At 46.4% G+C, this 57671-nt stretch carries 38 protein-coding genes and 1 CRISPR repeat array (1 of these 39 running past the window's edge); of the genes, 11 read left to right on the top strand and 27 right to left on the bottom strand.

All coding sequences use genetic code 11. The annotated features are described in order from the left end of the window. A CRISPR array of direct repeats spans positions 1-293; the repeat unit is 29 nt; unit sequence CTTTTAATCGCACCTTCGGGTATTGAAAT; it reaches 16377 nt to the left of the window's first position. A gap of 242 nt (positions 294-535) precedes the next feature. The 4 genes from JNN12_04110 to murF all read right to left on the bottom strand — a co-directional run bounded on the left by JNN12_04110 (position 536) and on the right by murF (position 8293). Continuing rightward, a complete protein-coding gene (locus JNN12_04110; protein ID MBL7977501.1) occupies positions 536-2620 on the bottom strand; it encodes a hypothetical protein in 2085 nt (694 codons plus the stop codon). A 177-nt stretch (positions 2621-2797) separates the two neighbouring features. Further along, positions 2798-6166 (bottom strand): methylmalonyl-CoA mutase family protein, encoded by a 3369-nt coding sequence (locus JNN12_04105; GenBank protein MBL7977500.1) that lies wholly within the window; start codon positions 6164-6166, stop codon positions 2798-2800. Positions 6167-6236: 70 nt separating this feature from the next. Further along, on the bottom strand, positions 6237-6944 hold the full coding sequence (locus JNN12_04100) for an esterase family protein (protein MBL7977499.1): 708 nt from the start codon (positions 6942-6944) through the stop codon (positions 6237-6239). Positions 6945-6988: 44 nt separating this feature from the next. After that, positions 6989-8293 (bottom strand): UDP-N-acetylmuramoyl-tripeptide--D-alanyl-D-alanine ligase, encoded by a 1305-nt coding sequence (gene murF / locus JNN12_04095; GenBank protein MBL7977498.1) that lies wholly within the window; start codon positions 8291-8293, stop codon positions 6989-6991. Between the two features lie 149 nt (positions 8294-8442). Here murF and JNN12_04090 point away from each other — a divergent pair, with 149 nt between their 5' ends. From JNN12_04090 to JNN12_04075, 4 genes are all read left to right on the top strand, one after another. After that, positions 8443-9180 carry a DUF1080 domain-containing protein gene (locus JNN12_04090; protein ID MBL7977497.1) on the top strand — a complete coding sequence of 246 codons (738 nt, stop codon included), beginning with the start codon at positions 8443-8445 and terminating at the stop codon, positions 9178-9180. A 151-nt stretch (positions 9181-9331) separates the two neighbouring features. Continuing rightward, positions 9332-9892 carry an RNA polymerase sigma-70 factor gene (locus JNN12_04085; GenBank protein MBL7977496.1) on the top strand — a complete coding sequence of 187 codons (561 nt, stop codon included), beginning with the start codon at positions 9332-9334 and terminating at the stop codon, positions 9890-9892. Beyond that, a complete protein-coding gene (locus JNN12_04080; GenBank protein MBL7977495.1) occupies positions 9889-10836 on the top strand; it encodes a FecR domain-containing protein in 948 nt (315 codons plus the stop codon). Before JNN12_04085 ends, JNN12_04080 begins: the two co-directional genes overlap by 4 nt. Positions 10837-10904: 68 nt before the next feature. Beyond that, on the top strand, positions 10905-13703 hold the full coding sequence (locus JNN12_04075) for a carboxypeptidase-like regulatory domain-containing protein (GenBank protein MBL7977494.1): 2799 nt from the start codon (positions 10905-10907) through the stop codon (positions 13701-13703). A gap of 68 nt (positions 13704-13771) precedes the next feature. Here JNN12_04075 and lspA read toward each other — a convergent pair whose 3' ends face one another. The 21 genes from lspA to JNN12_03970 form a co-directional block, all read right to left on the bottom strand. Beyond that, positions 13772-14452, bottom strand: a complete 681-nt coding sequence (gene lspA, locus JNN12_04070; GenBank protein MBL7977493.1) for a signal peptidase II — start codon at positions 14450-14452, stop codon at positions 13772-13774. A 35-nt stretch (positions 14453-14487) separates the two neighbouring features. Then, positions 14488-14910: a TraR/DksA C4-type zinc finger protein gene (locus tag JNN12_04065; GenBank protein MBL7977492.1), complete on the bottom strand. Its 423-nt coding sequence runs from the start codon at positions 14908-14910 to the stop codon at positions 14488-14490. A 37-nt stretch (positions 14911-14947) separates the two neighbouring features. Beyond that, the gene (locus JNN12_04060; GenBank protein ID MBL7977491.1) at positions 14948-18130 is read right to left on the bottom strand and encodes an isoleucine--tRNA ligase; all 3183 of its coding nucleotides are present in this window, start codon (positions 18128-18130) and stop codon (positions 14948-14950) included. A gap of 171 nt (positions 18131-18301) precedes the next feature. Then, positions 18302-21823, bottom strand: a complete 3522-nt coding sequence (tssM, locus tag JNN12_04055) for a type VI secretion system membrane subunit TssM (protein ID MBL7977490.1) — start codon at positions 21821-21823, stop codon at positions 18302-18304. A gap of 35 nt (positions 21824-21858) precedes the next feature. Then, on the bottom strand, positions 21859-22524 hold the full coding sequence (gene icmH, locus JNN12_04050; protein MBL7977489.1) for a type IVB secretion system protein IcmH/DotU: 666 nt from the start codon (positions 22522-22524) through the stop codon (positions 21859-21861). 105 nt (positions 22525-22629) lie between these two features. Continuing rightward, complete coding sequence (tssK, locus tag JNN12_04045) at positions 22630-23982, bottom strand: type VI secretion system baseplate subunit TssK (protein ID MBL7977488.1); 1353 nt, start codon at positions 23980-23982, stop codon at positions 22630-22632. Positions 23983-24053: 71 nt separating this feature from the next. Then, the gene (gene tssJ, locus JNN12_04040; GenBank protein ID MBL7977487.1) at positions 24054-24557 is read right to left on the bottom strand and encodes a type VI secretion system lipoprotein TssJ; all 504 of its coding nucleotides are present in this window, start codon (positions 24555-24557) and stop codon (positions 24054-24056) included. Positions 24558-24596: 39 nt separating this feature from the next. Next, entirely contained in the window at positions 24597-25847 is a 1251-nt protein-coding gene (locus tag JNN12_04035) for an FHA domain-containing protein (GenBank protein ID MBL7977486.1), read from the bottom strand. Positions 25848-25964: 117 nt separating this feature from the next. Beyond that, on the bottom strand, positions 25965-27143 hold the full coding sequence (locus JNN12_04030) for a hypothetical protein (protein MBL7977485.1): 1179 nt from the start codon (positions 27141-27143) through the stop codon (positions 25965-25967). An 18-nt stretch (positions 27144-27161) separates the two neighbouring features. Continuing rightward, the gene (locus JNN12_04025) at positions 27162-28469 is read right to left on the bottom strand and encodes a tetratricopeptide repeat protein (GenBank protein ID MBL7977484.1); all 1308 of its coding nucleotides are present in this window, start codon (positions 28467-28469) and stop codon (positions 27162-27164) included. A gap of 27 nt (positions 28470-28496) precedes the next feature. Beyond that, complete coding sequence (locus JNN12_04020) at positions 28497-29618, bottom strand: hypothetical protein (GenBank protein MBL7977483.1); 1122 nt, start codon at positions 29616-29618, stop codon at positions 28497-28499. Between the two features lie 28 nt (positions 29619-29646). Next, a complete protein-coding gene (locus JNN12_04015) occupies positions 29647-31236 on the bottom strand; it encodes a protein kinase (GenBank protein ID MBL7977482.1) in 1590 nt (529 codons plus the stop codon). Between the two features lie 8 nt (positions 31237-31244). Beyond that, on the bottom strand, positions 31245-32870 hold the full coding sequence (locus JNN12_04010) for a serine/threonine-protein phosphatase (GenBank protein ID MBL7977481.1): 1626 nt from the start codon (positions 32868-32870) through the stop codon (positions 31245-31247). 36 nt (positions 32871-32906) lie between these two features. After that, the gene (locus JNN12_04005; GenBank protein MBL7977480.1) at positions 32907-36098 is read right to left on the bottom strand and encodes an FHA domain-containing protein; all 3192 of its coding nucleotides are present in this window, start codon (positions 36096-36098) and stop codon (positions 32907-32909) included. Between the two features lie 100 nt (positions 36099-36198). Beyond that, the gene (locus tag JNN12_04000) at positions 36199-38079 is read right to left on the bottom strand and encodes a type VI secretion system contractile sheath large subunit (protein ID MBL7977479.1); all 1881 of its coding nucleotides are present in this window, start codon (positions 38077-38079) and stop codon (positions 36199-36201) included. Between the two features lie 618 nt (positions 38080-38697). After that, positions 38698-39591 carry an amidinotransferase gene (locus JNN12_03995; GenBank protein MBL7977478.1) on the bottom strand — a complete coding sequence of 298 codons (894 nt, stop codon included), beginning with the start codon at positions 39589-39591 and terminating at the stop codon, positions 38698-38700. A gap of 9 nt (positions 39592-39600) precedes the next feature. Continuing rightward, positions 39601-40911 carry a xylose isomerase gene (gene xylA / locus JNN12_03990; GenBank protein MBL7977477.1) on the bottom strand — a complete coding sequence of 437 codons (1311 nt, stop codon included), beginning with the start codon at positions 40909-40911 and terminating at the stop codon, positions 39601-39603. A gap of 4 nt (positions 40912-40915) precedes the next feature. Then, positions 40916-42406 (bottom strand): carbohydrate kinase, encoded by a 1491-nt coding sequence (locus tag JNN12_03985; GenBank protein MBL7977476.1) that lies wholly within the window; start codon positions 42404-42406, stop codon positions 40916-40918. A gap of 176 nt (positions 42407-42582) precedes the next feature. Further along, positions 42583-43365, bottom strand: coding sequence for an alpha/beta hydrolase (locus JNN12_03980; protein ID MBL7977475.1), 783 nt, complete (start codon positions 43363-43365; stop codon positions 42583-42585). Beyond that, entirely contained in the window at positions 43362-44048 is a 687-nt protein-coding gene (locus tag JNN12_03975) for an HAD hydrolase-like protein (GenBank protein ID MBL7977474.1), read from the bottom strand. Before JNN12_03975 ends, JNN12_03980 begins: the two co-directional genes overlap by 4 nt. Positions 44049-44051: 3 nt before the next feature. Beyond that, a complete protein-coding gene (locus JNN12_03970; GenBank protein MBL7977473.1) occupies positions 44052-44534 on the bottom strand; it encodes a dTDP-4-dehydrorhamnose 3,5-epimerase family protein in 483 nt (160 codons plus the stop codon). A gap of 99 nt (positions 44535-44633) precedes the next feature. On the opposite strand from JNN12_03970, the gene JNN12_03965 reads away from it, so the two are divergent. The 3 genes from JNN12_03965 (at position 44634) to JNN12_03955 (ending at position 47838) form a co-directional block, all read left to right on the top strand. Next, positions 44634-45368, top strand: a complete 735-nt coding sequence (locus tag JNN12_03965; protein MBL7977472.1) for a YggS family pyridoxal phosphate-dependent enzyme — start codon at positions 44634-44636, stop codon at positions 45366-45368. A gap of 36 nt (positions 45369-45404) precedes the next feature. Then, positions 45405-46934 (top strand): DivIVA domain-containing protein, encoded by a 1530-nt coding sequence (locus tag JNN12_03960; protein ID MBL7977471.1) that lies wholly within the window; start codon positions 45405-45407, stop codon positions 46932-46934. A 67-nt stretch (positions 46935-47001) separates the two neighbouring features. Continuing rightward, positions 47002-47838, top strand: coding sequence for a purine-nucleoside phosphorylase (locus tag JNN12_03955; protein ID MBL7977470.1), 837 nt, complete (start codon positions 47002-47004; stop codon positions 47836-47838). A gap of 5 nt (positions 47839-47843) precedes the next feature. Here JNN12_03955 and JNN12_03950 read toward each other — a convergent pair whose 3' ends face one another. Then, positions 47844-48527: a hypothetical protein gene (locus JNN12_03950; GenBank protein ID MBL7977469.1), complete on the bottom strand. Its 684-nt coding sequence runs from the start codon at positions 48525-48527 to the stop codon at positions 47844-47846. Positions 48528-48566: 39 nt separating this feature from the next. Next, positions 48567-49907, bottom strand: coding sequence for a YfcC family protein (locus JNN12_03945; GenBank protein MBL7977468.1), 1341 nt, complete (start codon positions 49905-49907; stop codon positions 48567-48569). 120 nt (positions 49908-50027) lie between these two features. On the opposite strand from JNN12_03945, the gene JNN12_03940 reads away from it, so the two are divergent. The 4 genes from JNN12_03940 to JNN12_03925 all read left to right on the top strand — a co-directional run. Then, the gene (locus JNN12_03940) at positions 50028-52445 is read left to right on the top strand and encodes a S9 family peptidase (protein MBL7977467.1); all 2418 of its coding nucleotides are present in this window, start codon (positions 50028-50030) and stop codon (positions 52443-52445) included. A gap of 384 nt (positions 52446-52829) precedes the next feature. After that, positions 52830-54953 (top strand): TonB-dependent receptor, encoded by a 2124-nt coding sequence (locus JNN12_03935; GenBank protein ID MBL7977466.1) that lies wholly within the window; start codon positions 52830-52832, stop codon positions 54951-54953. A 28-nt stretch (positions 54954-54981) separates the two neighbouring features. Next, entirely contained in the window at positions 54982-55623 is a 642-nt protein-coding gene (locus JNN12_03930) for an HmuY family protein (GenBank protein MBL7977465.1), read from the top strand. 1562 nt (positions 55624-57185) lie between these two features. Then, the coding region (locus JNN12_03925; GenBank protein ID MBL7977464.1) for a biotin/lipoyl-binding protein at positions 57186-57671 on the top strand (486 nt) is incomplete at its 3' end.

Below are 57671 nucleotides of genomic sequence, written 5' to 3'. Positions count from 1 at the left end.
GGGCTTTTAATCGCACCTTCGGGTATTGAAATGCACGATGCTGCCGAGAGGCTGCTTGTCGAGCTGCCTTTTAATCGCACCTTCGGGTATTGAAATCAGAACTTGTTGCAGAATTAGAGGCACTGCGTGAACGGCTTTTAATCGCACCTTCGGGTATTGAAATTTCATTCTCCCTGAAACTATACATTAAGTGTAAAGTCCTTTTAATCGCACCTTCGGGTATTGAAATTATGGGGGTCTTATGTGTTTCTTGTATTACTAAGTCTTTTAATCGCACCTTCGGGTATTGAAATGGGTACGAATTTGACCTGAATATGACACAACGAGAAGTCTATTCACGGCTAATTTTTTGTGTGTTTCGCTGTTTATAATGTCATTAAAAAAATTTTATTTCTATGTCAATCTAAATCTTAAAAATTATCAGAGAACCGCAATGTTTTCATGGGTAGCTACATCTAATATCCATATTGCACTTGAGACCGCATTACGGCTCCAAATTTTAGTACCCGCTCCTAGTATATCGAGTCCTGAGGAATTACCTATCCCCGATTACGGCTCCAAACTTCAGTACCCGCTCCCCGACTCCGGGGATAGAAACATGCACCAAATACATGCCTGATGCAATGGGGCGACTCCTTTCGTTCTCCAAGAACCAACGGATATAACCCGTTTCCTCCGATTGCCAGAAATATTTCACTTGAAGGCCATCTAAACTAAAAATCCGGATCGTACTGCCTTTGGGGATACCCGTAATACGCACTTCACGGGTATTGGTGGCAGTCTCATATGCCGATGCGCCCTTGTATGGGTTAGGCGAGATGCCGATCCGAGATAAAACATCTTGTGGTGTCTCTGCTGTCTCTGGCAAATCTATAGGGGTAAATACAACTCTACCTTCTTTACCCCAATAAAGCGGAGAAAGAGTATGGGATAAATTCACCGCATAGGGTTGTACTCCAAAATAATAGTCTTGATATGGGCTTATTCCACTTGGAATTATATGCTGCATTTCTATACCTGTATCTAAACCTTGGATTACCAGTTCATTGATAAAACTTTCACCCACTTTAGGGACATAGATATTTGAAATGCCATTCATCTTATCATAAATGGCCACCGTTGTGCCCTTTGTATCCGAGGCATGGGCATATTGCCTAACCACATAGCCCTCGAACTTATACCCATACGCGGTGTCGGTGTAATCATTGTTAGGATTGGTTCCATGAGGATCGTTTTTCCAATTGAGTTCTAACTTGCCCTTCTGGTATGCGGCGGTTACTATCGGGGCCGATATTGGCTTTGTGGGTTGGTGGCCTGCATCATAAAAGCCCTGTACCAGGTCAGATGCCCGCCGAAGAGCCACTAAAGAACTAAGTGCTGTATTGTCACGTGCCCAGATTATGGCCAAATCCGCCGTAAGGTCTTCACCGGAGCCAAACGAAACGGGGTGGGTGGTTAAGGAAAAAATACGGTCGCCATTAAGACTACTCCCTCCCCGAAAATTATTATTCAGTTCAGACCAACCCTGTCGTGTTATGGGATCCCCTGGAAAGAAGAATCGCGTAAATGGGCGGACACCGGAAGATCCGTCACCGTGCATGCTTAACAATCTACCATCTTGCATCCGAGCCGTTTGCGATAAACGATAACTACTTGCTAAATGATGTGGTACCCCAGTTAGAGGAGCGCCGCCAAAGAAATACATCGAATAGCCCAGTTTTTGCTGTTTTTCTTTGCTTCCGGAAAACTGCAAGAGGTCGTACCCCAAAGCAGGGGGTGATTTACCATAACCATAACCATATGAATCATCGTTTTCGTCTGAATTATATGTATAAACCATAGAACGGGTTGTATCTGTACCTACATAATCATCAACAGAATATCCTAAATCAGCATCTAAAAAAAGAGTAAATAAAAACTCTTTATAACGGTTCGGACTTTTGTTTCTTATCTGATAACGATAAAAAGTTGTATTCCCCACATCCCCCTCTGTATCGAAGGCATATGCTGTCACCTGGACTTCTACACCTAATGGTTTGGATCCGCTACGATGAACATTTCCTGCATCATTCATCACCCAGCACACCATTTGATCGCCCAATAAGTCGGGGCGGTCTCCTTTTTCAAGGGCGTAATTATTCGGGTTGCCATCACCGTCCTTAACAGGAGCACCCAATTGCCAAGGCCATTCCGATAAGTCCTTCGTTGCTACCCGCGTGGTTTGGTATTCCTCAAGGTCACTTCGGGATATTTTGTACATCCTGTCGTATGCGCTACAATCGGAAGGAGGATTGCCCTGTTGGTCTAAGGGGCCAGGCCAAAACTCCCAAGTACCGTATTTGGCCGCCGCCACACGCAATTCATTTTCTTCCGTATAGCCACTTAGCCATAAACTATGGACAAAAATCGCATTTGCTTTACCGCCCTTGGGAACCGTATAGACATTGGGATCGCCATTCCAGAAAAGGCCCCCAGTATTCAGTAACCGTGCCCGGACGTTGTTGATGTCCAAGTATTGCTCTGCCTTGCCCGTTACACACGTACCGGGCGTTTGGGCCGAGGCCAACATAGGGAGGAGCGAAAAGAGCGATATGCTCGCAACAGAAAATAGGTTTCTCATGACAAAACTACGAGGGTGGAGCATGATTTCCCTTGCAGTTTATCGGTATAGGTTTTGAATATCAATAGGAAAAGTCCTTAATCTACCTGAATGGTTCAGAAACCCATGCCAATGGTTTGATAAGAACGGTGTTTGGTGTTACCATTTTTTGACCTATCCGTCCCCCAATCCCAGAACTTACATATTTCTACGATAACGCCCCCCTACTTCAAAAAGGGCATCCGAAATTTGTCCAAGACTACACACCTTGACAGTTTCCATGAGTTCGGCAAAAACATTTCCACCAGAAAGGGCTACCTGCTTGAGTTGCGCCAACGATTGACCCGCACTTGCTTGGTTTCGGTCATGAAAGTGATGCAGGTTTTGAAGTTGCTGTTGTTTCTCGGCATCAGTGGACCTCATGAGTGGAACCATCACTTCTTGAGGCATTTCTTTTTTAGGTTTAAACGTATTTACCCCAACAATTGGGAGATTTCCCGCATGTTTCAGATGCTCATAATACAAACTTTCTTCTTGAATCTTACCACGTTGATACATCGTCTCCATAGCACCCAACACGCCCCCTCGATCCGAAATCCGTTCAAATTCCTGTAAAACGGCTTCCTCCACCAAGTCCGTAAGTTCTTCCACAATAAAGGAGCCTTGTAAAGGATTCTCGTTTTTGGCCAGCCCCAATTCGCGGTTGATGATGAGTTGAATGGCCATTGCACGGCGTACCGATTCTTCTGTGGGCGTGGTGATGGCCTCGTCGTAGGCATTGGTATGGAGGGAATTACAATGATCGTATATCGCTAATAATGCCTGAAGTGTGGTACGGATATCGTTAAACTGGATTTCTTGTGCGTGCAGACTTCTGCCCGATGTTTGGATGTGGTACTTTAGTTTTTGGCTTCGTTCGTTTGCCCCATATAAGTTGCGTAAAGCAATGGCCCAAATGCGTCGTGCAACTCGTCCAATAACGGTATATTCAGGGTCTAAACCATTGGAAAAAAAGAATGAAAAGTTCGGTGCCACATCATCTACATTCATCCCGCGTGAACGATAATACTCCAATAAGGTAAATCCGTTGGACAGTGTAAAAGCAAGTTGGGAGATAGGGTTTGCCCCTGCTTCAGCAATATGATAGCCCGATATAGAGACTGAATAATAGTTGCGTACTTGATGGTCTATGAAGTATTGTTGGACATCGCCCATCATTCGCAAGCCAAATTCCGTGCTAAATATGCAGGTATTTTGCGCCTGATCTTCCTTAAGAATATCGGCCTGTACCGTTCCGCGCACGGTTTGTAAAGTCCGCGCCTTAATATCGGCATATTGGTCTGCTGTTAGAAACCCAGCATCCACCAATTCATCAGCCGAGAATCCCACAAGCCCCAATCCACTCCCATCGTGCCCTTCGGGCAATGTATCTGCGTCAAACGGGACATAATGAGCACTTCTGTTTTGTGCCCTTTTCCATTTTTCTACAGCCTCCCATTGGCCATATTTGTGTAGTACTTTTTCCACTTGTTGGTCTATTGCCGTATTCATAAACATCGCCAACATCATCGGAGCCGGGCCATTGATGGTCATGGATACGCTCGTGGCAGGGTCGCACAAGTCAAAGCCCGAATAGAGTTTTTTCATATCGTCTAAGGTAGCGATCGAAACGCCCGCATTGCCAATCTTGCCATAGATATCTGGCCGTTCATGCGGGTCTCGGCCATAGAGTGTCACCGAGTCAAACGCCGTAGAGAGCCTTTTGGCGGGCATTCCCTGAGAGACCAAATGAAACCGTTTGTTCGTTCGCTCTGGCCCTCCTTCTCCGGCAAACATGCGGGTGGGGTCTTCGTTGGTACGTTTAAACGGAAAAACGCCCGCTGTATAAGGAAAAAAGCCGGGTATATTTTCTTTAAGTGCAAACCGGAGTCGTTCTCCCGCATCCTCCATCCGAGGCAATGCCACACGCGGAATTTTAAGTCCAGATAATGAGGTAGTAAATTGTGGTGTCCGTACTTCACGCCCCCGCACTTTATAAACAGACTCTTCTTGACGGTATTGCTTGGCCACTTGCTCCCAATTCAATAGAATTTGCTGGCAAACATAATCCAATTTCCCCCACCAGTATGCCTGCATCTCGTTTGTTTTTTCCAATAACGGCGCTACGTTTTCCGGCGACCATGCCGCCAATTGTGCAACCACCCCCCGTGCATGTTCCCACTTCCGAGCCATAGCAATTTGCGTTTCAGCCCAGTCATGGTAATCTCGGACGGTTTCGGCAATTTCACCTAAATACCGAACCCGTTTGGGGGGGATCAACTGGTTCTTCCCCGGATTTACTTCCACTTTTTCCAAATCCGCAAATTTCTGGGATTGCCACCTCATCTTTGGGTCGGTTCTTTTTGCCAATTCCTGCAAAATCGCTAAATACAATTGGGTCACACCCGGATCTGCAAAATGAGAGGCCATTGTCGGATAAACTGGCATTTTTTCCAATGGCCGATCCCATGCTTTTTGGTTTCTTTGCACCTGCTTGCGGATATCACGTAACGCATCTTCAGCTCCTTTTTTCTCGAATTTATTAAGGGCAATAAGATCTGCGGCATCTAACATTCCAATTTTTTCTAACTGCGTAGGGGCGCCAAATTCTGCGGTCATTACATAAAGTGTAAGATCGGCAAACGTTTTAATTTCCGTATCCGATTGCCCAATTCCTGCTGTTTCGAGTATAATCAAATGAAAACCCGCAGATTGACAAACTTTTATTGCATCTTTTAACGCATCCGTGACAGCCCGATGTGCGGTTCGCGTTGCAAAAGAGCGCATAAACACCCTTCCAGCCAGCACACCATATGCCATATTCATCCGAATCCGGTCTCCAAGCAAGGCTCCGCCCGTTCGCGATTGGGTTGGATCTACCGATAAAACCGCTACTGAACGGTCTTCAAAATCGGTCAGAAAGCGGTTGATCAATTCGTCTGTGAGGGTAGATTTCCCCGCTCCCCCCGTTCCGGTAATGCCCAAAACAGGCGTTGGAATTGTTGGAATAGACGATGCCACCTTCTCCCCTTGTTCAATTTTGCTCAGGCTCCTCGCAAGGCTTACCCATCGTTCATCTACGTTTATAGATTTATATTGAACTTTCCCCCCTTGCACCCTACAGTCCTCCATCATATGCACAATCATCCCCTCTAAGCCCATCTTCATCCCATCCTCCGGCGAAAATATACGTGCAATGCCATATTGGTGTAATGCCTCAATTTCGTCTGGCACAATCACCCCGCCGCCGCCGCCAAAAATGCGGATATGACCCGCTCCCAAACGCTGGAATTCATCATACATATACCGAAAAAACTCCATATGACCGCCTTGATAAGACGAAACCGCAACGGCATTCACATCTTCTTGAATGGCCGTTTGTACAATATCCGCCACCGAACGGTCATGACCAAGATGAATCACCTCCACGCCATGATCCTGAAGAATCCGACGCATGATATTAATGGCAGCATCGTGTCCGTCAAAGAGGCTCGTAGCCGTTACAAATCGTAAAGGGAATTGGCTCATAAGAATCTAAAAAAGCGCTTCCGAAAAATGCAAGATAGCACAATCCAAGCCACTCATGGAGGAATTTACCTTAAAGGTGTTTTACAATCATCTTGTGCCACCAAGGCCAATCGTGCCCAAACCCTTCCCAAACTTCTAATGTATGGCCAATTCCCTTTTCATGTAAAATCCGGCTCATCCGCTCATTGGCTTCACGACACGGATCATGCTCTCCTAAAGCAAAAATGAGGTGTAATTTTCTGATTTTATTTAATAAATCCCCATCTAAATTTCCGCTCAAAAAGTCTGGTGGATTGGAAAAATAGACATTATCGTCATAAAAACCATCCATAAATATCTTTATATCAAATGCCCCACTTAGTGCAATTAATTTCCCAAATGCCCATGGAAATTTAAATGCCATATCTGCCGCATGATAGGCTCCGAAACTTGCGCCACTTACCATAATAAAATCATGTTTAGCGGTGGACTTAATCATCGGCACGACCTCATTTAGGATATATTGTTCATATTGTTGATGACGTTTTATGCGTACATAAGGGTTGGTATTTCGGTTATAAAAACTTTCTCGATCCACCGAGTCCACACAAAAAACTTGGTTCTGGCCATTAGCGATTTGTGTGCCCATCGCATCCATCATGCCAAAATCCCGCCATTCATAGTAACGCCCCATACTGGAAGGAAAAACAAGCAAGGGCGTTCCGGCGTGGCCAAACCGGATAATTTCCATGTCGCGCCCCAAAGAAGCGCTGTGCCATTTAATGTATTCTTGGTGCATGAGTAAACTTATTTTATAACAATAGATACTTGTTTTTAATAGACTTATTTAGACTTCCAAGCCGCTTCCTGCCGAACTAAAACCTCTACAGGGTTGCAACTAGTATCCAGAACCACTTCTGCAACTCGTTCCATGCGCAGGCCTTGTGAGCCTTTCACCAAGACCACATCCGCCGACGACAAGTTAAAAACTTGGCCTTGAGAAATGGCGGTTGCCAATGCTTTGGAATCTGGAAACCAATGGACGCCCTCCAATCCCAACATTGCGATAGACGATTGAAAACGCGGCCCAACCAAGCAACAAATTTCAGCAGACGCTACCGCCTCTTTAACCACCAATTCGTGGCCTTCGGCTTCTTCTTCTCCCAGTTCCAACATATCGCCGAGGCAAGCAATACGCCTTCCGTCCATCTCGGCCAGTAGCCGCAAAGCACTAAGCGTGGCAATTGGAGAAGCATTATAGGTATCATCTATCAAAACCCCACCATTGCGTGCAGGTAACTTGGAAAGACGACCTTTCTCGGTTTTCAGGGTGGCAATCTGCTGCAAAATGCGTTTGCGATCCATTCCCAGCGCCACGCCAGCGGCATAAGCAGCCAGTATGGTATATATGGCATGTCCACCCAGCAAAGGATACGGTTTAGGAATAAGCGAGGCGGGCACATCTACCACTTCTTCGTGTGCCGAATAAAACAACACGCGCCCCTTGCAACGTGCGGCCATCTCGCGAACACGCGGATCATCAAAGTTCAGGCACGCGATTCCATCTGAATTGAGCGCCTCCACAATCATCCCCTTCTCGTGTGCAATGTTCTCTATACTACCAAAAGTCTCTAAATGGACCCCTTGAACCGTCGTTACAAAGCTGATGTCGGGACGAAACGCCGCCGTGAGTTCAGCAATATCCCCCACAAATCGAGCGCCCATCTCCAAGACCATCACACTATTTTCCTGTGTAAGACCATTTAAAATCGTAAGGGCAAGTCCGAGTGGTGTATTCAAATTCCCTTGAGGAACCACCACGGCGAAAGCCGCCGAGACCACATGCGCCACCGCCGTGCGTGTACTGGTTTTCCCCACCGACCCGGTAATACCGATGGTTTTGGGCTTCAACTGTTGGATTCTTTCCTGCGCCAGTTCCACCAGATGGTCTATTGCATTTTCTACTTGCACCACCGTTACATGGGCCAAGTCGGTTTGAAACGCCTCTTCGGTAATAATCCCCGTTGCGCCTTTGGCTATGGCATCCGGAATAAATTTATGGCCATCAAAGACCTCGCCCCGAATGGCCACGTACCAATCACCCGGCATAATCGTTCGGGTGTCTTTTGAATACTTTGGGTAATTCATCGTATGTTTTGTTTCACTTGATAAGCAACCTCGCAATATAAGCCCATGAAGACGGGTTTCAATGGCTTCTTTCGTTTCCCAATTCATTGATTTCCTGTCGCCATGGTCGTACTTTCTGTTCTCTACTACCAAACCTAACCCCAACTACAATGAAAAGCGTATTGTTGGCTTTTGGCCTCGTTTTATTTCCCTATGCCCTCCAAGCCCAAACGGACCTCACCAAGCCGGAGCAGACGGAGCAATGGGAGCCAGAACCACGGGTGGTGAAACCCGGAAATGGCACCAAGCCGCCCTCGGATGCCGTGATCATCTTCGACGGCACGTCCCTTGATGGCTTCCGAGACAAAAACGGAAATCCGCCCAAATGGGAACTCAAAGAGGGCATTCTGACAGTTAAAGGTGGTTCTGGCGACATCTGGACGAAGGCTTCTTTCGGGAGTTTTCAGTTGCACATGGAATGGCGGACACCCGTAGAGTCTCCCAACCTAAAAGGGCAAGGACGTGGGAACAGCGGTATTTTCTTGCAAGACCGCTACGAAGTACAAATCTTAAACTCTTATGAAAACAGAACTTATGCCAATGGTCAAGCAGGTAGTATCTATAAACAAACGCCGCCATTGGTTAATGCAATGAATCCAATGGGCGAGTGGCAGACCTATGATATTATTTATACGGCTCCAACGTTTCGGGCAAATGGCTCCATGGCGACTCCGCCTTATGTGACCGTTATTCACAATGGCGTAGTGGTCCAAAACCATACCGAGATCCAAGGAACCACCGAGTATATTGGCCCGCCCCTCATTAAAGCACATGGAGAAGCCCCCCTCCGCCTGCAAGATCACGGCAATCCGATGAGTTTTCGCAATATCTGGGTTCGCCCGCTTTAGGCCCTGACGCGACTTTTTTACGCATTGCCGTTTTGACCTTACGGTAATGCGTTTTTTAGTTTTCTATCCTTCATTTTGAACTTATACCGCAAACAGGCCATTGGTCACAACCTACTTCAACGGTGTAATACGCCAAACGCCAAACAAGAACATGTCGCCAGAAACCATCCAGGTATGGAGCCGGAGCATCCGAAATTCTGATCGAAAGGCTTTCAGGGCCTTGTTCGAGGCGTTCTACACCCCCTTATACCGCTATACCGTGTTGCTTATTCGGGACAGCGAGGCCGCATACGATGTGGTACAAGAAGTGTTTACCAAACTTTGGGAAATGCGGGACACTTTGGATGAGGGCCGCTCTCTGAAAGCCCTGCTTTATCAAATGACCCGAAACCGGGCGCTGAACCACATTCGGGATCACCAAAAGAAGATGACCGACTGGGAATCGGTGCCAGAGCCTATCGGGGAGACCGAACAGGGCATCATGGAGCGCATAGATACTTCGGCGATACAAGAAAAGTTATCTGGCTGGATTGCCGAATTACCCGAAAGGCGGCGCGAGGTCTTTATGTTAAGCCGGTACGATGGCCTGAGCCACGAAGAAATTGCGACCATCTTAAATATATCCCCTCGAACGGTTAATAACCACTTGGGGTTTGCACTCACCGAACTACGTCAAAAAGTGCTTACGATAATTGGAGGCCCTGCTTTATGATACCACATGATACACACGAGCCAGAAAAAGACATGATACACCAATGGATAAGGAAGCAATCGGCTCCTGTGGCAAGAGACCTTTCTGCTCTTTGGGAGCTTTCCGCACAAGCCACCCACCCCTTTCCCAATCCCGACCCACGCCGAATGGAGGCGGTTTGGAATGAAGTTGAATCCCAAATCGCACCAAAAACTGTTCGGATTCATCCTATTCGGCAGTATTGGCCTTATGGAATCGCTGCAACGATTGCCTTATGGATTGGCATCGCTATTTTTTGGCAACAACCAACCTCTATTTCCGAACCCACCCACGTATTGGCGCAAAACGCCGAACAAAAAAATATTCAATTGCCCGACGGGTCTGCGGTGTCTCTAAACAGTGGTTCTGTTTTGGAAATAGCCGCAGACTTCGACGAGAAAAACCGTACCGTACAGCTAAATGGAGAAGGCTTTTTCTCGGTTGCGAAGTCTAAAAAACCCTTTATTGTCAAGACCTTCAATGCGCAAATCAAGGTCATGGGGACCAAATTCAACGTCCGTGCCCGATCAGATGACGCAGAACCAGCAACATCTGTTTTTTTGGAAGAGGGTAAAGTGGCGTTTTCAGACCATAGCGGATCGAATGAAGTAGTCTTGGCGCCAGGTGAATCCTCGCAAGTGACTACCAATAAACCAGATACCCCTCGAAAAAAGGCCAGTGCCGAAGCACTCGCTTGGCAAACATACCGCTTGGCATTTACCGACGAGCCCATTGGGCATATTACGAATGAACTCAGCCGTAGATTTAATGTACCAATTCATGTTCCACCAACCATTCAAAAAAGACGGCACACCCTTCTCTTAGGAAGAAGAGAAGACGTGGAGTCTGTCTTAAACGACCTCTGTAATTCTGCTGGTCTCCGGTATCGCCCCACCAAAGACGGTTATGAACTGATTTTAGAATAAGCACAACGTCCCTAAGTACAATGCTCCAAAGGTTCATTTTGATCATCTTTTGCGTTTTGCCCGTAATCTTGTCTGCACAAAATGCCCGTTTCACGTTTGTTGCACAAGACGAACCATTAAATGTGGCCTTGCAAAGATTGGTCAATCTTACCAAACTGGAATTAGCCTACGATCCTGACTTGGTTACTTCAAAAAGGGCATTCTGTTTGATCCGCGATGCATTGCCGGAGCAACTGCTGCAGTGTGTTATAAAGGAAACAGGACTGGACTTCTACCGCTTATCTTCAGGAACCTATGTGCTTTCCCGATCAGCAAAAGCCGAAATCACTTACGGCGCTTTTTATGGACAAGTAGAGGACGCGGATTCAGGCTCTCCTCTGCCTTTTGCTTCCGTTTTACTCGCTGATGCTGGCGTAGGCGTTCAAACCAATCGGGATGGTCTGTTTTCAATCCCCAAACTATTGCCCGGCGAATACAATTTATTGATTACATATGTTGGATATAAAGCACATCGCCAGAAAATCAGCGTACCTACCGATACACAAAGACCGGAAAGAATTGTGTTACGTCCAATCCCGACGCCACTTTTGCCTGTGATTATCGAGGGCATACAGGGGATTTTGCCTACAGCACAGTTGGGCGCAAACAAAACATTTGAAGAAGTATTTAATCGCATTCCTGTCTCTCAGGCAGGCCAGGCTTGGGAAGCAACTGCCACCCTACAAGGTGTCCGAAAAGATGCCTTTACCTCTGCACTGCACCTACAGGGAGGAGATTCGGGCGATCATCAAGTTCTCTTAGACGACACGCCCGTTTATACCCCACCCCCACTTGCCCAAGTGATCGGGCCATTTAGTCCTTATGCTATAGGACAGGTCACTATACAGAAGGCAGGATTTGGCGTTGCAGCCGGAAGCACCCTTGCGGGCGTGGTTCAATACGACCATTTACTTCCTACCAAAGAAGGGAGGGAATTAACCACCCACATAGAGCCACTTGCCGCTCATGTGCGATACGTTCATGGAAAAATACTCCAGAACAAAAGTTGGACGGTCATGGCTGCTGCACGCACTGCGCTTTCGCCCTTGGTCCAACCTAAAACCATCACCCATCTGTTACAGGAGTGGTCGGCAAGTGATCCATTGGTGGCTTCTTCATCCCTGCTTTCTCAACTCCAAACCCCATCCGTTTCTACTTTCATTCCGAATTTCGATGCTTTAAATGTTGCTAACGCCACTTCCACTGTTAAACCAAAGGTGTATTTTTCCGACTTTCACACCGCTCTACGAGTACAATGGCGTGGATCAAATTCGATACGGACTTCTGTTTATAGAGGGAAGCAAGCGGTATCTGGCCACAAAGATGCCTTTATAGAACAAGCAGACATTGTATCGAATACTGGCGTGGTATCGGCCAATCGTACACTTGACGCAGGCGAGTCTTATGACTGGCATACCCTCGCTGCACAGTTTAAATTCCAATCTATTCTTTCTGCAAAGTCTTTATTTTCACTTCAACTAAAACTAAGCCAATACGATCTTGACCATCAATATAGTGCTCCTGTCAATGGTCTTTCTAACTTTTCTGATGCCCTTAAAGCCGACGATATAAATACATTAAATCGCTTCAATATGTCGGTTTCGGATGGTAACAAAGTAAGCGAAAAAACGGCTGAAACTGTTTTTGAATGGTTTCCGGAACCAAAATTCAGATCGTCTTTCCGGTTAGGTTATACCCAAAACCAAAGCAACCTTCGGTATCAAAACCTTCCATTTCGCTACAATGGAAGTTCTAATCGTTGGCACGGGTCTATGGAACAGCACTTCCGGTTTCGGCAAGACTTTGTGATAGAAGGAGGGTTAAGGGGGACTTTTTTCATGCGTGAAGCCGCTTTTTTCCCCGAACCGCGCTTGGCGGTTTATTGGCAACCACAAATTACTTTTGGAAAAAAACTCGTTACACGGGTAGCCATTGGCCAGTATCGGCAGTTTGTGAGCCAGTTTGACCTAAGTACCTATAGCACCAATAGCTTTTTGCCCAGTCTTCGGGTATGGATTCCCGTAGATTCTCCCGCAGCGACCGTGTATATGAAGGAACCGGAAGTTGGCGATTTTCCAAATGGCGCAGCCGGACTCCGAATTCCCGGTGCACTTCATTTCGCCTCAGAACTATTATTTGAAGCCAATCACTTCTGGACAATCCGCATGGATGTCTATCATAAAGAACTTTCCAATGTTGCCTTGCCAAACTGGCGCGTCTTGTCTGATTTATTACACGACCGCCCCATTCTCAACAGCGATCAATCGTTTGAGTTACTCTCCTGGGGCAAAGGGAAAGCAACCGGAGCGGGCATCTTAGGAACTTACCAACGGCAACCTTGGCATCTTACCTTTCGTTATGACTGGACGAAAACGCGATACCTCTTTCCAAACCGCTTCAACCAAACTTACCAACCAGCCCCTTGGAGTACCCCACACCGAACGGATGCACGACTCGTCTGGCAGCTACGACCTGATCTCACCCTGCTCCTGCGTTGGCAGGGTGAATGGGGGCGTACTTGGGGATATCGCAGAATTTATTACGACGACCTTTCTTTCTTAAATCCGCTCTTAGAGAAACATGGCATAGACTTCCAGTCCCCTGGAAAAGACCAATTGCCCTTGTTTTCCCAACTTGATATCGGCCTTGCGTACTTGCTTACCAAGCCTGCCAATTTCCAATTTCGGTTTGATGTTTTGAATGTTACCAATCGGGAAAACATCATGGATTGGCAACTAATTTACAGCCCACTTGCCGATAAATATGATCAAAAACCCCGTTATTTGATTCCCATCATGCCTTCTTTTTCTGTCCGAATGCTTTGGTAGAAGAGCATAAAAAAACCCGCCTTAATAAAAGCAGCGGGTTCCGTATCATCATTTACAATGAATGATATTCAGCCTGCGTCAGACTTAGGCAATTCTTGGGTCTTCCCTATCGGTTCAATCCCTGGTACTGTATCTTTTCCAGCAATGGTATCTGGTTCTGGATCAGCATTGGGAGATTTTTCGGCCAATTGTCGTGCCACTTCATAGCGGTGGAAACGTCCTTGAAACAACAAAATAGCCACAACCCCAACCACAATCGCCATATCCGCCACATTCCAGACGGGTAACAAGGCCATCCACTGGCCACCAATTAAAGGAACCCAATCTGGTACAATGCCACGCCACACATCAAAATGGATAAAATCCACTACATTTCCATGGAACAATGTGCCATAACCATACCATACACCATAAAAAGTTCGGTCAATGAGATTGCCGATCGCACCGCCTAAAATCGAGGCCAAACTAAGGCGATATCCCCAATGTCCATGCTTCATACGCAGAAGATAAACAAGGATAAGGACTGTCGCCGCCAGTGCAAAAAGTGTAAGAAACAGTTTGGAATCCACTTCTATTCCAAAAGCCATTCCTGGATTTTCGGTAAATGTCAGCCTAAACCATTGGCCTAAAACCGGCACCGACTCACCCAGGGGCATCCCCTTGATCCCAAACAGTTCGGAACCCTTGATCAAGAGTTTGGTCAATTGGTCGGTGACAATGATAATGAGGGTTACCCAAAGTACACGCATAATATCTTCCACGAGGGCATAACCCTCTTAGTCACTTATTTTTGTTGATTTTTAGCCTCAATCGAAATCTCGGTATGTGGAACCGCCTCTAGACGGCCTTTAGGAATAGGCAAGCCCGTTACCTTGCAGATACCGTAGGTTTTGTTGGTGATCCGTTCCAATGCCCGCTCTAAATACCCCATAAATTTTTGCTGACGCGCAATCATAAGGTATAATTTTTCGCGCTCCATCGCATCCGTTCCCGCATCTGCCATGTGATAGCTATAAGCGGTATCGTCTTCTGCCTTTTCTTTCTGATCCTCGATCAACTTCCTCATAATGTCCACTTCTTCCTGAGCTTCGGCACGTTTTTTAAGAATCAGTTGGCGGAAATATTCCAACTCTTCATCATTAAAAGGCGTCACCCGCTTTTTGGGGGCATCGGCCTCTTCTTTTGGTGATTGATTGATTTCAGACATTATTTTTAGGTTAATGGATAGAGGTAGGTGGTGAACATTAAAGTTTTGTAAGGGCTACCCGAATGTGCTCATTCCCAATCTCAAACGTTTCGAGCACAGAGTACCGAATTTCATCTGGCGAAAAGCCCGTTGCAAGGGTCTCGCCCATGACCCAAGTTTTATAAGGCTCTATGGCCGCAAGGAAATCGTCAGAGGCCCACAGTCCAATCTGAATCCGATCTGTCACGTCTAAATTGGCAGACTTTCGTAGGTTTTGAATACGATTGACCAATTCACGACTCAGTCCTTCTGCACGCAAGGCTGGAGAAATATTGGTATCCAGAGCAACCGTAGCCAAACCTTCAGAACCAACCAGCCAACCCGCCACCCCTTCGCTCAAAACATCCACATCTTCTGCTATTAACCCAACGACAGAACCATCGGGTAGGGTAAGGTTATATGTGCCCTCACGCTCAAAGGTTTCTATTTCTGTGGCCGTCATTTTTAGAATTTGTGCTTGGACCACCTTCATCAAACCGCCCACTTTTTTACCAAGTACGCGAAAGTTTGGCTTTATAGACTTTTTAACCACATCACTTGACGAGGTAATGAAGTCTAACGACTTAAGATTTACTTCATCTAAAATGATGCCCTTTACTTGTTCGACCGAATTGCGGTCCACATGACGATTCAAAACCACGAGCATTTTCTCCAGCGGCTGTCGAACATTAATTTGTACCTGATTTCTAAGCGACAAAACCACCGACGAAAGAGTCCGTGCAAGCCCCATCCGATGCTCCAAATCGGGATCTAAAGCCGTTTTTTCTACAACCGGGAAGTGAGCCAAATGTACAGAATCGGTATTGCGTTTTCCAGAAGTATCGTTTAATGCCTTAAAAAGCCAATCGGAATAAAATGGTGCAATGGGCGACATCATGATGGAAATGGATTCCAAGCACTCATATACGGTTTGGAAAGCCGCCAGTTTGTCACTGTCTTGTTCACTCTTCCAGAAACGCCGCCGACTCCGCCGGATATACCAATTGGATAGTTCGTCCACAAATTGTTCTATTGCCCGCGCAGCACGAGTAGGATGGTATGCTGCAAATGCCACGTCCACTTCCATCAACGTGGTATTAAGGCGACTCAATATCCAGCGATCCAATTCGGCACGCGCCTGTACTGGTACCCGATCTTCCTCGAACGCAAATCCATCTACATTGGCGTAGGTCTCAAAAAAAGAATAGGTATTGGCCAATGTTAAGAAAAATTTACGTTTGGTGATTTCCAATGCAGGAAAAGAAAACTTCAAGTCCTCCCAAGGCTGGGAATTAGACATCATGTACCAACGTACCGGATCAGCCCCATGTTCTGCCAATGCTTTAAATGGATCTACAACATTTCCCTTAGATTTAGACATTTTCTCGCCTTTTTCATCCAGTAATAATCCATTAGAGACCACATTTTTATAGGCAACATCATCCATGACTAAAGCTGCAATGGCATGAAGCGAATAGAACCATCCACGTGTTTGATCTACGCCCTCGGCTATAAAGTCGGCAGGAAAACTGGCTTCAAACTTTTCTTTGTTCTCGAATGGATAATGCCATTGTGCAAAAGGCATCGCACCCGAATCAAACCAAACATCAATCAGATCTGGAATACGTTTCATTTTTCCACCAATATGTGCTGGTGCATCCCAAGTGTACTGATCAACATATGGCCGATGAAGGTCCACTTCCTCAAACTTCTCAGGAACCGCCGTCCCGCATTTTTTTCTCAATTCTGCCACCGAGCCGATCATCTCTACGTACTCCGGATCATTTTCAGCAACCCAGATGGGCAAAGGTGTCCCCCAATAACGGCTTCTGGATAAAGCCCAGTCCACGTTGTTCTCTAACCATTGTCCAAAACGCCCCGTACCAATGGTCTCAGGTTGCCAGTTAATGGTTTTATTCAGTGCCACTAACCGATCTTTGATGGATGAAGTGCGGATAAACCACGACTCCATCGGATATTGCATTAATGGGGTTCCTTTTCGCCAATCATGGGGGTAGTTGTGGAGGTAGGTTTCCAAGCGGAATAAATTCCCTTGCTCTTTCAACTTCCGAGAAATCACTTTGTCGGCCTCTTTAAAGTGCATCCCTGCGACCAGTGTAATACGATCTTCAAACGTGCCATCGGGCTTAACCGGATTAAATAGGGGCATTTTTTCTTTCAGAACCACCGCATTATAATCGTCCGCTCCAAAGGCAGGAGCCTCGTGAGCCACACCAGTTCCATCCGTATCGGTGATAAAATCGGCATGAATTACTCGCCAAGCAGCCTCTTTCCCTACTTCAGCCACAAAATAATCAAACGGGGGTTCATAGCTAAGACCCAAAAATTCAGCACCTTTGTGTTCTGAAACTATCTCATAATCATCTTTAATCACCGATAAACGATTTTTAGCAAGGATTAAATATTCCATCTCGCCACTTGCTAAAACGTGTCGAATTTTTACATAATCTATGTTTTGGTGGACAGCAAGGGCCGTATTAGAAATCAAGGTCCAAGGAGTTGTAGTCCAAGCCAAAAAAGAGGTATTTTCTTCACCGTCTAACGGAAAACGAACAAATACCGCAGGATCTTGTACTTCTTTATACCCCAAACTCACTTCATGAGAGCTGAGTACGGTATTGGAACCAGGGCTATACCATTGAATTTTATACCCTTTAAAGAGGAGTCCCTTGTCATAAATTTGCTTAAGTAGCCACCAAACGGATTCAATATAGGCAGTCTCGTAGGTGATGTACGGGTCATTCATATCCACCCAGTACCCCATTCTTTCCGTCAGCTGGTGCCAAAGCCCTGTATATTCTAAAACGCTGTTTTTACAGGCTTTGTTATACGCTTCAATTCCAAACTCCTCCACTTTATGCCTCCCTTCAATGCCCAATCGTTTTTCTACCTCAATTTCAACAGGCAATCCATGGGTATCCCATCCTGCTTTTCGATTTACCCGCTTTCCTTTTAACGATTGGTACCGACAAAACGTATCCTTAATGGTTCGGGCCATCACATGGTGGATGCCCGGTTTTCCATTTGCCGTGGGTGGGCCTTCATAGAACGTAAAAGGCCTATCTTCACTTCTTTCTTCAATACTACGCTCAAAAATTCGTTCGGCTTTCCACCAATCCAGTATTTGCTGTTCTAATGCAGGAAAATCAACTTGTTTTGCTTCTGGAAATCGCTTATTCATCGTCTTAACACTTCCACTCAAAGGGGTTAATACAGTTTTATACAGACAGATAAGATACGACCAATGGCAAAAAATAACAAATACAGATTGATTTGTGAGGCGTTTTAACGTTTAATCATAAAAAAAGGCGCCCATGCGAGAAGAGCGCCTTCCGCATTTTAGCAACTCAGGTTAGAGTTCAGGCATTTTCATATCATGCAACAAATTAAGACCCGCAATGGGATTTTTCAGCCCAGCCGCTTGAATGGTATAGCGCAAGCGGACAGATTTACCACCGAGTTTGATACTCCATTCCACTACAAATTCATCCGAAGATAGGGCTTTTAACGAGCCTTTTTCAAGCAAGCGGAACATCGCAAAGGCCCCCCTTGGTGCTGCAACACGAGCGCTATTTCCATTTACATCTCGTATTTCGATATACGCTTCGCCCCCATCACTGGGCCAGACAATCCGTTTGGGGGACTCAAAAGAAAATCCTTCCGATGTACGATTATTGTGCAAAGTGGCATCCATTTTCAGATCAACCTCGGCCACAACATTAGAGGGCTCTGGACGATCCGGAACCATGTCGAATTGGGCAGACAAACTCCCACCTGCAAAGAAACTTTTCTGCACTTCCCGCACCCTGTCTCGAAAAGCTTTTAATTCTGCCCCTTTAGCACCACTATTAGGGTTATCTATCATCGCCTTGTTTTGGTCAAAAAACTGATCTAATTTTCCACCAGGCTTAAACAAGTCACCAAATTCATCCGCCGATAAATCTGCACTGGCGCTTTCACTAAATGGATATCTTCTCTGCACAGAAGCCAGTTCGCTACCAACAGACGCGGAAAAAGTTTGCGCCACCTGTTCCTGTTGGATCACCACCACCCCAGAGGAAATATCCTCTAATGGGGCTTGAAGCAAGGCCTTTATTCTCGCCCCTGTTCCTGCGTCAAAAAGCCCGGATAGCCGTTCTGCAACATCTTTCGCACTATTAATAGACTGTTCTGCCATGGGGGCTTGTTGACCACTTGCCATTCTTTCTACTTCTTTGCTCACGGCAAAATAGGCATCCAAAAGCGTTTTAAGCCCACCATTGGTTCCTTTCCCTCCCGGAGGTGGCAAGGTCGCCAGCGCATGAATGGCCTTGATAGATTGCCCCACATCCAATCCCGATTGGTCCATCTGAATATCGGAACGCTCGTTGCCCATAATGCTGTCCCAGGTATTCGTCACAATATTGCCGCCTTTTTCTTGTTTGAAAGACAAACGATTTTGTGAAGACACCGAGTCCACAAGGGCTTGGAAGGGCGATGAACCCGCTGCGGAAAGTTGGTTCAGACGCAAAGCCACCGAAAGCGGATTGCTGCCAGAGACGCCAGAGCGGTCGTAGGTAACCCCTTGAACAAACGTAACCCAAGTTCGGGCATAATCCTCAAAATAGAACCGAACCAAGGAGCGTAAATATTCTACCGGATTGGTTAGGTTACTTGGTAGCTGGGCTTTGGAAAGCGGACCGATAATCCAATTACCTGCTACAGGGTTTTCGCTTCGCTTTCTAAATTCGCGGACCACCAAGGTATCCCATGCAGAGCGAGTGAAAAAGCCGTTGACCCGGACACTTCCAAACATGTAACCAGAAGAAATGGGGCCCAATAATTCTGGCAAGCCAATACTTCCTAATCGGGGCCTTTGGTTAATGATCTGCCGTTTAATGCTATGATAAATTGATTTTGCCGAAAGGTTCTTACGAAGCAATTCTCTTGACTGCCGGATGAGTATTTGGTCTGTACGGAACCGTAGCGGTTCATTTTGTCGTACCACTTCGCCAAAAAGCTTGACCTGCTCTTTCACCATCGTCTGAATTTCTTTGGAGAGCCGCATCGTTCCCGAAGGGTTATTGAACTGGAGGTCTGCCGCATAAGACAAAAACACCTGCAAATGCTTAACCCCTTCGGCTTTGGTTGGAGGTTCAGCTCCTTGGGCAAAGTTCACGTCTGGCCCCATTAAGATATAGGCTCCCAACTGTTCTTCCATCTTTCCAATGGGGTCTTGGCCGGAAGCCACATATTCGCGCAACCCAGATTCCATATTTCGGTAAAATTGTTGCTCAACCAAGGGCCGGAATTTACGAAAGAATAGCAAACGTGCTTGTTCTGCTACACTTTCCCCACGAGTCATTCCCATTGTCCAAAAAAAACTTTCTTCTTCAGCTTCAAGGATACGGAGCCGAAGGTTGTCTAATATCTGCAAATTGGGAATTGTTTTTTCAGGCCCCGACCATGCAACCGATTTCGCTTTAAGTATCGCATCGTCCAAGCTGGCCAACGTCTGACTTGACTTGGAATAACCACAACCCACTCCCCAGAAAAACAACAGCATGGTGAGTACGGACAATGCAATGGCGCCTATCTGGAGTTTGTTCTGTAATTTCTTCTCGGCCTTTGTATGCACGGCCATCCGTTGATCCGGAATGATGACATGGTTAAAAATGTCTTTGATAAAGTAACTTTTGGTCTCCCGCTGAATCGGCATTTCACCACCTGTTTGTGGCAAACTATACTGATTGGCCAATGCCTGCATCACCCGATCAATCGGAGTCCCTTCTTGGGTTCCACTTGTAAAATAATAGCCCCTAAATATTGGATTTTCATTGAACGGATTATACTGAAACAAGCGATTAACAAACGCCGTGATAGGATCTTTTAAGCCGGTCATTTCGTCTGGGAAGCTATACACTTTCCGACGATCTTCGCGTTTCAAGTTGGTATTTAAGCGATTTAACCGTAAATCTTCTAATGTTTTCAGCATCCGGTTATAGGTGGACCTGAAAATCTGACCTGGTTCTTTGCTCGCTTGCTCCGTTTCATCCAAGGTATGCCCCCAAATCTGCTCTACTTCACGGGCATTGAGATCACTAAAAAACTCCACACATCCTTCCACCAAATCGCTTTTGGTAAAGACCAAATAGACCGGAAAATGTACCCCAAGACGGCTGATCAATTCATCCAAACGGCGGCGAATAGTCGCTGCATGTTGTTCAACTTCTTCGGTTCGGCCCATTAGGTCTGTAACTGCCAAGGACACAATAACCCCATTTAATGGCTTTTTTTTGCGATATTTTTTGAGTAGATCCAAAAAACCCAACCATTCTGGCTCGTCCGATTGCTCGGTAGTATATCGCCCGGCAGTGTCTAAGAATATGGCCGAGGTAGAAAAGAACCAATCGCAATCTCTTGTTCCGCCAACCCCACGAACCCTACTGGATTCGAGAGGAAACTGAAGCCCCGATTGCTGGATCAGGGTGGTTTTTCCAGCAGCGGGCGGCCCGATGAGCATGTACCAAGGGAGTGAATAAAGCGCCTGATTGCCTTTCCCGCCTTTGCCCAATTTTGATTGTTTAAGGGTTTCGATGGCAGCCACAAACTTTTTCTGTAACTCCTCGATTTCTAATCGCTTATCAGATACCTGACCGAAGAGTGCAGCATCGGCTTGGGCTTTCATGCCTGCTTCCAATTTGGCGGCATCCCGATTGGCTTTCATTTTTCGGTACATCATCACTATTGCCACCAGCAACAAGATAACCAGCGAAATCAAGATTCGCATGGTCATGTCAATTTCAAATAGGCTTCCGAGATAAAAAACCCCGGCTGCAAAGATGATGTAGGTGGCACCACCAATAAAGAATTCGTTTTTAAGTGCGTTGAGCATGACTTTAGAAATGCTTAGTGGTTTGCTTAAGGCAGTTATTGAACTCCCGACATCACATTGGCGGCAGCACTGGAAATCAGAAAACTCATGATGATATAAAACAAAATCATGATACTACCAGCAATGGCAAAAATGACCCAGACTGGGATTTCCCGTCTTGCTTCTGCCATTACCTTGGCACGGGGATATCCACTGGGCGCCAACTGTGCCGATGCACCCTGAACAAAGGGCTGCAAATCTCGGTATAGCTGATCCTGCAAGGCCGCCAATTGGTCGCGCCCCACAATCTCATACTTTCCCCGAAATCCAAGCGTAAGACATAGATAAAACACTTCCAATGCCTCCAGATTGGCCCGAACATCCTGACGTAGAAAGGCGATTCGTTCAAAAAATTGCTCGCCAGCATCGTAACGGCCATACAACTCGAATTGAAGCGGGTTTCGTTTCCAGGCATCGTTATAAGGCCAAGCCGGAATACTCACAGACTCATCCAAAAATGCCACCAAGGCAAATTTGGCCTGTTGAAAATCTTGAAAACCAACCCCTGCTTGTTTACAGGTGTTTTCTAATTTTTGAAGCGCCAATTTTACACTTTCACGAAGCGTTCCGGGATGACCGGGGTTCTGGGTTCGACGGATGTGCAAGGCAAACATCAAAAACTCCGTGCAGAACTTAGAAAGGCGCGGACGTTTAGCACTCATGATTCTCGACGTTGAAATGAACGTATAAATGGGAAGATCGGTTTGGGTACTTGCCCATCACCGCCCCAAAGTGAATGAATAGAGATCCGACAATGTTCGGATTTATCAAGAACGATTCAGGGCGATAAGCTCTAAATCCAACATTTTTAACGTGGCTGGTACAAAAAGGACCAAGGCTTTTTTTGCCCGAATGTCGTCCCAGAACGGTCCCGATTTCGTTAGTTTGAAATAATACGCATCGGGCCGTACTGGCAATCCCTTTGGGAGGCTCATAACATAGTGTACTTCCAATGCACGGACAAAGCCTTTTAAGACGGGTTCGATCATGGCCGGAGAAGCAATCCGGATGTCATTTGGGAAAGAAGACCGCATTCGGTCGGATGCCACTTGCCCCGTTGCCACCAAATACAATTCCACATTTTCGGGTAGATGGCGTTCATCGAAGGTTGCCAGATAAATGGATTCGCCTTTCCGGATCAGGTCTATCCGCTCATATTCTTTCGAGAATACCACATCCCCCAACAAGGTCCGGAACTGGTTAAACAGCGTATGAAAACAAGCAGTGAGGTCACTATGGTCATACGCAGGAAAATCGTTGTATGAAAAAGCAGTGGAATAAGTGGTCAGATAACCCGACAAGCGTAGCAACGTAAGAAAGAAGGCTTCTGGATGGCTTTGTATGACCGAAAAATTGTGATTGATTTCGGGAATAGAACCATTGATGGATTCCAAAAACAGCATGGTCGTTACATCTGCCGCCACCAATTCGCCACGACCATAGGCCGCATGTTTGTCCATTAAAGCCTGACGCTTTGCCACCAAGAGTTCCATCGTGCGGCGTGCGATGCTTTCTAAAGCTTTGGATGAGACCAAAGACAGGCATGGTGGAATGAATTGAGGGTTTAACTCATAGGTTCCAGTTCTCGTACGTAAGACCTCAGCAATTTTGATGGTGCTAAGATCATTCACACTTTCCCCTTCAAAAACCAACTGAAAATTGGCCCTTGCAACCTGAATGGGACGATCTTCAATTCCTGTGTTATCATCCCGAACCATAATTTCGGTCGTCACAAACCGCGTTGTTCGGTTAAGGGGGACATCCGGCAACAACGTATTTCGCCCCTCTACCCGTTCAGCAGGAACCGCCAAAAATACCGCCAAACGGTCTTTTGTAGGGTCAAAAGCACCTTGTATGGGTCTCGCATCGGGTGCGCGGTCGGTTTCTGGTAAATCAAATACAAGACCATCTGGCATAATGCCACTGGCCTGAGTCAAGCTAAACTGACCATTTAACAGCGCTTCTTCATCAATCATCAAGGTCAGAATTCCCCAAGCATGACGCTGTAGCATTCTCTGACGAAAGACAACATTGGCTTGAGAAAAACGGTCCCACTGTTGGAAGTGGTGTGGGTCGAGGGCCATTCCTTCCGACCAAACTACTTTTTGGGGTCTTGCCATACAATCGGTGTGGGTCTTAGGCCATCCGAGAACAGCCTTTCATGAGGAGTCTAAACGTGGGTTTCGGGTATTTACTTAATTGAAACAGCACTTCCTTGGACAGTAACCTGAAGCATACTGTTTTTATTTGGATTTATTTCGGTTACAGTACGCCATAAGTTACCATCAGGCCGGAAAAAATCAACCGCAACCCCAATATACTTGGTGTTTTCGTACAAAAACACCTTATGGTTTTTTGACACATTGGGATCAATTTCAAAGCTAAGAATTTGATTTGGATCTCCCGCAATATCTGGCAATAAGGTTTCTTTTTTTAGCCAAAATGCCTGTCGGGATGAAGCCATGAACAATTCCTTACGCTGAAGTTGATAGATTACAACCCTAACGCGGTTTCCGCCATTCAAGGTTGCATCGGCTTTAACGGTTAGTTCTACCGACCGTCTTGTTTCTACGGGTGCAGTAACAACCGTTTGCGGCGCCTTTTTCTTTTTAAACAATGAACAGCCTGGTAATAAAACAGCCCCCGCCAAGAGGGTTAACAAAAGAACCGTTTGGGTCATAAAGTAACGTTTCATCTAACTCTCCCTTAAAGTATGCAAGAACAAAACCAAATACTATTTAACCGACTCTATTTTGGCCAGATAGGCTTTCACAAAACCGGGCCTAAAAATGGTTTTCTCAACCACTCCTTTGTCCTCCCGAACCAGTTCATAGTGCGCCTGTTGTACCAATTTTAGCCACTTTGCGTGACTCAACATGCCAACGGTGTACAGATCTTGGCCTTCTTTCTCTGCAACATTTTTTATGTATTCCGGATTTAATTGATCCAAGATTCGTAAAACGCCGGATTGAACCGCCTGCTTATAGCCTTCGAGCAAGGCAATTTCATGGTAAAGCACCGCGTCTGCGATCTGTTCTAAAGCCGATAAACGTGCACGCAAGACCTCGTAAGGCACATGAATATCATACAAAAAGGCTTTATATTGCTCGACCGTTGCCGTATGGAACGGAAAACCAGAAGCATGCGGGATGAAGGAATGGCCCAAAAACTCCAGCCTAAAATGTGCCGGAATTTTAATCAGTTTCTCTACAATGCGCAACATCACATCATCCACCACGGCCATGCGTTTTAAAATTAACCCGTCCTGCCCAGTACTATAAATTCCTCCAATCGCCCGTTCCCACTCCGTTTTATTTTGGACATCAATCCCAGCGTAAGGAACAAACCCTGGCACCTCCAAAGGGGCAACACCTTGTAGCTTTTCTGGCTCTGCCGAAAGAGCGGATACCTGTACAGGCGAGGACTCGGCTTTGGGGCGAATGGCATCCACCATTTTAAGGGCTATTTCATCGGTGGCAAGCGCCCCCAGCCCTCGGTGGAATGCATTTTCCAAATCTATCAAACGTGTCCCTGGATCGGCCTGTACATAGGAGGCTTTGATCTGCTGAAGCACATCGGTTAATCCACGAACCAAGTCTGTAAAAGGATTATATGCAGGCTGGACGGCTGTTTGCCCTTCGGCTTCAGGAGTTCTGTCCGGTTCATCTTTTGGCGTAAGATCCAATAGTCTTAATTGGTATTTGCCAATTTCCAGGTGGTCTTGGTCCCGAAGTTGGTACTTCTTTCCGTGTTCGAGTTTTTCTCCATTTAAGAACGTAAAATTCTTACTGGACTCGTCCACAATCCATGCAAAGGCTTCTTCGAGGTAGATAACAGCATGATGTCGCCCCACAATCAATTCACGATCCGGTAAAACCACTTTGTTTTCTGGAAGACGACCAATGGTTACGGGTCCTTCATCAAAGAGGTAGTCGGACGAAAAATCATCCCGAACAGAGTGACTTACAATGATTTTGAGTAACATGTCTGGATGAGATCGGCAAAGGTTAAAGACCGAGTAAGGGCAATATCTTTATTAAAAGAATTCTTGGAATGTACCACTTATGTACGACCTTCGCAACCTTATAAAGGGCATTCTTTTTCAGAAAGACCAATAAAGCCCGGCACTGGCACTCAAATTCCGCAAAGAACGGGTATTGGGATAATAATCCTGATTAGAAACCGTACCGGAAACAAAACGAACTCGCAGCGGGATAAGGATTTTTTCGTTTAACCGGAACTCAGGTTCAAATCCGATACCTGCTAACAGCGCACCGGACAACCAAGCAGGGGTTGCAGCATAAGACCGCAGTTCTGCCGAGAAACCAGGAACAAACGCCTTATTCAGGTTCATCCGATATGTTGCACGCGCAACCATCACAGCAGGATTGGAATTTATGGACTCTTCGGCAGGGATTTCTCCCACAAAACTTGCAATGGCATTTTTTTCTCGCGAGCGGTAGCGAACCAATGCCGACCATTCCGTGGTTGGATTCAACTGGCGGTATTGAAGCACCGTACTAATTTTTGTGCCGGCTTTAAAAACCGCTTTTTCCACAAAATAATCTTCGTTGTAACGGGTAATCATGGCATCCATTCCTAAAGAGCCATTTGCCCCCATTTTCAAATTCAATCCGAGATCGGCCGAAATTTCATTCCCTGGCTTATACTCGGCCTCAATATCCATAAGGGGCTTAAATCCACTATTTACAATATAAGAAACTCCCCCCCCTAACACGGCTTGCTCGCTCAAGGGAAAGGCTCCTGAAATACTGGTCATTAGGGCAGAGCCTTGTCCGAGTACGGGCATTTTGAACTCCAATACCTGATTAGAAAACAAGCCAACCGTTTCTAATTCTTCGGAAGTGAGAGACGAACGACCTGTAGGCAAGTTAACCGTCGCATTAAAAATCAGGTTAGGATTCGGGAGGCGGTACGAGAGTGAAAGTTGGGTATCACCTGCTCCAGAAAAGGCTTGGCTGGAAGCCATATTTAAACACGCTTCGCAGGAAGCATCAAATCTCCCTTGGGCATTCCTCAACGACACCAAGACCTGATTGTTCACCTGATAATATACCAATACTTGATTGGAGACCTGTTTGAGCGAGAAGGCTTCTCCTGACGCGGCTTCAACATCCCATGATTGATAGGTAGGCATTATTCCAGCGAACCGCTTGTTGCGGACGTTTTGCGGATCCTCTGTAGTTGACGAGGAGGTTTGTTGGGCCATAACGGGCCAGGCCATCAAAACCCCGGCACATAACCAAAACAGTTTTTTCATTGTATTTCAGGGTTTAGATCAATTGCCTTTTGGCGGAAAACTGGGTGGGCGCGGCAAATCGGCCTGTTCTGAGATGCGGCCAAATTCATCGGTCGGATTGCGTTTTTCAGGATTTGGGAAGAGGTTAGACCCCATTTCCGTCCCAACAGCCTGCAAACGATCGGCTACCAACTGATCTGTACCCAATCCTGATCCCCCATTTTTACCCGCTCCATTGAAGTCATAAGAGATATTAATGTCTTTCCAGCTACTTCCGGCAGCCTGTCGGTTTATGTTTTTATCGAGCAATTCGCGTGCTTTTTGGAATTTAGGATCCAATTCCACTGCCCGTCTAAAATTGCGCAGTGCGCCCAGTACATCACCAGCGTCTTCGGCCTCCATACCCCGGCAATACGCCAGAAATGCCTGAAGATTTTGGGTAGGTACGGTTCCTAATATTTTTTGACGCTCCTGCGCTGTAATCGGAATCTTCATGCTTTCCAACAATTTGATCACCACGCTTTTTTGGAGTCGGAACAAATCGGAAAGAGGCCCTGGCTCCGTCTTAAAGTCCGATTCATCCTTCAACACATCCCAATATCCGGCATCAATGGTGATTTGTTGTTTGGCCGAAACATTGAAATTCCCAGAAACCACTTTGGACGCCCCCAGTATCCGGCCTGCCCGTGGAGCAGATTCCGGATCAATAAAACCAGTTTGTCCCCTCGCAATTTCTTGTTGCAAAACGCCAATTTGAAGCCGTTCTAGTAACTTCAACCCCTGAATAGAACCTAAGTCTGTAATGATTAACGCTGCAATTCCACGGCTCAAAGGCTCGTATTGCTTGTTCTTACCTAAATAATTAAACGGGAAAACGGCAACAGCATTTTGTTCTAAACGACCATTGGTGAGTTCGCCCGAAGTTTCCTTACGTGCCAATTCTGCTATCTCCGACCGAAGAATCGCCCGCGTCAAATTCAGGTAACGCCCTTCCAAGAGCCGGGTAAAATTGACTTTAGGGTCGTATTGCGAATAGCCTTTATAAATATCTAATGCAGAGGCTCTCCGGTTGGTGGCTTCTAAGACCAAGCCATAAAAAAGCGCAATTTTCGGATCAGCAGGCGAGCGAACAATGGCATCTTTGAGGTAGCTTTCAGCCTGATCAAATTGATTCAGTTCGAAGTGTGCGATCCCCAATTCCCGCATCATAACCGGATTACCCGGATTTTTAACCAAGAGTCTTTCATATTCCAGAAGTCTGACTTTGGGCGGTTTTGTTTGTTGCATCCCACTACAACCGGCATAAAAAACCAAGATAAGTAGAAACAACCAGTTTACATGTCTCATGAGAAGGCATTATTTAGAGGAGAAAACTTATTTTACATTTGCTGCTGCCATACGTTGCGATGTTTCGATGACGGCAATTTTTTCTTTGGCTTGCTCAAATCGTCCATCCAATTGTACTGCCAATTTAAATTTCTCCAATGCCAAATCGGGGCCTTGAGTATGGTATATTTCTAAGCCCTCGGCATACGCGAGCATGGCATCTAACGAATGGGTAGGATTGGCAGCTGCCATTTTAATGGCTTGGTTTTCATTGACCCGCCGTGCCAAGCGGAGTGCCAATTGGTCTGAAAGCGCCATTATATCTGCAGGTTTGCCTTCCATATTTTCGGTCAAAAGAATTTCCGACGTTTCCACTTTCACCAGACGAGCGGCAATCCGAACCCGATTTTTGTCTAAGACAATGAATGTACCGAATACGACCGAATGTGCACCCAGCATTTTCCCCACCCGGACGGCCTGCGAAACATCAAAACTGGCGGGGTCGTTTTGTATTTTGGCTTCTTGCATGAGCCAATCCAACCGCGCCCGTTCAACGACTTTTAGGGTTACATTTTGTTGAAGCTGGAACATCATTAATTGCGGCAGCCCTACTTGCAGACGATCGTAGCGGGCCGCATCTGTTGTGATGGATGCATTATGGAAATCCATGACCGCAATGGTCTTAATACCTGGGTCTGCACGTTCCACACCAAATCCACCCGATTTGTTTTTACGTGCCATATAATAAGCCCGGAGATATTCTAAAGGTTTTTTATCGGGATCGGGCTCATACGCAGGTGGTTCCTCTTGTAATAACGTAGAAACCAACTGAATGGCTTTGTTGTTTTCTTCGGAGGCTGCTGCAAATTCAGCCAAGGCTTCTAAAGTCGCCCGACGATCGGTGACGCTTAGGGTACGATCGCGGCTGAGTCGTTCCAATTTAGGCAATGCTTCGTCATATTCACCCATATTAAACTGGCGAATGGCTTCCTGAACGCGTGGATCAATGAGGCGTATGGGCTGGGGTTTATTTAGCGCTACATTGGTATCCGTGGTAGCCACTACGGATGGTTGGCTCGATGTAAGATTTCCTTCTTGAGGACCGGAACATGCGGCTAAAAGCAATGTCATCAACCCCAATAGAGAAGTGAGAGAAAAGAAGGGTTTCATGATACGATTTTGATTGAAAGGTTAAAGTTTAGAAACGGACAGTTACAGGGGTTGTCGTCCCCGCCACCACCTTAACAGAAGTATTTTTGGTGGTGCCATCAGGGCCTTTTACCGAAACCGAATAGACCCCAGGTTTTCCTGTAAACCTCTTGCGAGCACCATAACCAGAACCCAGATCGGTTGAAATGGTCGCCGGAAGCGGTTCACCATTCGGGCCCACTACTGTTACCATAAACGAACCTTCTGCCGCTGGAGGCTCAGGCTTTGGGTCTTCTTTTGGTTTTTCGGTGACAGGAGGAGTTGTTTGGCTATTGTTATTGACATTATTGGGCTTGGTTTGTGGTTGGGTTGGCCGCGTAATAATGGGTTCTCGGTTTTGCACGTTTTCACGAATGGTCTGTACTCCTTGCTGAATCCGATCACGGGCTGGGGTGTTGTTCTTTGGTGGTGGCGTAGTCAAAACAGGTGTATCACTTGTATTGTTCGTGGAGGCAGGTGTATTGTTCACGTGGGGCACGGTAGGATTATCTATCTGGCTTGGTTGTAGGCTTGTATTGGAATTTGGTAAGGGATCATTTTGTGTGATGTTTTGCTGCGGTTGGGGGCCGGGCTTGGGCTGTGGCTTTAGGACAAAAAACCATACTGCTACAAAGCCCAAAACCACCACCGCTGCGATACCACCGAACATGATCCAATTGGGATTTGTTGGGCGGGTTGTTACACTTTTAGGTGGAAGTACCGTTTTTTTACTGGAAGAAGCAGGCGGGACAGATGAAGACTGCTTACCTGTTGCCAATTGTTGCAATCCAAGACGCATATCTGCTGCGCTCGAATACCGTCTATCGGGACGTACCTGAATGGCCCTATTAATCACTTTGGCAAGGTCGGCCGGAATACCCGGAGCCGCCGAAGTAATAGCGGGAACATCGCCATCCACAATCTTTTTCTGGATAACATAGGGCGAGGTAGCCGTTACATCCTCGAAAGGTGGGCGTCCAGCCAAAGCCTCGTACATGGTAATCCCTGTAGAATAGATGTCAGTGCGCTGATCCACCGAATCCAACCCTTTTACCTGCTCAGGAGACATATAGTATAAACTACCAACGGCTTGACCGGCTTGGGTCAAAGGATTTCCAGCAATGGTTGCTTGTGGATCAATAAGCTTTGCAAGGCCAAAATCGGTCACTTTAACCGTTCCATCGGCCATGATCATAATATTGCTCGGCTTGATATCCCGGTGAATAATGGCTTTCGAGTGGGCATATTCCAACGCACTCAGTAACTGACTGGAAATATTGGCCACATCTTCTGGCGTGTTGTACTTGCCCTGGGAAATCAGGTCCGACCAATCTTTTCCTTCCACAAACTCCATAATGATAACCATGCCAATAGGCGTTTCACGCATTCCAAAAACACGTACAATATTGGGATGGTCTAACATGGCCAAGGCTTTCGCCTCTGCCCGGAAGCGTTGCAAAAACATGGGGTCTTGCACGTTCATTACCTTAAGTGCAACCGTCCGATCAAGTTGGGTGTCTATCGCTTTCCAGACCTGCCCCATGCCTCCCTGGCCAAGTTTTTGCGTAACCCGATAAATATCAATGTACTGACCTACCATGATGTTGATTAATTATTGGTTTCCATTTTTTGAATTTCCGTAATTCGGCTTTGGATTGTTTCGCTATCCAAGAGTTGTTGAGACTTTCGGTACAAATCCAAGGCGGTTGCCGGCGTTGCCCGTTTACCATCTCCTAACGACATCAATTTTTTTGCCGCTTTGCTTCGTTCTTCCCGATATTCAGGGGTTTTCCCGAATTCAGATTCTAACGCAATAAACCGACTCACAGCCGCTTGGTGATTTCCTGCCTGAAGATTTTGCCACGCATCGGCCAATCCACTCGCCAACTTTGCACCATCTTTTCCTTGTTCTTGCGGCTTTTCTGTCTCCGGCTTGAAAGGATCGGGCTTGTTCGAAACGGGATTTTCTTTTGGTTTGGTTGTAATTCTTGCCGCCTCTGGTTTGCTATCCCTAGTTATTGGCGGTGTGATTCCCGGAAGTGCTGATGGCTTGGATCCATTACTCAGAGGATTATCAGATATTAAAGGAGCCACATTGTCTTGGGTCCCATAAGCCGCTTTTGGTGTTTCCGGTTCTGTTACCGGGTTTGTATTTGAATAAGCGTTTTCATTATAAGGCTCATTTTGTAACGCTACCGAAGCTGATTTAGAGCGGTTCAGTAAATCTAAGTTGAACCAAACGGCCCCAACCACAATCAACATAACCAAACCAGAAATCAATGGAATCAGCCACTTTGGGCGGTCTTTGGCTTCTGGCGGTGGAGGTAAGACGGCATGTCCACGGTCGTTTCGCCACACTTCCGGTTGTTCTAATGCGTTCCAGACACCCGTTGCAACGGTTGGATGTGCCTTTTGGTAGTGCCGCTGGGCATCAAAAGAGGCGGTTGAGGTCACATATTCAATGGGCTTATCGGATGGCGCCACCCGAATCACCTGTACAGTCGAGTTATCCAACCCCCCTCGTTCGTTTGCAAGAACCACCATTTTCTCTGCCGCTTCTTGCGGGGGCATTGCCTGGACAATTTCGGATATCTCTGGCAAATGCACATCTCCGAGACCATCACTGCAAAGCACATATACATCATTCAGATGTAATCGGTCTATCTCGAAGGTATCCACCTCTACATGCGGCTCTGGCCCCAAAGCGCGTTCCAACATGGATCTTTGTGGATGGCGTTCGGCCTCTTGTGGGGTCAGAATTCCTTTTTTTACCATCGCAGAAATCATGGTATGGTCTTCCGAGATTTGCTCTGCTTTATCCGGACGAATCCGATATAAACGGCTATCCCCAACATGCGCAACAAAAACCCGATCTCCCTCTACCAATAAAGCTGTACAAGTAGTCCCCATGATTTGTCCACCGGGCAAATCTTTCAACAGTTTGTGGATATTGAGGTTGGCTTCCTGAAAAGCGTGTTCTAAACGAGTGAGTACCGAGCCAACACGACGAGAAAAATAAGCCTCGCCAATTGTACTAACTGCCGTGCTACTCGCAATCCTGCCATCGGCATGACCGCCCATACCATCGGCCACAACATACAGGTGGACTGCGGGTTTATCGTCCTGTGGCATTCCCACAAAATGCCCGCAAGCATCTTGGTTTTCGGTACGAACCCGGCCGACATCGGTTTTTTCACCCAATTGTAGCAGGTGAGGCATTTGTTTTTGTGCCATTTGGTTATGGAATACTGAAGAAATAGGGCTTCCGACTCACCAGAACGTCCGGAATTTAAACAATTGCTCCCGTTCACTATCCATCGCTAAAGTCATGGGTGGTAAATCTGAATAAGCAGGGCTGCCGCCTCCTGGCATTACGTACTGCCCACTACCAACCTTTTGTATGGCCGCTGCCAGTGGGTTGTCGAAATTAAACCCAAACAAGCGAGGGTTTTCGCCAATAACTGCTGCTGCGGTAATATAAAACACGTAATTTTTGGTCTCTTCGGGCATCCAAGTCTGGGTGTACATATTCCAGAAATTCCGATCGCGAGGATTATTAGGCATGGCCCTGATTCGTTTGATGACATTTCCTTCTCCCCAGTTGTACGAAGCCATAACACACAGTCCAGAAGCTTGTGCATCCGTCTTATAAATATCGGCAATATAACCAGCTGCCGCTTCTCCTGCTTTTACGTGGTCGTGCCTTTCGTCTTCAGGGTCATACACCCCTACATCCTTCAACGGACCAATTTTCAACCCATACCGTGTGCCTGTTGCTGGAATAAATTGCCACATCCCTTTTGCATGCCCATAGCGGGTGGGAGGTCCCACAATTTTGGTATTAAAATTACTTTCTTGCATGCCCAAATAAAAAAACTGTGGGGGTACTCCGCGCTTCATGAAACTGGCTACAATAGGTTCCACATACCCATTTTCTTGCGCTGTTCGCAAGGCATTTACATACCGTGAACTACTCTGCCAATATTTGATATACTGTTTCACTTTTTCAACATATCCGGCAGGCATTACCATTTCGTTTTCACCAAATAGGCGCGTAATGTCATAGATCAATTTATCCACATTTCCACTTGCATTGCCTGAATTCGCCAAATTCACCACAGCCCTATATTGAGGTCTTGCACGCATTTTTTCGGAATAGGCCTGTTGCATTTCAATAATCTTTCTGGCTGTTTCGTCTCGTAATTTTTTGTTCGTATTCAGGGTGGAATCATTCGCGAATTTGAGTTGTAATTCCTTGATTTGATAAAACAAAACGACATTTAAGGAATCCTGCGTTGTCAAAGCAACATTCGACGCATCCAATGCTTCCCCCAATGAACTGCTTTCGTTGTGCTTCCAAAAAGCCCAAATGGCCGCAATAACCAACGCAACAGCTACAATACCAATGATGTAGTAATATTTACGCTTATCCCGTTTACTCATCCGCGTAAATGCTGCCATCATCATCTGCGTGCGCGAACCCATTTCCGCAGTTTGACCAGATTCAAACTTCCGCATATAGCCCGAAACAGATCCTTGCGCAGAAGGGGGCGTTTTTGAGGCTTCCTGATACGACGGGGCAATGGCGGATGGTTCCCACTTAGACCCACTACCCCAATCGGCTGGTGGATTATTTGCAGGAGCCGAGGCCGATGGCGTGGACCATGCATCCGAAGATGGAGGCAAGGGTGTTTCACTACTTGGTGTTGGGTGCCAATCGTTATGGCCAGAATTTGGCGCAGGTTGCCAACTAAACCCAGGATCTATAGCCGATGGCTGCGCGGCTTCCCATTCACCCGCAGTTGGTTTATCGCGGGCTGGGGGTTCACTACCCCAATCCATTCCTGCACTTTGAGGATGCTGTGGTATCTCCCAATCTGTGCCTGCTTTAACAGGTGGTGCCCCCCATTCCAATCCGCCCGCTGGTGGCGCCTCCGCTGTTCCCCATTGATTGAACAGATTGTCAGAAGATGGTTCATCCGTAGGCGCAGGAGGAGAAGCAGGCATCCCCGGAGTACTCCATTCGTAAACGGGCGCAACGTGTGGCGGCGTATTCTCTTTACCCCAATCTGTTTGTGCAGGAAGCCAATCTGGTTTATCCGTAGGAGGAGCCGATGACCAAGGTGTAACGACTGGTACAGCGGATGGAGATGGCGCATCAGTATCCCAACCAGCCTTATCAGGCGAATCCCATGAGACTGGTTGCGGCGGTGCCGATGTCGGAGCCTCGCCTGCAACATGCGCTAACGCTTTAAAAAAACCAGTATTCAATCCGGCTTGAGGTGCATCCGGCGCTACGCTCCCAGATAACCCTTTTAAGTCTTGAAGGGCTGAACTAATGCCAGACGAGAAGCCCAGTTCCACGTTTTCATCCGGCGTAGCGGGCGTGTCCTCTGTGGGCACAGGGGCAGACTGAGGCAACTCGGACAATGACCGAAAAATGCCTGATGGCAAAGCCGGCACAATAGAATCGGTGCTGGTAGGTGGCGTGTCCTCTGGCGGCACTTCCTCTGCTAAAGCAGCAAAAAAGCCTGTGCCTAATGAGGGGGCCGTTGTTGGTTCTGCGGCTGATGTTGGTTCCGGCTGTTCAGGTGCTTCCCTGCTTAGCGATGGGCTTTCCTCTTCCATTTGCGATAATGAACGGAAAAAACCCGATTCCAATCCAGTTACACCAGAAGAATCAGACCCGACGGCTGAACTCGGCGTGACAGGAACCTCAGGAGCCATTTCCGATAATGAACGAAAAAAACCCGACTCCAATCCAGATTTAGCACTGACGTTAGTGGGTGGTTCCTCAAAGTGGGGAACATTTTTCAGGTCTTCAAAAGCAGGCCCATCAGGACGGCTGGCAAAAAGTGATTCGTTTGAAGGGTCTGCAGATGTAAATAAGCCCGACTCGACGGAGGGTTTTTCCGAAAGGGGGGATGTTTCTCCCATAACCTTGGCAGAAGACGTATCCGGCGTGACCTCCCCTGATAACGCAGCAAAAAAACCAGATTCCAAAGCGGAGGCTACCGTTTCTGGTGGTGTTTGAGGAACGGGCGATTCTGTAAAACTGGGCGCTGTTCCTGAGATCTCACCCAACGATTGCCAAAAGGAAGTTGCCAAGCCTGCTTCTGGGGTTGTTATAGGCGTTTCTGCCACAGAACGGACCAATGACTCAACCTCAAATCTCAATAACGGACCATTTCGACCAAATTCCACCTCCTTTGTAGTGTCCAATACAACACGAGCAATACGGGCACCGTTTACCCAAATACCGTTCGTACTATTACGGTCATACAAGACCCATTGCCCATTTTCAAACGACACATCTGCATGTGTGCGACTCACCAAAGGGCTGGGAAGATGGATTTGACACGTGGCATCCCGACCTATGTTGAAGGTCTGACTAAATTGAAAGGCATCCTTATCACCAGATATTGGCCCTTTCAGGATTGAAACGCGAATGTTTGTTTGCATGCGCGGAATAGATAACGTTTAGTGTGTGGGTTAATGATCGCTCAGCACCTGTCTGTGGCTATCAAGAAGACAAAACCATATTAAACAGAAACTATCCTACTTATTTTGGAACCTCAAATCCGAGTGCAATACGCACTTCCTCCCCCAAAATGGAGGCAGGGGAATTGATCCAAATCCCAATTCCATAGTGGTCAGTCACACGCGGACTATCGCCTACCTCTACTTTTATTGTGTTTTCTGCAATCACATGACCGCCTTCGGATAAGACCTTTTCGAGTTGCCTCACCAGTTGGACATGAATTTGTTCAGACGACAAGCCAGATTTTAGTCCACTTTGGGCGAATAGAATGGCTTGTGTTATTTTACCCGTTACCATCTTACAGGCCAAGGAAGCATGAAGTTGTGCCTCCGCACGTGAATCAGGATCTACATAATTCGCCACTTTCTGAAAAACTTGTGCCCCAGCCACATACACCCGATCCGAATTGGGCCGAGAAGCCAGAACCGTAAATCCGGCATCGGTCATTTCAGCTTGTTTATGCGTATCTAGCCACATGGAGAGTGGTGAGCTATTGGTGTCGGCTTTTCGGATGGGGTAATCCTGTTGCTCACCTGCGCTTCCAGTCCCAACAAATCCGGTTCCCCAAGCATACTTTATATAGCCTTGGGCCATTCCCACCCCAACAGGCAAAGACGCACGCCCCCACAAATGTCCACTGCCATCCGAAGGGGTTTTTTCATCATAAGACAGCCCACCGATCAATTGCATAGAGCGATAAGGGCTTCTCAGTAGCACATGTGGCAACGCCAGCGCTATCCATCCAGAGGAAGGTTGTTCACGCAACAAGGGCCATCCCATAAATTCCGGCTTTTGTAGATGCTGTAAAATGGTCGGAATTCTTGGATGTCCATAGGCATCACGTTCAGTCCAAAGTCTTGTGGCCGCCGAAGCAACTACCGGAATTTGAAGACTCGCAGCCGTTTCTGCAATGTCTGAAAGACGATCCAGGTCTATGGCCACGTCTCCAAACGTATAATCCAATAACAAGGCTGCAAAAGGAACTGCTGGAGGTGTCTGATAGGCAGGCATTAAGACTTGATGATACAATGCCGTATTCAATTGTTCCTTATTGACCGACAGCACTTCTAAACGGATATTTTTCCGGAAATCCAGACGATCTACCAACAATTTCAAGCCGCGCCATGACGATTCCAGTTGTTGATATGCTGTATGATGAATCACAACATCCAGTTGTTGCGCAATCTTACCTTCTACCTCTTCAAGGGCTACTTGCAAGGCACTTTTCCCCTTTTCTATCGGACGTTTAGGTGGTGAAGCTGCTTTTTGACCGGCTAATGCACGAATAAGGGCATCCATTGGATCTCCACCAGCGGGTTTTTGCGGTGTAACCGTACCACCTAAGTCCACCAAGTTGAGCAAGTTATCCAAACCTCCACCAGAATTCGGCGTTGAAGGCAAGGCATTTTCGTCGGGAACCGAACGGATTCGATCGGACCAATGCAATGCTTCCTCACGACCAAAGCCCAGCGTTTGAATTGTTCCGGCAAAGGCTTGATGAGATAATTGATCTCGCTTGACCATAAGGAAGGCATCCCTAAGACCTAAAAAGCGCTTCACCAAGGGCAACTGCTCCACCAACCGATCTGGCTGAAACCCTTGAATATGGTCAAAAGTTAATGTCAGCGACAGGGTTTTGGGTGAAGCGTCTAAATAATTAGGAACTTCGAGCGATATGGTGGGCCTCCAAGACATCATCAATTCAGCAAAAGTATATTTATCCACCTTTACCAAACGGGTTACCCCGTCCCATATGGCATCATGCATGAGATGAGGCGTCAAGTCAGAAGCCAGAAACAAACGAAAAGGCGTAGAAGCAGTCATTTCGTGCGGTTCCTCGCCTTGAGTCGAGGAGAATCCCATTTTGACACGAAATTCCTGAATCGGAGATGTGTTTTCCATAACTGCGGTGATAGGTTTTATGGTCTATGGATGCGAATGCAAATTCTTAGAAAGCCAGATACCCTCCGCAGACAGACACGAACCGTGCAACAAACGCCTTGGACTGTTTCATTTTGTGTAAAACCCATATCCAGAGGCTCCAGAAGTCTTGAAAGCGGAAGCGTTGCGTATTTAACCCTAAAGAACGTAAAAAGCAAACGGAAAGGCGAAAAAAATATTTTTTCCGGACTTGTTACCTTTTTCTATAAGGTACGGCTTGGTAGATGTACCTTTTGGTGTTTGGTGGTTTGAAGAACGGTATCGGATGCAAAACAACAGTACCTCCTCCAGTTTTGCTTCGGTGCCGTTCTTATTTTTTGTTAAGTTACGGAAAAGTCATCTGAATTCCAAGATCATTCTGTGTCCCGATTCTTGTCTAAAGAGCAATTTTCCATTTTATACAGTCCTCATAAGCCAGTCTTTGGATAGACTACCCTGTTTGCATTTATTACTGTAGTGCACGAACTTTTCCCTTACGTTGTTTATTTACCTGATTCAAAACCAAAAACGAAGCCCAATTTATCAAGTAGATCCTCTTGAACCATGTTCGATACTTGGTTCACCACAATATCAACTTGTTTACCAATAATGGAGTTTCATGCAGAATACAGACCCACCCGCTTTTATAAACTCCCCTGTTTCGCATGGGATTACGGTAAAGCCTGCCCATTGAAGACGTCTTGCCGTTTCGGAGCATCCATTTTGGATCAGGACATGTCGTTGATCCGGACAAAAGGCATTAACGGCAAACAACCGTCGGGCTTCGTCTTCGGGAGCTTCAATAACATTCGAGAAGACTTCGTGGATCAGGGCCAATCCTTGTGGCTGAAAAGCACCAGGGTACACCAACACAGACGAATCATCTAATAGGCACATGCAAGTATCTAAGTGGTAAAATTCCGGATCACGCAATTCGAGTGCAAGTACCGGAACTTCTAATGCTCGTGCCAGCCCTTCATAGACCTCTAATCCAGTTCTGAAACCATATCCACCCCACAAAAGACGCCTCCCCGGATGCCACAAAGCATCCCCCATCCCCTCGAAGTCGGAATCAGCAGCATCTGGCAAAGCCTTAACTTTATACCCTTTTTCCGCAAAGTAAGCCTGAAAAAAAGCCACTTCGGGTTTTCGTTCGGGTGCATGCATCTGGGCACAGAAAACACCCTTCTCCCCATTTGTACCAATAAAAGGAAGGGTTTGATTGGCACAAAAAACCATATCTGGAAGTCCTTGTTCGCCCTTGAGAATCTCCATCGAAAGCCCTAAAGACGCATACAAATCCACGATTTTTTGCCATTCGTTGAGTGCTTTTTTGCGATTCACGTTTCCGATTTGCCCTTCCATGTGCGGATTGATCACATAAGCCACATCAAAAAATGTGGGATTTACCATCAACAGGCGATCGGCCAATGGCATGGCCGGCACTTCCGAAAGCGTTGATTTCCACTCACTTATTTGGGTAAATACATTCATAACAACTATTTATAGATATTCATTCAACAGTTGTTCATAGCGTTCCTGTTTCCCACTGATCAAAGCAGGTTCTCCAGCATCAAGAGCAAAACGATGCAAGTCTTCCAAGACCAAATGTCCATTTTCAAAATCGCGCCCCATTCCGGCATCAAAGGAGGCATATCGTTCTTTTCGCATATTTCGGTATGGAGATTGGGTCAGGAGGTGTTCGGCGGTCAAGAGCGCACGCGCAAATGTATCCATTCCAGCGATATGAGCAATAAAAAGGTCTTCGACATCCGTAGAATTTCGACGTAATTTGGCATCAAAATTGATCCCGCCCGAAGTAAAGCCCCCTGCTTCTCGAATAACCAGCATGGCTTCGGTCAATTCTTGAAGATTCATGGGGAATTGGTCGGTATCCCATCCATTTTGGTAATCGCCCCGATTAGCATCCATGCTTCCCATCATGTTTGCATTCGCCGCCACTTGTAATTCGTGTTGGAAGGTGTGACCAGCCAAGGTGGCATGATTGACCTCAATGTTCAACTTGAAGTCTTGGTCCAAACCATGTTCGCGTAAAAACCCAATTACGGTTGCCGCGTCGAAGTCATACTGGTGCTTAGTGGGTTCACACGGCTTAGGTTCAATTAAAAATGTACCTGTAAAACCTTCTTTTCGTGCATAATCTCGCGCCATTGTTAGCATCATGGCCAAGTGGTCGGTTTCACGCTTCATATCGGTATTTAACAAGGTCATATAACCTTCGCGCCCACCCCAAAACACATAGTTTTCCCCCTCTAAGGCAATGGTCGCATCTATTGCATTCTTAATTTGGGCCGCTGCAAACGCCACAACATGAAACTCGGGGTTAGTAGCAGCGCCATTCATATATCGCGGATGGGAAAAAACATTTGCCGTTCCCCACAACAATTTAATTCCCGTATCTTTTTGTTTTTGTTTTGCATACGCCACCAATTTTTCAAGGTTTTTTTCATAAACCGCAAGCGAATCATCCGCTTCCACCAAATCAACATCATGAAAACAATAATACGGTACACCCAGTTTTTCCATAAACTCAAATGCCGCATCCATCTTATGGTAGGCCCGGTCTATTGGATTTCCGGCCCGATCCCACTCATACCTCCTCGTCCCTGGGCCAAACGGATCTCCCCCTGTTCCGCCGAAAGTATGCCAGTAGCACACGGCAAAACGTAAGTGGTCTTCGAGCGATTTTCCCGCAACCATTCGGGATGCGTCATACCATTTAAAGGCCAAAGGGTTATCAGATGCCCGTCCTTCAAATGGAATCGGGCTAATTATAGGAAAATAGGTTGCCATAAATTTAGGTATTTAATTGGGTGAGTTGCTGGTCAAGAGCGATTTTCCATTGTTCATACGCATGGGCATAAGTTGAAGCCTCTTGTGGATCTGGGTGGTTTTCATGCACGATCCGTAGCCCTGCCATTGCGGCTTCATCCGGCGAAGCATACACGCCCAAGCCAATACCCGCTGCTCGTGCTGCTCCCTGAGCACCATCTGTATCTAAAACCGCAAGAACCGATCCGGTGGTTTGTACAAAAGCATGTCGGAAAAGCGGGCTTAGAAATAAATTAGCATTTCCTGCCCGGATATTCTGTACCGAAAGCCCCATTTCTCTCAAGGTTTCCATGCCATATTGGAGGGCAAAGACAATGCCTTCTTGGGCGGCGCGGAAAAGGGTTGCCATTGTATGGCGGTTTAGGTCTAATCCAAAAAAGCACGCGCCCATTGTCCGGTTTTGAAAAATGCGTTCAGCCCCATTCCCAAAAGGCAGACAAACCAAGCCGTTTGAGCCGACCGGAACAGAAGCAGCCATGGTGTTTATTTCGGCATAAGATAAGTTGTTTGTAAGGTGTTGGCGTATCCAAGCGTTTAACCGACCTGTGCCATTAACACACAATAAAACCCCATTTCGAACCTGCTTATGCTCGTTGTTAACATGGATAAAGGTATTTACACGTCCTTTTGGGTCATAAGCATCATGCTCACTTATGCCATATACCACGCCTGAGGTCCCTGCGGTTGCTGCCACTTGTCCGGGATGTAAAACCCCAAGAGAAAATGCATTATTCGGCTGGTCACCTGCGCGATACGTGACGGGGATATCGTATGGCAGTCCCAAAACCTCGGCTACTTCAGCACGTATGACTCCCTGATCTCCAAAAGTCGGGACAATTTCTGGTAAAAATGATGGATCAAAATGCCAATAGTCCATGAGGGCATAGGCGGGAAAACGATTATGAAAATCCCACAAAATGCCCTCTGAAAGCCCCAGAGTGGTCGTGGTTAGTTCACCCGTAAGTTGATAAGCAAGATAATCACCCGGCAATAATATTTTATAGAGTTGCGCATAGTTCTCTGGTTCATTTTCTTGTACCCATTTGAGTTTTGCAGCCGTAAAATTTCCGGGTTGATTCAAAAATCGCCTAAAACAAAACGCCTCTCCCAATCCTTTTGTAGCCGTTTCTCCTGTCTCGGCGGCACGGCTATCACACCAAATGATGGAGGGACGTATAGGGTCGCCCTTTTTGTTTACCATGACCAAACCGTGCATCTGATAGCTGATACCAATTGCCGCTACTCTTTTTCGCGCATTAGGATCCAGAAGGGAAATGGATTTTATGGTTTCCTGCCACCATGTGGATGGATTTTGTTCAGCCCAGCCCGGATGAGGAGACCGTATGGCCATTTCTTCCTGTGGGGCCACTGCTGATGCCACAGATTGTCCCGTTTGGGCGTCCACAATACTGGCTTTAATGGAGGAGGTTCCAAGGTCTATGCCAAGTATATACACAAGTAATGGGGTTAAGGTCGGCAAATAAAGTTGGCAAATAAGGATAAATTTTGTAAGAATGCAAGCGTTAAAAAGCATTTTTTTAACATGTATCCCTTGCTGTATCCGAAAACGACTTTTACGCGTGTTGGCTGGGTACATGTGGGGCGGTAATGTTTTTTTCGACCTCCCCTATTTTATAAATTATTTTCGGCAATAAACGATGATATATGATGCACTAATTCTTTTGGCTGATCTTTCATTAGTGCATGTCCGGCTTTGGGGATTAAAACAAAACGTGCTTGTGGGACTTGTTTTTGTGCTCTCTTCCATACAAAGCGGGGTAAAATTTTGTCTTCGGTGCCCCAACACAACAAGATTGGCAAAGGTAAGTTTGCAATTTTTTTCCGCATTCCGGTCTTGTCCAAGTCTAAGTACTGATGGCTCCCATACATTTTGAGCAAGGTTTGATAGGTCGCATCCTGATCAAACACTGTGCCCAATGGCGAAGCATGGAGTGCATTTTTGAAGAGTTGGCTACGCATCAATTTGTACGCCCAGCGCCGATCGGCCAAGACCTGGAAACGGGTTAGGGGATGAAACCCGCCAGGACTTACCAGAATTATTCCCTTAAAGACTTTCGGAAACATGATCGCCGTAGCCAATGCCACAATGCCCCCAAAAGAATGACCCATCAGCCAAGGTGTCTTGAGATGCATCTGATCTACAAAAGCAACTGTTAATCGGGCATATTGTACTAAACTATACCCACCTTCAGGCTTTGCTGACTGCCCAAAACCCAGCAAATCGGGTGCGAACAATGCGATATTTTGCGCATTCAAATCGGGAACCAAATACCGGAACGATCGTCCTGAATTACCATATCCATGTAAGGCCACAACTGCATCGGAATGTTCAGGAAAACCAGTCCAATAGTAGGAATGTTCATATCCCAATAACGAGAGGTAACCGCGCTTCATGCTGCCTTGTCTAAATATCGCCAAAAGGGCGAATGGTCTCTCAGATTCTCCAACAATAAATCAGGTTGATGGGTGGCCAGTTCATCGCGGGAGTAGTTTCCGGTGGCAACAGCGACCACTCGCCATCCAGCGATGCGGGCACATTCTATGTCTTTAGGTGTATCCCCAATGATGTGTATGTGTTGGGTTTGGAAAGATTGGCCCGTAATCATCTCTGCCCGTTGGATGCCAATTTCCGGAAGCGCGTTCCGGTCTGCATGATCACTACCAAACGCTCCATAATGGAAATAATGCTCCACCCCAGCTTTTTGCAATTTCAAATAGGCCATTGGTTCAAAATTTCCGGTCAGTAGGGCGAGTTCCACATCATTGCGTTCGTCTAAAGAAGCGAGTAACTCTGGAATACCTGGTAAGACCTCGCAAGAGACCATTGGCATCGCCACCTTTAGTCCATCCATATACTTTTCACCAGCTATAGATATATTTTCTTCCGAAGGTTCAATACCATGCAACACCAACACCTCTGTTAAAATCTGGGGGTCGGTTTTTCCACCAAAGGGAATGCCTTTCGTAACGATGGACTTTCCAAACGCTTCCGAGAGCGCTTCTTCCACCACCCTTCTTCCGGCCCCATGTGTGAGCATGATGGTTCCATCAATATCAAAAAACAAGAGTTTTTGCATGATTTATATAATAAAAGGTGTATTTAGATCGTCTTCGTGCCGGATTTCGTCCACCGGCTCCTTTTTATTTTTTCCTGCATACAGACGGTTTGGGCAATTAAGGATTAGTGCGGCTTTTTCAGAAACATTCCGATAACCATGTACCACCCCCGGCGGAACCAAAAGAGTAGCGGATTGCTCCTCGCCCAACAACAAAACTTGGTGGATCCCAAACGAGGCCACCCCCAAACGGTTATCCCAGAGATGTACCTCGAACAGTCCATCAAAAAAGACAAACAGATCTGTCTGATCCTCATGTGCATGAGGCCCGCGTGCAATACCTGGCTCGGTCAGGGAAAGATAGGCCATTGCTGGCCACAATGCCTTCTCCAACTCATCCTCCCGAAAAATTTCGGCGAGCCAACCACGTGGATCATTAAACTTACGGAGTGGCGTGCAGGTACAATCTGGTATCACACCAGTTGACCAATTGTTTAAGTGCGTCATTTTTTGGCTATATTGTGGCTAAAATATTGGGAATAACTTGGTGTCGGGTGTAAAATGTTCGACAATTTTGTAATTTTGGCGCAAACCTGAAAATAATCTGTGGAAACTATCTATCATAGCGAAGTTTCGTCTTTGAATTCACGGCTTCAAGCGCTTAAATTACAGATCGAAGCGGTGTGTCTGGCTGCTGGCCGAAATCCTGCCGAAATTACCCTGATTGGCGTCTCAAAAACCCATCCGGTGGACTTGGTTAGGGAGGCAATATCCGTAGGACTAAGCGTGTTCGGAGAAAACAAGGCCCAGGAAATACGCGAGAAGGCTACTGCAATCCCTGGAAAAACAAATGGGGGTAACATAGAATGGCACTTTATCGGATCGCTTCAACGCAACAAAGCCAAAGAAGTTGTTCGTTATGCCGATTTTTTTCACGCATTGGATGACCTTCGCCTTGCCGAAACACTAAACCGTCTTTGTTCCGCCCAAAACCGCACCTTACCGTGTTTGGTACAAGTTAATATATCGCAGGAAGACAGTAAATCGGGATTATCTCCGAAAGCGTTGCCTGAGTTTTTATCCCATTGCGCCGCATTTGATCATCTTCAGATCGTTGGGTTAATGGGGATAGCGCATCCCACAGAGGATCCAGAATCTGTCCGTCCGGAGTTTCGCCTGTTACGAACCTTACGCGACGAAGCCATCGCACAAAAGGTATTGCCAACCAATGCCAAACTTTCGATGGGGATGAGCGACGATTTTGCAGTGGCCATTCAAGAAGGAGCAACCCATATTCGGGTGGGAAGTGCTCTTTTTGGTACACGGAATTATTCACCCTAAACCAAATTCCTTTTAAGGTTTTCTACTCATATACCTATGGCACTTTCCTCAATTGACATCCGCCGTCAGGAATTTTCCAAACGCATGTTGGCTTTTGGCGCGTATCCCCCACGCGAGATCCACGAATATTTAGAGACCCTCGCCAAAGAGGTGGATATTTATAACGAAAAACTTCGGGGGGCCTATGAACAAATCCAGCGGTTGAAGGGTGATCTGGAACATTATCAAAAAGTTGAAGAAGCCCTTCAGGAAGCCTTGGAGACCGCTCGGGAAAATGCCCGTAAAACCCAACAAAATGCCGAGCAAAAAGCGGCACTGATTATTCGGGATGCAGAGTCTCGCGGCGCACGCACCATCGAAGAAGCCAGTTTGCAGGCCCAAAAAATTGTACATGAAGCCGAGGTACTCAAGGCAAAAGCACGTCAAGAAGTTGCACAATTAAACGAACGGCGCAATGAACTAACGATTCGGCTAAAAGGCTTTCTTCAGGCAGAAACCGAGTTGATCGGACGCATTGAAAAAGACTACTTTAATTTTCTGACTAGTAACGACGGGTTATTAAATGTCCCCCCACCACCACCCATAGGGCCACCACAGCCTGATGAGTCGCAAACTTTATTGAATGCAGACTTGCCAGAATATGTCCTCAACACATCTGTGGACCATCCTATTCCCAGTTTGCCCATAGATCTACCAGCCTCGCCACCCGATTCCGCGCCAGAAATAAAGGCCCTTGTGTTTGAGGAGGCGGATTCTTCCCAAATGGATCATGAAGGTCATGTACCGCCTGCTCCTAATGACTCGCAGGAAGAAATTCTTGCTGCACTCGAAAACCGCCAGAAAGCGATTGACGAGGAACTTCGGAAGTTATTGGAGCCTATGCCTGAACCGGAAGAAGAACCTACTTTTGATTTTGATGCGCTCCTTTCTCCCACACAAGCGCCTCCACCACTACCCAATTATTTGGAGGAACCCCACAAGCTTGCCCCTATTTTTAGGCTGGAGCCTACAGAAGAAGTTGCTAATTTGACGCCGCAAGAGCATGTACCTTCCATCATGCCGACGGAAACCTCCGAACTTCCTTCCTCAACCGAAGATATCCTACCGATTACTGAAGTCATTACCCTTTCTTCTGGAGAAAAGCAAGTGGTGGCCGAGGTTTGGGAGGCCAATTCGGATCCAGAAAAAAACGGGTCGTCACCAGAACCTATGTTAGTCAATACGCAAGAGCGGATTTTGGAAGCTCTTGAGACGAGGGCACAGCCCGAAGTGCGTACAAAAGCATCGGTTTCGGACCTGGTGAGTTTCTCTCGCAATACCCCTGTACAACAGGACCCTATACCAGTTGTGCGGGTAGAATATAGGGCCGACCCACATCCGCTTGCCCCTGCAATGCCCAAGATTCAACCCCAGCCCGAAGTTGAATCTGCTCCTCTACCTCCTATAACAGCAAATCTTCATCCTGAATTCATCCAGATGCATCCCGCCGGAATCCCGCGTGAACTCCTTACGGCTTCATTGACCGAGGCCGAAAAAATCCAGCGGATATTAGACGAATTACAATAAGTGTTTCTCTATTCTCACCCCAAACGCGCAAGGTTTTTACTTCTGCGCGTTTCTTTTGGCAACAAGCATGCACCTTCAAGACATAAAAAAATACCAAGAACAAGTCCATGAAACAGCTGCGTTTCTCCTTAACCATGTTTCCATGCCAATTGATACTGCGCTGATCATAGGAACTGGCTTGGGGGCATTGGCCGATGAAATCACCGAAGCCAAAATCTTAGACTATGCCGAAATTCCGTATTTTCCCGTTTCGACGGTAGAAAGTCATACCGGGAAACTACATCTTGGAAAATTGGCTGGACGCCCCATGATGGCTTTACAAGGCCGATTTCATCTCTACGAAGGATATTCGCCACAAGAAATTACGTTTCCGGTGCGTGTGATGGCCCAAATGGGCATTCGCAACCTCTTGATTTCTAATGCAGCGGGTGGCCTAAATCCGCTTTATAAACGTGGGGACTTGATGTTGATCCACGACCACATCAACCTCATGTTTTCTAATCCCTTGGTTGGGCCTAATGTGGCCGAGTGGGGGCCACGTTTTCCAGATATGAGCGAGCCTTATTCGCCCGAACTACGAAGAAAAGCACTCGAACTGGCCTTAAAACATCATATCCCAATACAGCAAGGGGTCTATGCCGTGGTATCCGGACCGAATTTAGAGACCAAGTCCGAATATCGTTTTCTTCGTCAAATTGGAGGCGATGCGATCGGGATGAGCACCGTTCCAGAGGTAATTGTAGCAACTCATATGGGACTTCGGCTTTTGGCGGTTTCTGTCATTACAGATGAATGCCTTCCAGACGCCTTGCAACCCGTTTCTATGAAAGAGATTGTGGAGGCAGCCGGAATTGCTGAGCCTAATTTGGCCACGCTGATGCGTGCCTTAGTCGCTGAACTTTAATGCACTTACCCGCGTTTACGCTTACGTGAAGCAAGCTCAAGGGCACGCTTTTGGTCGGCTATCCACGCAGTAACCACGCTTTTCGACACCCAAACCGCTGTTTTCCCATCCGGCGTCATGCCTGGTTTGTTATAAAACGTGAATTCCCCATTTTCTTCCTCAACATAGGCCAGCATCGGTTGGTTGTCTGTTGTAAAAAAAACTGTTTGAAGATCGGCTTTAACTTTAACAAGGATTTTATCTTCAGGGAATTCCGGCGTATGCCATTCAGGATGCACGCCACCCGGATGACAGTCGGTTTGGGTCATTTTTCCGGTCGCTGGATTCAGTGCCAAGCATTGGGGGAGCGGCTTGGGGAATAGGGCTGCCATCACGGGCAAAATGGCGAAAGAAGCCAACCAAAGCGCAATTCCCCGCCGGAAGTCTCGTTTAGATAGAATAATGCCCATTACAAAATACGAGAAAGCAGCCGCATACAACCAAGCCAATGCCTCGGCCAAGTCTGGCCCCAATGACGTGCGCGCCATTAAACTTTGTTTAAAACTTCCAGCCAACCCAAGGTAATAATACCATTCTCCAAAACGCACCAGTCCAATTACGACCAGCAAGACCAATGCACCTATCAATATAATAAATAATTGTTTTTTAAAAGTTTCTACAAAATGATAGAAAGTTTGTGAAAGATTCATAACCATAAGAAAAATAAGAAAGAGAAAAGAATTTTTGCATCAGATTCCAAAAACAATGCCCAAGCCTATGCCCAATAATCCAATGCCCACCAATCCACCCAATGCCGGCCATAAAAACTGTGTCCATTCTTCGTACCGTACACCGGAGGCTGCCAGAATAGCCATTAAGGCCCCATTTGTTGGAACCAATAACTCCGCCAGTCCTGCACCATATTGATACGCCAAAACGGTGATATTACGCGAAAGACCGAGCAGGTCCGAGAGAGGTACCAATACTGGCATGGTCAGAACCGCCTGCCCCGATACACTTGGAACCGCAAAGTGTAACAGGCTTTGAATGCCCATCATGGTCATTGCAGAAAGGGCAACAGGCAAGTGGGCAACAGGTACAAATACCCCATTCACTATGGTATCAATGATCTGCCCCTGATCCAGCACCACAAAAATGGCTTTGGCAAATCCAATAATCATCCCTGCAAAGGCCATGCTTTCCAACCCCCAAATAAAACTTTTTACCGCTTCATCCATTGATAGACGGGCAATGATTGCCACTGCAACACCTAACAGAAAATACAGCACCGTAAGTTGTTCAAATTCCCAATTATACACCGTAATCCCCACCACATACCCCACCAGCATAGCCACCACCAGCGACAGAATGAGTATATGACGCCATACACCTCCCACTACTTGCTCTTGGATTACGTACTCGGGGGTTGCTATCCTCTTTTGCGCATATCGCATCACCCACCAAATCCAGTAGGAAAGTGCAATCCCCCCAATGACCAACCGAAACCCCATCCCTGATAACAAGGGGACTTCGGCCAGTTTTTGCGCAATAATCACCTGAAATGGATTGAAGGGGCTAAATGCCGCGCCAATAGCAGCAGCACCTATGCTCACAGCAACTGCAATAATAGGCGGATAGCCCAGCCGACGCATCAACAAAAGCATCACGGGAACCAATGGAATAATCTCTTCCTGCATATTGATCACCATGCCCCCTAAGGCAAACAATACCATGATCACAGGAATCACCAAAACAGAGTTGTGGGATAATTTACGCATCAGTACCTCGGCAGCCCATCGAAATGAGCCCGCCTTGTCCACAACAGCAAATGCCGCACCCGAAAGAAATACCAAAAAAATGACCGAACCTGCCGATTGTAGGCCGCGTGGAATGGCCATCAGGGCTTCCCACAAATTAACAGGCGCCGATGCAACCCCTTTATAGGTTCCTGCCACCACCACATTACGGCCCGTTAACGGGTCTTCTTTGCGGTCGAATTGGCCTGCAGGAACCAAGTAGGTGAGGAACGAAGCCAATAAAATACACAAGGTCAGTAGAACCAATGGATTCGGAAAGCGAAAAGACTTCATATTTTTCATTCGGTTGTTTCACTAAATATACATTCAGAATAAACCAAACGCATTTTTTGATGTAACTTTGGAAGTACAATCCTGATAGACATTCACTTTTTACCATTTACCCAAAACCCTATGAAAAAAACTTTCGCCCTGTTGGTGTTGGTGGTCTTTGACTTGCCTTTATTCGCCCAAAACACTTATCAGCTTCCTCCGCCAGACCTGAAGGCCGTCGCCGATGCGCCCAATACGCCATCCGTCTCACTTAGCCCCGATTACGCCACCATGGCGATTTTGGAAACGTCGGACATGCCGCCCATTGCAGAACTGGCAGAGCCAGAACTCCGATTGGCCGGACTCCGGATCAAACCAGCGACCAATGGCGCGAGCCGAGGTGGGTTTATTACGGCGATGTCATTTCGGAGCCTTTCGGATCAAAAAGAAGTCAAGGTAATGGGGCTTCCTCCAGAAGGCAGGATGGGGCCTCCGATGTGGTCGCCTGATGGCAAACGGGTTGCTTTTACGGTCACGTTTAAAGACCGTATTGAAATTTGGGGCACCGAAGTAAAATCGGGCAAAGCCTTTCGCCTTTCTGCCAGAAAGATGAACACGACCTTAAACAATGCCTGTTCATGGCAAGACAATGCCAGATTGCTCTGTTTTACGATCCCCACCGATCGAAAGGCCGCCCCAATCGCCGATCCCGCCCCCAAAGGCCCCGTTGTACAGGAAAATTTGGGACGTTCTGCCCCAGCCCGTACATTTCAGGACTTACTTCGGAACGAACACGACGAAGCCCTATTTGACCACTACTTCACATCGCAACCCGTCATGGTTTCTTGGGGCGGAGCAACACAAAATTTTGGCCCAGCGGCTATTTATGACAATATTTCGACATCCCCCGATGGAAATTATTTTCTGGTTTCCACCATCCGTCGCCCTTATTCCTATTTGGTAACGGTTGGTGCTTTTCCCCGAAAATTGGAAGTGTGGGACAAAAAAGCCAAGATGGTCTATGTCTTGGCCGAGTTACCTTTACAAGACACTGTACCGATTGGCTTTAATGCCACTACAACAGGTGTTCGTGGTGCAAACTGGCGACCCGATGTTGCCGCAACCCTGTTTTGGGTAGAAGCCTTAGATGGCGGCGATCCAAAAAATAAGGTCCCTTTCCGTGACCAAGTCTATACCCTGTCGGCACCATTCTCTGGGGAAAAATTGCCTATTGCCAGAACCGAACAACGCTTTGCGGGCATCATATGGGGAGACAAAAACCTTGCCCTCATCTCGGATACTTGGACGCAAACCAGAAGCCGTCGAACGTTTGTAATGGATTCCTCCAAGCCCATGAGTACACTTCGAAAATTGCTTGATCTAAATACCGAAGACCGCTATAACAATCCAGGAAGCCCCTTAATGAAGCGAAATCAGTTTGACCGGATGGTTTTGCGCACAACCGAAGACGGAAAATCGCTTTACATGCAAGGAATAGGGGCTACACCCGACGGAAATCGTCCGTTTCTGAATAAGATGCACATCGAGGATGGAAAATCTACCGAACTTTGGCGTGCTCAGGCACCTTATTACGAATCCGTTGTTGCCCTGCTCCCAGACGGTCAATCGCTCATGACCCGCCGTGAATCTCAAACCGAAGTACCCAATTATTTCATGCGGACGCTCGGAACCGACAAAGTGAAACAAATGACGCAATTTCCTGACCCATACCCACAATTGCAAGGCATTAGCAAAGAAATTATCCGCTATAAACGCGCAGATGGCGTAGATCTGAACGCCATTTTATACCTGCCGAAGGGCTATAAAAAAGAAAACGGGCCTTTGCCCACTTTTATTTGGGCCTATCCTGCCGAATTTAAAGATGCCGCTGCCGCAGGACAGGTTAGCGGTTCCCCATATACCTTCACCCGTATTTCTGCCGGATCGGCGCTGATGCTGGTTTTGGCGGGCTATGCTGTTTTAGACAATGCTTCCATGCCCATCGTTGGCGTTGGCAAAGAAGAACCCAACGACACCTTTGTTGAACAATTGGTAGCAAGCGCAAAAGCAGCTATAGACGAAGGCGTCCGCCGTGGCGTCATTGATCCCGACCGCGTGGCTGTCGGAGGACACTCTTATGGCGCTTTTATGACGGCCAATTTACTGGCGCATTCAGATCTATTTCGGGCGGGTGTTGCACGAAGCGGGGCATATAACCGAACCCTTACGCCTTTTGGCTTCCAAAACGAGGAACGAACCATCTGGCAGGCGCCAGAAGTCTATTCCAAGATGTCACCCTTCATGTTCGCCCACAAAATAAAAACACCTATTTTATTGGTTCATGGTGAGGCAGACAACAACCCTGGAACCTTTCCCATTCAAAGCGAACGACTGTATAATGCCATCAAAGGTCACGGAGGGACAGCACGATATGTGGTCTTGCCCCATGAATCGCATGGCTACGCAGCACGCGAATCTAACCTCCATTTGCTTTGGGAAACCGTCCAATGGTTAGATAAATATGTCAAAAATGCACCTAAACGAACCGGAACCCAATAAAAATAGCCTTTCCAAATCTCTTGTAATGAAAGATGGTCAACGTTTCTTATAGGGGACTTATTCAGCCACAACATTCTACGCCGGGGCCATAAACTCCGGCGTTTTTCGTTAATTCAATGCTACTAGCAGCGCACACTTGAGCCTCCGATAACCATTGGGAGGCTTTTTTTGTACCCGAATGCAGGTGCTTTATGGAAAACAATCCTATAAAGACCTATCTTCATGACTTTTTGAAGTATATATCTGTTTAACACCTTTTTACAAGTTTTACGATTTATTTCAATTGTTATTTTATTATATCAATTCAAATTTATTTCTTTATTCTATTTTTGCAGTTTAATATTTTTATTACATGCTAATCATCTTATTATACTATGTATTTATATGCTTTTAAAAAATATTTATTCCTATCAGAGTGTTGGCTTTATGGTTGTTAGTCTAATAACAGCCTTCCTTTGGGGTTCCGCTATTTTGGCTCAAGGTCTCAAAGATTCCACCCAAACCACCTTTCTTGGAGAAATCGAAATCACCTCCACCAAAACCACAAAGGGTTTGTCTCAACAAAGCATTCCCATAACGGTTATTACAAAAGAAGATTTGGGGCGTTTAGGCCGAAACCGGCTTTCAGATATTTTGGCGGGCATTCCCAACCTTCGTGTTCAGTACAACCACGGAGCAGGTGTACAGGTTCAAGGATTAGACCCGGCCTATACCCTTATTATGATAGACGGCGAGCCGATGATTGGGCGTGAAGCTGGGACTTTAGACCTTTCCAGAATCTCGGTGGACCAAATTGAACGGGTGGAAATCATCCGAGGGGCGGCCTCTTCTTTATACGGAAGCGAAGCACTGGCAGGCGTTATTAATATCGTTACGCGCTCGACGGATGCTGGCACTCGGCTACATGTTTCTAACCAATTTGAAACCAATCGCACCTTGTCTTCGCACCTCCGGGCCAACTGGCAGAAGGGGAAATGGAGCAGCAAAGCCGAGGCTACCCTATACCGAAGCAGTGGGTATGAACTAACCGACTCGGACGGCATAGATCCAACCGTTCCGCCCTTCCGAGACCTTTCTGGAGGCGCGGAACTGCGACACCAACACAACAACCATAAAACTGCCGCAAAATTCCGCTTTGGGAATCAAACACAAAAAAATCTAACCAATCTCTACAGCCAATCGGGAGCAATCTTATATCAGCAAGAAGGCGCTCGGACGGAATGGACGGCAGGAATCCACGGCGAAAAAAACTGGAAAGGAACACAGAAGTTTACCTACCGCTTCTATAACGCATCCTTTGGAACCCTCTTGCGTGTAGTTCCGATCGTAGAAGGCTCCATCAACCAAACCCAATACAATCAAACATTACTAAAAGTAGAAGCACAGTACGATTGGTTATGGCGAAAGAATCATTTTTTCATTCTTGGTACGGGGTATTCCAAAGAGAGGGTACAAGCCGATCGTGTCTCCGGTGAAAGCCAGTCCCGAAATAATGCGTTTTTATATCTCCAAAACGATTATGTAGGAAGCAAATTTGATCTAACAGGTAGCCTACGTGCAGACCATTTTCAAGCATATGGTTTCCGCATAACCCCAAAAATATCAGGACTTTACAAACCAAGTGCCCAATGGCGAATTCGTACATCGGTGGGGAGTGGCTTTAAATCCCCTACCTTCCAACAACTTTATATGGATTATAACAATCCGGTTGTGGGGTATAATGTCTTCGGCGCTACGGGAATCCGAGCCGGTCTTGACAATTTGGCTGCACAAGGTCAACTTTTGACCATCACCACCAACTTGCAACAGGCCGAGCAATTAGCACCGGAAACTGCTTGGGCTTTTAATTTTGGAGCCGACTTTTTGCCCCACAAATCGCTGATTGTTAAGGCCAACCTTTTCCGTAACGAGGTAAAAAACCTAATCGAAACCCGTGCCGTTGCAATTAAGAAAAATGGCCAACAAGTGTTTACCTATGGAAACCTATCACAAATTTATACCCAAGGTGCAGAAATAGAAACCCAATTCAGGATTTGGGAGGGGCAATTAGACCTAAGTTATCAATTTTTGGACACCGCAGACCATAAAGTCCTCCGTCAGATAAAGAGTGGAGAACTTTATACCACGAGGAATGGCTTCCCCAAGCGCATGTCTCGACGGGAATATGCCGGGCTTTTTAACCGCTCCCGCCACCAAGCCCAAGCGGCATTTTCTCGCTTGATCTCTTTTGAAGACCACTTGCTCACGGATCGCTGGGATTTTCGGGTGCAAACGCGGATACAACTACAAGGGCGTTACGCCCTTCAAGACCTCAATGGAAACTTGGTGGCAGACATTGCAGAAGAATTCATTCCGGCGCACCTTCTGCTCCATCTCAACCTCCAAAAAAACATCCACCCAAAAGCCAACGCTCGTGCAGGTATCCAGAATGTGACGAATTACCAACACCTCCAAATGCCCCATCTTGCGGGTCGTATTTGGTATGCAGGCTTTGAACTTTCTCTCTAAACCCTCAAAAACACAAAACCATAAAACTATGTTTTTATTGAACAAACGCCTTATTACGGCCTTCTTGGCGCTCTCCATTGGTGCGTGCGACCTAACTTCTAACGACGACAAAAAAGTGGTCAGTTCGGATGTGAAAGACCTTCCGGCAGACCCTGCCGTGCTTACAGGCTCTACCTCGCAACCCAAAACAACGGGAAGGTTTACGTTTTTCAGCTTCAAAGACAACAAAATAATTGCCAATACCGATTCTGCCACCACTAAATGGGACGTAGGCTTCCGCGCCACCACCATCATTGTGAATAGCGGGAGCAGTGGGCCGGGCAATACGCAGGCACAAGTCCTAACCGGGTCTTTCGACGAACTCACGACTGCCCCCACAACCGGATATTATAAGGACGACAAAGCCAATACAACCCGCCCTTTTGCCATTCCAGTAGGCTCTGGCAATGGATGGTTTAACTATAATGGTGCAACCCAACTGGCGTCCCCCATTCCAGGCAAACTTCTTCTATTCAAAACGACAGATGGAAAATATGTAAAACTCCAAATTCTGAGTTATTATAAGGGGGCACCCATTGCACCGGATGCCCTAAAAGACACTGCTCGGCACTATACTTTCCGATATGTGTATCAAGGCGATGGGTCGGCAACGTTCCCTGCTGCAAAATAAGCGGCCTCGCGGCCATTTTTCCAACGAACTCCCCAAACCGTTCTGTATCTTCGGAGCGGTTTGGGTTTTATCTTTTATTCATACCTCCGAGCGTTAAGTAGGCTGTGCCAATTAGTTTATGTTAAGTATTTTACAAAATGGATTCCCGTTTTCGCGAGCATGACGTACTCGGCACTTAAAAGCCCGTCATACCCAACTTGATTCGACATCCATAACATAAACTATCCAAAAGAACCTACTTATTATTAAATGGTCTGCTTAGTTTGAACTTGTTAAGATCAAGGATCTTAAATGTGAATACGAATGACGTCATATTGATAGTAGATTCTCTTTCAGAGCAGGTAATTCTTGTAGATAAAGATGGACTATGTGTTAGCCACTTTTATTTCAGATGGAAAGCAAAAAAAGACAATTTATTAAGAATTTAAACATCAAATACCTAACTTGTTTAAAAACACGATCGGAGGAAATTTTCTGAAACCACGTCTTTATGAGTTCCAATCAATTTTATACCTACTAAGATTTACATGGATAGAACAATGTGTTATTTTGATTTATTTTTTAAGATTTTAAATTATTTTAAGACTTAATTAATTTGACTAACATATAGTTTAGTCCAATCTATTGATTTTCAAATACTGGAGAATGTATTATTAAAATAAATATCTTATTAAAAGCACCTAAAATGGATTTAGCATTTGATAATCGTGGAATTTTCATTTTAAAGAACAAGCTTTAAAGGAAGCATATATACATAAAAGCAATTCCCTTGGAACAAAAAAATCTTGCTTTAAAATAAAAAATCCGCTACCCATTTGGAATAGTTTTTCAATTGAGACACCCACTGAGACTATCGAAGAAGACATTTTGACTACTCTCAATTATTTTAATAGGTTTTACGTTTATAGTCAAGAAGACAATAAACTCAACACGATTAAACTTAGGTCTCCTTTATTCAATAAAAAATAGCGCTCTTACTCTGAATTTTCATTTTTTAACATATGGAAAAAATTAGATAAAAAGATCATAATTAACATCTATAATCAATATAAAAACAATTTAAAATATGTTTTAACAGACGATCATGACTGGTTCACAAGTAAAGATTCAGATGACATATTTTTCATACTTTCGTTCTATCCGAAGAAGATATTACACAATGTAAGCAATGCAACACCCATACTACCGATGGGGCTGGATATGTATGATTTAAAAAAATAACCAAGAAGTAAATCCCATTTGGGGGTTACCCAGCCATCGGATAAAGTACTTCAATAAACAGTTGATTTGCTGCAACATCAATTAAACAACAATGTTATGCTACATGTCATTACCAAGCATAATTGTATAAAATCATTGGCTTTAACATCAAGTAGGCAAAGGTTATCGGTTATCTTTCAATAATCAGGTCTTAATTTTATCATTAAGTGATACAAAATTTATGTAAAAGACTGTATATTAATCTCTTAGAACATATGTCCCCCCATTCAGCATAGAATAAAGGGATTCTATGGGTAAGCAGGGTGTGGGTTACAAATTCTTCTACTTCTAATATTATACGAATGTCTCAGGAAACCGTCCCAGATTCTCCTCCCCCAACATTGGATTCTCCCACCAAGCAGCCACGCAGAAGCCAAAAAATTCGTGCGCATCATTGGGCTGGTATTGTGCTTTTTATGGCCATTGGCGGCATCCTGGCTTATGCCTTTTATCCCAAATTAATGGGAGCAGGAGAAGAAGGCCGAGACAATGCGGTGCAACGTCCGGGTGCAACCGCCAAAATCGAAGCGGTGAATGTGCTTCCAATGGCATTCCCCATTCGAGTTGAGGCTACCGGACACTTGGCGGCCTGGAAACAAGCGGAAATAAGTGCCGAAATGAGTGGTTTGATTATTACCCGCAACATTGAAGAAGGTCGTTTTGTGGCAGCAGGGCATGTTTTATTTCAGTTAGACGACCGCGAGCTTCGTTTAAGTCTCCGAGAAGCCCAAACCGAACTCCTGAAAGCACGCACCGCCTTCGCCACCCAGACGATTGGCCAGGACAGC

The organism is Bacteroidetes Order II. bacterium (assembly GCA_016788705.1).
Taxonomy (GTDB): domain Bacteria; phylum Bacteroidota; class Rhodothermia; order Rhodothermales; family UBA2364; genus UBA2364.
The sequence above is the reverse complement of the archived record's forward strand: the minus strand, read 5'-3'. Positions and strand labels throughout refer to the sequence as shown.

What these genes read in the sequence shown, in the direction of transcription:
- JNN12_04110 (MBL7977501.1), bottom strand. Translation starts at nt 2,620, where the DNA reads ATGAGAAACCTATTTTCTGTTGCGAGCATATCGCTCTTTTCGCTCCTC.
- JNN12_04105 (MBL7977500.1), bottom strand. Translation starts at nt 6,166, where the DNA reads ATGAGCCAATTCCCTTTACGATTTGTAACGGCTACGAGCCTCTTTGAC.
- JNN12_04100 (MBL7977499.1), bottom strand. Translation starts at nt 6,944, where the DNA reads ATGCACCAAGAATACATTAAATGGCACAGCGCTTCTTTGGGGCGCGAC.
- murF (MBL7977498.1), bottom strand. Translation starts at nt 8,293, where the DNA reads ATGAATTACCCAAAGTATTCAAAAGACACCCGAACGATTATGCCGGGT.
- JNN12_04090 (MBL7977497.1), top strand. Translation starts at nt 8,443, where the DNA reads ATGAAAAGCGTATTGTTGGCTTTTGGCCTCGTTTTATTTCCCTATGCC.
- JNN12_04085 (MBL7977496.1), top strand. Translation starts at nt 9,332, where the DNA reads ATGTCGCCAGAAACCATCCAGGTATGGAGCCGGAGCATCCGAAATTCT.
- JNN12_04080 (MBL7977495.1), top strand. Translation starts at nt 9,889, where the DNA reads ATGATACCACATGATACACACGAGCCAGAAAAAGACATGATACACCAA.
- lspA (MBL7977493.1), bottom strand. Translation starts at nt 14,452, where the DNA reads ATGCGTGTACTTTGGGTAACCCTCATTATCATTGTCACCGACCAATTG.
- JNN12_04065 (MBL7977492.1), bottom strand. Translation starts at nt 14,910, where the DNA reads ATGTCTGAAATCAATCAATCACCAAAAGAAGAGGCCGATGCCCCCAAA.
- JNN12_04060 (MBL7977491.1), bottom strand. Translation starts at nt 18,130, where the DNA reads ATGAATAAGCGATTTCCAGAAGCAAAACAAGTTGATTTTCCTGCATTA.
- tssM (MBL7977490.1), bottom strand. Translation starts at nt 21,823, where the DNA reads ATGCTCAACGCACTTAAAAACGAATTCTTTATTGGTGGTGCCACCTAC.
- icmH (MBL7977489.1), bottom strand. Translation starts at nt 22,524, where the DNA reads ATGAGTGCTAAACGTCCGCGCCTTTCTAAGTTCTGCACGGAGTTTTTG.
- tssK (MBL7977488.1), bottom strand. Translation starts at nt 23,982, where the DNA reads ATGGCAAGACCCCAAAAAGTAGTTTGGTCGGAAGGAATGGCCCTCGAC.
- tssJ (MBL7977487.1), bottom strand. Translation starts at nt 24,557, where the DNA reads ATGAAACGTTACTTTATGACCCAAACGGTTCTTTTGTTAACCCTCTTG.
- JNN12_04035 (MBL7977486.1), bottom strand. Translation starts at nt 25,847, where the DNA reads ATGTTACTCAAAATCATTGTAAGTCACTCTGTTCGGGATGATTTTTCG.
- JNN12_04030 (MBL7977485.1), bottom strand. Translation starts at nt 27,143, where the DNA reads ATGAAAAAACTGTTTTGGTTATGTGCCGGGGTTTTGATGGCCTGGCCC.
- JNN12_04025 (MBL7977484.1), bottom strand. Translation starts at nt 28,469, where the DNA reads ATGAGACATGTAAACTGGTTGTTTCTACTTATCTTGGTTTTTTATGCC.
- JNN12_04020 (MBL7977483.1), bottom strand. Translation starts at nt 29,618, where the DNA reads ATGAAACCCTTCTTTTCTCTCACTTCTCTATTGGGGTTGATGACATTG.
- JNN12_04015 (MBL7977482.1), bottom strand. Translation starts at nt 31,236, where the DNA reads ATGGTAGGTCAGTACATTGATATTTATCGGGTTACGCAAAAACTTGGC.
- JNN12_04010 (MBL7977481.1), bottom strand. Translation starts at nt 32,870, where the DNA reads ATGGCACAAAAACAAATGCCTCACCTGCTACAATTGGGTGAAAAAACC.
- JNN12_04005 (MBL7977480.1), bottom strand. Translation starts at nt 36,098, where the DNA reads ATGCAAACAAACATTCGCGTTTCAATCCTGAAAGGGCCAATATCTGGT.
- JNN12_04000 (MBL7977479.1), bottom strand. Translation starts at nt 38,079, where the DNA reads ATGGAAAACACATCTCCGATTCAGGAATTTCGTGTCAAAATGGGATTC.
- JNN12_03995 (MBL7977478.1), bottom strand. Translation starts at nt 39,591, where the DNA reads ATGAATGTATTTACCCAAATAAGTGAGTGGAAATCAACGCTTTCGGAA.
- xylA (MBL7977477.1), bottom strand. Translation starts at nt 40,911, where the DNA reads ATGGCAACCTATTTTCCTATAATTAGCCCGATTCCATTTGAAGGACGG.
- JNN12_03980 (MBL7977475.1), bottom strand. Translation starts at nt 43,365, where the DNA reads ATGAAGCGCGGTTACCTCTCGTTATTGGGATATGAACATTCCTACTAT.
- JNN12_03975 (MBL7977474.1), bottom strand. Translation starts at nt 44,048, where the DNA reads ATGCAAAAACTCTTGTTTTTTGATATTGATGGAACCATCATGCTCACA.
- JNN12_03970 (MBL7977473.1), bottom strand. Translation starts at nt 44,534, where the DNA reads ATGACGCACTTAAACAATTGGTCAACTGGTGTGATACCAGATTGTACC.
- JNN12_03960 (MBL7977471.1), top strand. Translation starts at nt 45,405, where the DNA reads ATGGCACTTTCCTCAATTGACATCCGCCGTCAGGAATTTTCCAAACGC.
- JNN12_03955 (MBL7977470.1), top strand. Translation starts at nt 47,002, where the DNA reads ATGCACCTTCAAGACATAAAAAAATACCAAGAACAAGTCCATGAAACA.
- JNN12_03950 (MBL7977469.1), bottom strand. Translation starts at nt 48,527, where the DNA reads ATGAATCTTTCACAAACTTTCTATCATTTTGTAGAAACTTTTAAAAAA.
- JNN12_03945 (MBL7977468.1), bottom strand. Translation starts at nt 49,907, where the DNA reads ATGAAGTCTTTTCGCTTTCCGAATCCATTGGTTCTACTGACCTTGTGT.
- JNN12_03940 (MBL7977467.1), top strand. Translation starts at nt 50,028, where the DNA reads ATGAAAAAAACTTTCGCCCTGTTGGTGTTGGTGGTCTTTGACTTGCCT.
- JNN12_03935 (MBL7977466.1), top strand. Translation starts at nt 52,830, where the DNA reads ATGCTTTTAAAAAATATTTATTCCTATCAGAGTGTTGGCTTTATGGTT.
- JNN12_03930 (MBL7977465.1), top strand. Translation starts at nt 54,982, where the DNA reads ATGTTTTTATTGAACAAACGCCTTATTACGGCCTTCTTGGCGCTCTCC.